This window comes from Parvimonas sp. D2 (assembly GCF_035282635.1).
Lineage (GTDB): Bacteria > Bacillota > Clostridia > Tissierellales > Peptoniphilaceae > Parvimonas.
In genome coordinates this window covers 115,343-156,968 of record NZ_JAYKBO010000004.1, presented here as the reverse complement: position 1 = coordinate 156,968, position 41,626 = coordinate 115,343, and the positions used below count along the sequence as shown (strand labels likewise).

The window sequence follows — 41,626 nt, the reverse complement described above, 5'->3', positions numbered from 1 at the left end:
TGATGCTTCGCATCAGGTGGGTACCCGGGAACCTTGTTGTTTCACAATAATAACCCCACCCTTCCATGATGCTTCGCTTCAGATGGGTACCCGAGAACCTTGTTGTTTCACAATAAAAAAGACACCTTATGGTGTCTAAATTATTAATTATTCTCCTAATTTAGTAGAAGCTAATTTTATTCCAGGTCCCATTGTAGTTGCAATAGAAACTGATTTTAAATATTTTCCTTTAGCTGCTGATGGTTTAGCTTTTATAATAGCAGTAATTATAGTTCTTAAATTTTCTTCTATTTTTTCAGCTCCAAAAGAAACTTTTCCTACTGGACAGTGAACAATATTAGCTTTATCAACTCTGTATTCAACCTTACCAGCTTTAATTTCTTTAACTGCGTTAGCAATGTCAAATGTAACTGTTCCTGATTTAGGGTTTGGCATTAAACCTTTAGGTCCTAAAACTTTACCAATTCTACCAACAACACCCATCATATCTGGAGTTGCTACTATTACATCAAAATCAAACCAGTTTTCAGTTTGAATTTTTTGAATAAGATCATCTGCTCCAACATAATCTGCCCCAGCATCTTTAGCTTCTTGAACTTTATTTTCTTTACATAAAACTAAAACTCTTAAAGTTTTACCAGTTCCATGAGGTAATACTACTGTACCTCTAACTTGTTGATCAGCGTGTCTTGAATCAACACCTAATTTAACATGTAATTCAACTGTTTCATCAAATTTTGCAGTTGAAGTTTTTACAGCTAACTCACATGCTTCTTTTAAATCATATAAGTTTGTTTTATCTATTAATTTTAAACTTTCTAAATATTTTCTACCTTTTTTCATTTATATCCTCCTTGTGGTGTTCGCTTTTTGCTCCCACGTAATATTACTCTTCTACAGTTATTCCCATACTTCTAGCAGTACCTTTAACCATGCTTATAGCCGCTTCAATAGTGGCAGCATTCAAGTCAGGCATTTTCATTTCTGCAATTTCTCTAACTTGTTCTTTAGTTAAATTACCAACTTTAGTTTTGTTTGGTACTTTTGATCCTGATTCGATACCTAATTTTTTCTTAATTAATACTGGTACCGGTGGAGTCTTTGTAATGAATGTAAATGATCTATCTTGGTAAACAGTCAATACAACTGGAATAATTAATCCAGCTTGGTCAGCTGTCTTTGCGTTAAATTCTTTTGTAAATTGCATTATATTTACACCATGAGGTCCAAGTGCAGTACCTACTGGTGGAGCAGGAGTCGCCTTTCCTGCTGGAATTTGTAATTTTACTAATGCTTGTACTTTTTTAGCCATTTTATAGTTCCTCCTTAAAAACTAATGTGGTTTTCGGGTGCTAAAACCCTCCCACTCTCGTATATCTCTGTTTTGAATGTTTTTCAAATTATTTTCAAATTTAATTTTTTATTACGTCACTAAAATCCAATTCAGCAAGCGTATCTCTTCCAAATAAAGAAACGAAAGCTTTTAATTTACCATTTTCGTGAGATACTTCTATTACTTTTGCAGTTAAGTCCTTAAATGCTCCATCTATAATTGTAATAGAATCTCCTTCATTAATTTCCACATCATTATATGGTTTTGCAGAAACACCTAATGTTTCTACTTCTTTTTCAGATAGTGGTACAGGTTTATTACCTGACCCTACAAATCCAGTCACCCCTCTAGTATTTCTAACTAAATACCATGAGATATCTGTTATTATCATTTTAACTAAAACATATCCAGGAAATAATTGTTTTTCTTTAATTTTTCCAGTTTCTGTTTCTTCTTTAACCGTTGGAACAACAACTTCAAATATATCAATGTCATTTCCACGATTTACAACTAACTTTTCGATATTAGCCTTTACTTTGTTTTCATGCCCTGAATATGTATGTACTACATACCATTTAGCTTCTTTTTCTTTAATATCCTTTAATTCTTCTGTTGTCATATAAGCGGACTAAAGTCCTTCCCTCCTTCATAATTAATGGATAATTAAACCTAACAATTTTTTTAATACATTATCCAATCCCCAAATTATAGCTGAACTAATTATAGAAATCGTAACTACTGCAAGGCTATAATAAAAAACACTTTTTTTAGAAGGCCATACTATTTTCTTAAATTCATGACGAACTCCACGCATAAAGCTAGTTTTCTTTTGTTTTTGATCAGTAGTTTTTGTTGTCATACTACTCTCCTCCAATCTCTAACTATTTTGTTTCTCTGTGAAGAGTGTGTTTTTTACAAAACTTACAATACTTATTCAATTCAATTCTGTTAGTTGTAACTTTTTTGTTCTTTTTAGTATTGTAATTTCTATTTTTACATTCTGTACATGCCAACACAACTTTATCTCTCATAGAAACACCTCCTTGAAAGCTAAATTTGAACATAATTATACATTATATTACTCATAAGATAATAACACAAAGTAAATCAATTGTCAAGCAATTTAGAGCATTTATTATTAACTTTATTTTTTAAAAATAAGTAAATTCTTAAATTTATAAAGTCTATCTATATTATCTATTATCTCTATCTTTTTTAATAAGATTTCTAAGAGCAAGTATTGCTGTTTTTATTGCTCTATCTGTATCTTCTATTACATTATTAGAAAGATTTTGTTTAACTCTTTCTTGATTGTTTACAACCAAAAATATTGAACCTGCTCTAGTATTCAAATAACTTGATACTATAAATAATGCTGCTGATTCCATTTCACTTGCCTTTGTATGAAGTCTTTTCCAAGCTTCCCATTTATTTAATAATTCATAGCTTACCGGTTTAGTTTCAGGTTGATGTTGTCCATAGAATGCATCTTTACATTGCACCACTCCAACATGATATTTTTGATTTGTTTCAATACAAGCATTTGAAAGTTCATTTACGATATTAAAATCAGCAACTGCAGGAAATTCTATTGGTGCATATTCTTTTGAAGTTCCTTCCATTCTTATTGCTCCAGTTGCTACTACCAAATCTCCAGCTTCAACATCTAATTCAATTCCACCACAAGTACCAACTCTTATAAATGTATCTGCGCCGATTTTATGCAATTCTTCAACAGCTATTGATGTACTTGCTCCACCAATTCCTGTACTTGTTACAGAAACTTTTTCTCCTTCTAAAAATCCTGTATATGTTACATATTCTCTATTATCTGCAACTAAAACCGCATCATCAAAATATTTAGCGATTAATTTACATCTTTTTGGATCTCCTGGTAAAATTACATATCTTCCAACATCTCCCGCTTTCATATCAATATGATATTGTTTTTCTTTTAATAATTGTTGTGACATTTATTTTTCCTCCTCGTTTTCTAAATTCAATACTAATTCATACGCTTCATTTTTTGAAATATTATAATTATTTTTTAGCAATTTTACAATGTCCTTAGTGCTATATCCATCATCTTTTAATTTTAATATCTCTTTTTTTATATCAATATCCACTCTCTCATCAGATATTTTTTCTATTATAAGAACTATCTCTCCTTTTACTCCTTTTTCAGAATAATATGAAATAATTTCTTCTAAATTTCCTCTTTTGTACTCTTCAAATAACTTTGTTAGTTCTCTACATACACATACATTTATATTTCCAAATAAAGAATATAAAAATTTTAATGTTTTTAAAAGTCTATGTGGACTTTCATAGAATATTCCTGTAACTTTCATATTTTTAAAACTTTGAAAATATTTTTTACGTTCCGAATCCGTTTTAGGAACAAATCCCATATATACAAAACTTGTCGCATCAAATCCGCTACCACAAATTCCATTTATCAACGCACATGCTCCGGGTAAAATTTCATAAGATATATCTCTTTTTATAACTTCCTGTAAAATCACAAAGCCAGGATCATTTATTATCGGCATTCCTGCATCTGAAATTACAGAAACAATTTTTCCATCTTCTATATTATTTATTATTTCTTCAATTCTCTCGCTCTCATTAAATTTATGATATGATACTAATTTAGTATTTATATTATGAAATTTTAATAAGTTTGAGCTGTTTCTGGTATCTTCACAATAAATTATATCACTTTTCTCTAAAACTTCCAATGCTCTAAGTGTTATATCTTTCATATTACCAATAGGTGTTGGAATAAAATAAATATTAGAAATTCTGTCCATAATATATCTCCTTAATCTTATCAGTATATTCTCCATTTTTATTATAAATATAAATATTATTTTCAACCAATAAATTACTATTTCCGTTTTTAACTAGCTCAACCATAAACAGATGTGGCTTTTTATCTATATTTGTAGAAATAAATTGAATTCTTTTAGGCTCTAATCTAAATTTTCTCGATTCACTTAAAACATCAACCAAACGTTCCATACTGTAAATCAAAAAAACTTTTCCTGAAGATTTTAGTTTTTTATATGAAAAATCTAAAATATCTTCAAGTTTAAGTGCATATTCATATCTTGAAATCAAAAAATTCTCATCTTCATTTAATATTCCAGTATTCATTTTTTTATATGGAGGATTTGAGACAATATAATCAACAGATGAATTTTCAAAATCGTTATAACATTCTTTTAAATCTTTATTTAAAAGGACAACATTTTTTAGTTTATTTTCAACAATACTATGCTCAATAAGCTTTGCATTTTCATTTTGTATTTCTATAAGATATACAGTTTTTAAATTATTTAAAAAATTAATTCTAAAGCCTACTATTCCAGTTCCTGATCCGATATCAATTAATATCTTATCTTTTTTCACTTTTGAAAAATAGGATAGCAAAATTGAATCAATATTGAAAGAAAATTTATTCTTATTTGTAAATATAACACCTTTGGTGTTAGGAATATAATGTTTGTCCATATAATAACCTCCGTCCTATATTTTACCATAAATATGCTTTAAAAGGAATTATTTTTATGATAGAATATACTAAGGTGATTATATGAATTTTACGAATCAACAAGTTGATGCCATTAAACATTTTGAAGGTCCAGCTTTAATTTTAGCAGTTCCGGGTTCAGGCAAGACAACTGTATTATTAAATAGAATTTTAAATTTGATTAACAATCATAATATAGATCCAAGTAAAATTATTTCTATTACTTTCAGCAAATCTCAAGGAATTGATATGGAAAAGAGATTTTTAGCTCAAAATCCTGAATTCAGAGGAAAAATTACTTTTAAAACAATTCATGCTTTTTGTTATGAAATAGTTAGAAATTATATGAAAGTAAAAAACATCAAAAAAACTTTAATTGAAGGAAATAACGAATTCAATAGAATTTTAATTTTAAAAAGAGTGTATTACCAAAAAAACTATAAAAAACTTTCTGATGAAGAAATAAATGACTTCTTTTCAATTTATGACTTTACAAAAAATAAAATGTACGATTTTGAAGGCTATATAAGAAAAAATCATTTTATTTCAAATCGTTCTTTAATGTTAAAACTGTATAATTTATATGATGAAATAAAAATTCAAAATAATTTTATGGATTTTAATGATTTGCTCATTTTGGCTAATGAATATATTTCAACAGATAAAAAACTTTTAAAAGCTTTAAAAAATAGATATGAATTTTTTCAAATTGATGAAGGTCAAGATACCTCAACATTACAATTTGAAATCATCAGAAAGATTGTATTTCCTGAAAATAATGTCTTTATAGTAGCAGATGATGATCAGTCAATTTATAGTTTTAGAGGTGCAAGTCCTGAAAACTTATTAAATTTTAAAAATATTTATCCGAATTCAAAAATATTTTTTATGGATAAAAATTTTCGTTCTACAAAAAATATAATAAAAATAAGCAATAAAATAATTCAAGGAAATAAAATTAGATATGAAAAAACTTCTAAACATACAACTGAAGAAAGTTCACAAATAATGCTATTTAAAGTCAAAAATTCAACTATTCAAGCAAGAGAATTGTTAAAAAGAATTTCTGAAATAAATCCTAATGAAACAATTGGAGTTTTGTATCGTAATAATATATCTTCGCTATATATAGCGGACATATTAAAAAATAATGATATTGATTTTTTTGTAAAAGAAAATAAATTCGACTTTTATTCGAACCGAATATTAAATGATGTAAAAAATATCCTTTTATTTTCTGAAGATACTTCAGACTTGGAAGCTTTTAAAAGAATTTATTTTAAACTTAATGCCTATATAAAAAAGGACTTCATCGCTAAATTGGAATATAAGCCTTATAATCAATGTGTTTTGGAAAGTCTACTAGACTTGGATGAGTTAAATGATTTTTATATAAACAAATTTACATCTTTAAGAAATGATTTTAAAAGATTAAAAAAAATGAAAATGAAAGATAAAATTGATTGTATTCTCTATGATATAGGATATGGGGATTATTTGGATAATTTTAATGACTTTTCCAATCTAAATTATAATCTAATATTTGACTTGATAAAATATTTATCCAAAGATTTAAAAACTTTTGATGAATTTATAGAAAAACTGGATAAATTAAAAGAATGTCTTAAAAATGCCTCAAGATCAAAATCTAATATTTCAATTTCAACAATACATTCTGCAAAAGGTTTAGAATATGATAATGTATTTATTATTGATTTAATTGATGGAGAATTTCCACAAAAGAGTGTGTTAAACTCTTTTGACGAAAAATTATTAGAAGAAGAGAGAAGATTATTCTATGTTGCAATGACTAGGGCAAGAAAAAGATTATTTTTGTTTACTATAAAAGAAAGAAACAATTTACCTGTTGAACCTTCAATTTTCTACAATGAATTAAAAAACAAATATTAAAAAAGGAGCCACGCTCCTTTTTTATGTGTAAATTATTTGTTTTTTGCTGCATTAGTTCCTGCTATAATTCCAAAAACCGTAATATCTGCTATTGAGACGGAACCAAGTCTATTATTACCATGAATTCCACCAGTTGTCTCTCCTGCAGCGTATAATCCCTTTATAATATTTCCATTTTTATCCAACACACTTGCATCTTTATTTATCTTAAGTCCACCCATTGTATGATGAACAGCAGGAACGGCTTTTAAACAGTAGAAAGGTGCTTTATCTATTTTAAAACCTAATCTTCTAAGATTGAATAATGTATCTTTTCCATTTTTTGAATCTTCATTAAATTTATTTATTGTTGCTTTTAAATTTTCCTTATCTATTCCAAAAAAGTCAGCCATTTCATCAATTGAATTTACCTTACAAAGTTTTTTACCCTCTATCAAATTATTATATTCGACTTCATGAGTAGGTAAAATATTTGATTTTTTCATTGACTCTTCGTCCCAAATTTGATATGCAACACTATCTGTTTGAGCCTTAATTCCCATTGAAATTTCTCTTCTAGTACCCAACTCTTCAACAAATCTTTTTCCTTCTTTGTTTACGAGTATTGCTCCACCAACAAGTCTTGTGTCTCCGGTATATAAAAGTTTACCTGTCTCAACATCACAAACAGGATATAACTGAATTTTATCTAAATCTACAACATCAGCTCCAATAGCTTGTGCCATTTTTATCCCATCACCTGTTGAACCTGCAGAATTTGTTGAAAGAATTTTATCATCAATTTCTTTATCATTATCATAAAGCATTTTTTTGTTTGCTCCAAAACCACCTGTTGTTAAAACAACGGATTTCGCATTAACTATCAATTCTCCAGTCTTTATTTTAGCCTTAACTCCAGTAACTACATTATCTTTCGTGATAAGTTCATAGGCATTAGTCTCTGTTAAAATTTCTATTCCCAATTCCTCAGCTTTAGCTTGCAATTTGTTTATCAATTCTTTTCCAGATTGACCTTTAGGAATTAAAGACCTCTTAACTGAATGACCTCCAAAAAACATAAGTTCATCTGTCCACTCAACATTAACATCATCTCTTAACCATTTTGCACCATCAAGTGCATTATTAGCTAAAACATCTATAAGTTCTTTATCTCCTCCAGCTTTTTCAACATCTTTTTTAAATAAGTCTATACTGTCCTTTATATTTTCCTTTTCTTGTAACCAATTCATTGGAGCTGCATATTCAGCACCTGAAATTAAAGTATTTCCACCGATTATTGGTAACTTTTCTAAAATTACGACATTAGCTCCAGATTCTTTGGCTTTAATTGCAGATATTAATCCTGCCCCTCCTGAACCAACAACAACTACATCAACATTTATTTCTTTAGTTTCAAATTTTTCATTAGTAGTAGGGTTGTTTTTAAGAATTTTTTTATAATCGAGTCCGGATTTGTTTATAGCATCTGCAAGAGCGTTTATAAAAGCTTTTGAAGAATAAGTTGCACCTGTTATTTCATCTAAATTTAGATCTCCTGAATTAACTTTTTCAATCAATTTTTCAATAGCAAGTTTCCCTACATCTTCAGTTTCAACACTTTCCTTTAATGATACTTTTTTTATTTTATTATTTTCAAAACTTACATCAATAACAACATCTCCATTATGTCCTCTAGCTTTTCCCTCGTATGTTCCATTTACTGCAGATTTACAAGAATTTAAAAATAATACAAAAACAAGTAAAAATGATAAGGCTTTAAATAATTTTTTCATAATATCCTCCAAATCTTACAAAATTATTATACTGAGATTAAATTTCTCCTTATGTTTATTATGTATATTGTAATTGTAATCTTAATTAAAATTATTTTTATATTCATTTAATACATCAAAAATTTCGTTAATATCAGTTAAAGTATTTATAGTATTTTTCACCTTGTTTGAATCTTTAAAACCTTTTAAATACCATAAAATATTTTTTCTCATTTCTCTTATTGCTATTCTTTCTGGTTTAAATTCCAACTCCAGTTTATAATGCCTTTTTATAGTATCAATAACTTCTTCCAAAGTTGGAGATGAGTATTTTTTTGTTAAATTATAATCCTTAATTTGTTTAAAAATAAATGGATTCCCAAGAGAATGCCTTCCAATTGCAACTGCATCAGCTCCGGTTTCTTCTTTCATTCTTACATAATCTTCAACGCTACAAACATCTCCATTTCCAACTACTTTTATAGGAACATGATTTTTCAAAGTTTTTATAGCATTCCAATCAGCCTTTCCTGAATAAAACATTTCTCTTGTTCTTGCATGTAATGTAATCATATAAGCTCCAGCTTCAACAATAGCATCAGCAACTTCTAAAAAGTTTTTGTTTTTTTCATCAAAACCCAATCTAATTTTAACACTTACGGGAACTTTAGAATTTTTCACCATAGTTGAAACAATACTTTTAACCTTTTTGGGTTCTTTCATCAAGTAACTTCCCTCATGATTTTTAACAATTTTTGGAGCAGGGCATCCTAAATTCAAATCAAGTTGATAAATATCATCTCTTTTATTAAACCTATTTTGGATTATTTCTGCCATAATATTTTCATCACTTCCAAATACTTGTAATCCAACAGGTCCTTCTCTTTTGTCAATATAAGTTATAATTGAAGTTTTGTCATTATCATAATATAATCCTTTTATAGAAACCATCTCAGTAAAAGTTAAACTCGCTCCCATTTCACTAGCTAAAATTCTATATGCAACATCGCTAACTCCTGCAAGTGGAGCTAAAAAAATATCTCCATCAAGCATACTATAACCCCTTTTTCATCTTATAGATTTCAAGCATTCCATCAAGAGTAAGTTTCTTATCTATAATATTAATCTTATCTATATCTTTGGTAATTAAGCTGGAATATCCACCTGTTGCAACAACTTTTAACTTAGAAACATCAAAATTCATCTCTTTTACAATTTCATCAATCAACTTTTCAATAAGTCCAATATATCCAATTACCATACCAACTCTAATATTATCCATTGTATTTTTAGCTACAATTCTTTCAGGTTTATAAAGTTCTACTCTTGGAAGTTTTGCAGTTTTTAAAAAAAGTGCTTCTGATGAAATTCCAATTCCTGGAATTATAGCTCCACCTTGATAAACTGAATTTTCATCAACTACATCAAAAGTAATAGCTGTTCCAATATCTATAATTATCAAAGGAACTCCATATTTTTTAATTCCTGCAACTGAATTTACTATTCTATCTGCTCCAATTGTTTTTGGATTATCGTGATTTATTTTTATTCCCAAATCACAATTATCATCAATAATTATTGGTTTTAAATTAAAATATTTTTTTATAGCATTTTCAATTGAATGCATAACATCAGGAACAACTGATGCTACAACAACATCGTCAATTTCAGATTTTTTAATATCGTTAGCATGTAATATTTCTGTAATTGACATTGCATATTCATCACTTGTTTTATTTTTTATCGTATTAAGTCTAAAATCACAAATTAGTGAATATCCTTCATAAACACCTAATACGATATTTGTATTACCAACATCTATAACTAATAACATATTTTTCTCCAAATCATTAATAATTTTTTTCAATTACTTATTTCATTCTAATTTTAACATTTTTTATATTTTATTACAATTATTTTATATATAAATTTTCAATTCCTGGTCTATTTCAACAAAAAAACGATTAAGAAGAAATCTTAATCGTCAAAATCTTATAAAATAAATATTAAATTACAATCCACGTTTGAAGAATTTACGGAATTCAGAAACTTCAGCAACACTTTGTGAAATTGATACTTTATATTTTGCACCGTTTACAAATCCTGGCTCAAATGTTATAGGTTCAAATTGATAATGTACATTTTCTTTATCAGCAACACAATAACCTACAAATGTTTTTATTGTTGCTCCATTTTCTTTATTAAAGAATTCTGGTTCTCCATATTCTGATAATGTAGCATTTACATCAATTATAACAACTTCTCCCTCTTTATATCCTACAATAAAATTACTATGTTTTGTAACTTTTACAACAACAGCATTAGTCTCATTTTGCATATGACAGTAAATTAACTTATATTCGTCGCCGTTTTCTACACAAGAATTGAAAATTTCACGCATCCTTGCCTTATTTTTTTTGTTATCCTCATCACTTGCTCCTGTTATAGCTTTTTTAACAATATCAAATAATCCCACTATTATTTCCTCCTATATTAATATCATTATTAAAAATTTTTTCACTAAAATTATATCATTTTACAAAACACATGTCTATATCAGCATATAAAAAAGTAAGGAACAAATAAAAATCTGTTTCTTACTTAATATTAACTACTTATTTTTATTTTTTATAGATGCCTTTATAAATCCGTCAAATAATGGATGAACTTTATTTGGTCTTGATTTGAATTCAGGATGGAATTGACAAGCAACAAAATAATCACTGCCAGTATATTCTATAATTTCTACTAAATCAAGTTCAGGATTTATCCCAGAGAAAATAACCCCTGCCTTTTCTAGTTCTTCTCTGTATTTATTATTAAATTCATATCTATGTCTATGTCTTTCTTGAATAATTTCAGAATTATAAAGTTCTCTAGCTTTAGTATTTTTTAAAAGTTTACAATCATAATTCCCAAGTCTTAAAGTTCCACCAATATTTTCAACATCAAATTGATTTTCCATCAAATCTATAACAGGATATTTTGTAGTATCATCTTTTTCAGTTGAATCTGCTCCTTCAAGATTTGCAACATTTCTAGCTATATCTATAATAGCGATTTGCATTCCAAGACAAATACCAAAATAAGGAATATTATTTTCTCTTGCATATTTACTTGTTGCAATCATTCCTTCAATACCTCTTCCTCCAAATCCACCTGGAACAATAATTCCATCAAGCCCTTTAAATACTTCTTTGGCATTTTCTTCAGTAACTTCTTCAGAATATATCCAATGAATATTAATCTTATGAGCATTTTTATATCCTGCATCTATTAACGCTTGAGAGACTGAAAGATAAGCATCATGAAGTTGAACATATTTGCCAACAAGTCCAATTTCTAATTCAGTTTTTACATTTTTATAAGAATCAATCATTTCTTTCCAATTATTCTTTATTATTGGATTTCCTTCAAGGCAAAGTTTATGCAAAACATAATCATCTAAACCTTGTTCATGTAATCTAACAGGAACTTCATAAATAAAATCAACATTTTCAGATTGAACAATTGCACTCTTTGGAACATCACAAAAAAGACTGATTTTATTTTTTATTTCATCAGAAATTTTTTCAGGACTTCTAACAACTATTATATTTGTCTTAATTCCTTGACTCATAAGCTCCTTAAAAGAATGTTGAGTTGGCTTAGTTTTTAATTCATCTGATCCCGGTATAGTAGGTACCAAAGTAGTATGAATAAATAAAACATCTTCTTTTTTATTTTCCGCATGAATTTGTCTAATTGCTTCAATGAAAGGTAATGATTCAATATCTCCGACTGTACCACCAATTTCAGTTATTATTATATCAGCTTTACTTTCCTCAGCAGCCTTATAAACATATCCCTTTATTCTATCAGTAATATGTGGAATAACTTGAACAGTTGCCCCGTTATAATCTCCTCTACGTTCCTTTTGAATTACTTCACTATAAATTCTTCCAGTAGTAACATTACTTCTTTGAGTAAGCTCTTCATCAATAAATCTTTCATAATGTCCTAAATCCAAATCTGTTTCAGCTCCATCTTTTGTTACAAAAACTTCTCCATGTTGATAAGGACTCATAGTACCCGGGTCAACATTAATATAAGGATCAAATTTTTGCATAAAAACACTAAAACCTCTGTCCTTTAAAAGTCTTCCCAAACTTGCCCCACAGATTCCTTTACCAATCCCTGAAACTACTCCTCCGGTAATAAAAATAAATTTACTCATTACATCCTCCTAATTTAATACTCTAAACATTTCTTCATAAGTTGGTATATTCCAATTTTCTCTTGAAACATTTGATTCAATTTCATCACTTATTTTCCTAATTTCTTCTATTTTTCTAGGAACGAATTTATGTAAACTTATTACTTCTTCAATTCCATTTTTATTTTTTATTGTTTTTTCAAATTCATTAAATTCATCAAGTTTCACAAATAATCCCTCAAGCAAATTATTTAGTTTGTTAATTCTCTCATTTAGTTTAACATTTTTTACTCTTTCATTCAAATTTATTTCAAAATTAAGTTCTTGTATACAAGATGGAATGACATCTTTATTAATCATATTAATTAATGTTTTCATCTCTAGCAAATAAGTATTCTTTATATCTTCAATGCAAACATCATAAACTGCACCTAATTCTAAATAATTTAAAATACCATTTTTCAAAAGAACATCATACTCTTTTGATTCTTTTGCACTTAATATTGCTTCTAAATATGTTCTATTATTTTTAAGTCCTCTTCTTTCTGCTTCTTCAATCCATTCTTTTGAGTAATTATCGCCAGAAAATAAAATTCTTTCACTTTCAACAAAGATTTCTTTTAGAATATTTTTGCAAGCCACAATTCTTTCAGACTTATCATTAATATTTTCAACTTTCTGTAAAATATTTTTAAGCTCTGAAGCAACTATTGTATTTAAAATTATGTTACAATCTGCTGCACTTTGCATTGAACCTAACATTCTAAACTCAAATTTTCCATCAGTATAAGCAAAAGGTGATGTTCTATTTCTATCATCAGTATCTCTTGGTGCAAATTCCAGATTACTAATATTAAAATCATTTAATTTTATTGGATTTTTAACTTCCATATCTAAAATATCACATAATACATTTTCAATTTCATTTCCTAAATAAACAGATACTATTGATGGTGGAGCTTCGTCTCCTCCAAGTCTTAAATCATTTCTAACGCTTGAAGATGAAACTCTAAGTAATGAAGAATATTTATTTACAGCTGAGACTGTAGAAATCATAAATATAGCAAAAAGTAGTCTCTCTACTTCATCATCTTTTTTTGGTAGTTTAAATAAATTTTTACCATAGTTTGTAACCAAAGACCAATTATTATGTTTTCCACTTCCATTTACATTTTTAAATGGCTTTTCATGTAATAAACAGACAAGATTATGCTCATAAGCTGTTTTTCTTAAAACTTCCATAACAATTTGATTATTATCAACAGAAACATTTACTGTATCATATAAAATTGCAACTTCAAACTGACCAGGAGCAACTTCATTATGTTCGGTTTTAGAATTAATACCTAAATCCTCTAATTTTTTATTTATACTATTATAGTAATTCATAACTCTTTTAGGAATTGAACCAAAATAATGCTGTAATAACTCTTGATCCTTAGGTGGCATTTCACCGATTAATGTTCTTCCCGTATTTATAAGGTCAACTCTCTGTTCATAGAATTTCCTATCAATCAAGAAAAATTCTTGTTCTAAGCCAACTTTTATTCTAACTCTAAAAATCTTTTCATCTGAAAATAAATTATATAAAGCAGTAGCTTGTTTTGATAAAAAGTCCATACTTTTTAAAAGTGGAGCTTTTTTATCCAAACTTATACCATCAAAAGAAACAAATATTGATGGAATATATAAAATATTATCCATAATAAAAGCATTAGCAGTACAATCCCAATATGTATAACCTCTAGCTTCAAAAGTTGATCTCATTCCTCCATTTGGAAAAGATGAAGCATCTGGCTCACTCTTTAAAAGTTCCTCTCCTGAAAATCTAACTATAGGTAAATTTTCACTTGATTTACTTATAAAACTCTCATGTTTTTTTGCAGTATTACCATTCAACGGTTGAAACCAATGACAATAATGTGTTGCTCCCTTTTCTATAGCCCACTCTTTCATTGCATGCGCAATTATATCGGCACTGTCTTTATCCAAAAGTTCTTCTTTTCTGATAGCATTCTTCCATTTTAAATATACAGGATACGGCAGTTTTCTTTTCATTGCACTTTTATTAAAAGTAAATTTTCCAAAATCATCAATTCTGCTCATAAATTCCTCCTATAAAAAAATTGGTCTTCTTTTTACCTCTAAATAGAGAAAAAAAAAACCAATTTACAAAATTTTTTATTTATTAAACTATATTATTACCTAACTTATATTAATATAATAAAATATTTTTTTGATTATGTCAAGTACCTAAATATAATAATTATATTTTTTAAATTCTAGATCTTAACTTTAATATCTTATAAAGTCTTAAAACTGAATAAATATAAGAAGCAAGTCTCATTGTTACATCATATTTATCTTTTATCTTCATTATTTCATTATAAGCAAGTAGCATTTTATACTCTACTTTATTTAAAACATCATCTTCTGTCATATCAATTCCCGAAATATTTTGTACCCATTCATAGTAAGAAGCTATAACACCACCTGAATTTGCTAGAATATCTGGAATTACTTCAATATTTTTTTGACTTAATATTCTATCGGCAAGATAATTAACAGGACCATTAGCTCCTTCAACAATTAATTTAGCTCTTATTTTTTGAGCTTCTTCTTCTGTAATTGAATTTTCTAAAGCACAAGGTATAAGTACATCTACATCTAAAGAATAAAATTGATCTATTGAAATATGTTTAGAACCCTTAAAATCATATAATGTATGATTTTTTGAAAAATAATCAATTAGTTCAAAAACATTAAATCCATTCTCATTATATATGGTGTAAACACCATGTTCATTATCAAATTCTGAAACTGCTAAAATATTTCCACCCATTCTTGCTAAATGTTTCGCAGTATTAGAACCTACATTTCCGAAACCTTGAATTGCAATTTTTGAATCTCTTATATTAATACCTAATTTATTTAAGGATTCTCTAGTCATAACAGCAACTCCAACTCCTGTTGCCTCTTTTCTTCCAAAAGATCCCCCAAAGCCTAACGCTTTTCCGGTAAAAGTTGCTAGAGTATTATTACCGGTTAATTTTATATATTCATCTAACATCCAAGCCATAATTTTTTCGTTTGTATTTACATCAGGTGCTGGAATATCAAATCTATCTCCAATATATTTATAAAGCTCTTTAACATATCCTCTTGATAGTTTTTCAAGCTCATTTTCAGATAATTCATTTACATCTACTATTATTCCACCTTTTCCACCGCCAAAAGGCAAATGAGTAGCTGAACATTTTAAACTCATCCAAATAGATAAAGCTTTAACTTCATCCCCATTTACACTTTGATGAAATCTGATACCTCCTTTATATGGGCCCATAACATCGCAATGTTGAGAACGATAACCTTTGAAAATTCTAAATTTTCCATTATCCATTTTTACAGGTATATTTATTTCTATAGTTCTTTCTGGTTCCTTTAAAAGATTATAAACACTTTCATCTAAATCTAAAACTTCACAAGATTTTTTTAAAATCATTTGAACATTTTCTAACGGATTAACACTATTCATACTATTCTCCTACAAGTAATTTTCCCATTCTAAATATAAATTTTCCTTTTCTTCTATCAATTCAGACAAATCTTTACTAAGTTTTAAAAATTTATCTTTATCATTAAAAATTTCTGGATTTTGAATATCTCTATTACAAGTTTCAATTTTGTCTTCTATTTCAAAAATTTTATCTTCAATTTCCTTCAATTTTTGTTTTTTAGCTCTTTCTTGTCTTTCTAATTCTCTTTTCTTCTTTTTTTCTTTCTCAATTTCTGTCTTTGAGATTATCTTTTCTTCTATTTCATTTTTTTCATTTAACTTTTCTAAAAAGTAATCATAATTCCCATAATATTCTGTTATTTTACTATCCTCTAATAACCAAATTTTATTTACAACTTTATTTAAAAAATACCTATCATGCGAAATAGTGAGAACTGTTCCAGAATAATCTACAATTGCTTTTTCTAAAACCTCTTTACTTTCAATATCTAAATGATTCGTTGGTTCATCAAGAAGTAAAAAGTTAGATTTCGACAACATTAGTTTTAAAAGTTCAAGCCTTGCTCTTTCTCCACCACTTAATTCTCCAACAGATTTAAATAAATCTTCATCAAAAAAGTTAAACTTTGCAAGATGACTTCTAACTTCAAAATTATTCATTTTTGGATAGGCATCCCAAAATTCATCCATAACTGTATTTTGATTACTTAAAGTTTTTTGCTCCTGATCGTAATACCCAATTGATACTCTAGCACCTAAATCACATTTTCCTTTTAAAGCCTCAAGATTATTACAAATTATTTTGAATAAAGTTGTTTTACCAACTCCATTCTTTCCAACAAGACCAATTTTATCTCCTTTATAGATATTTAAATTTATATTATTAAATAAAATTTTATCATTAAATCCCATTGTCAAATCTGAAATATCCAAAACATCTTTTCCAGACTCAACTTCTGGAACTAGTTTTAATCTCATTGAATTTTTATAAATTTCTGGATTTTCAATCAAATCCATTTTATCAAGAAGTCTGCGTCTTGAACTTGCCTGCTTTATAAATCTATTATTTCCATAATTTTCAAATCTTTGAATAATTTCTTTCTGCCTAGAAATCTCTTTTTGTTGTTTTTCATAAAGATGTCTATTAATTTCAAAATCTTTTTCACGTCTTGAAATATATTCATCATATCCACAATTAAAAACCTTTAATTTCTTATTCTCTATTGAAAAAATCCTGTTACAAACAGCATTTAAAAAATACCTATCATGAGAAACAATAAGGCAGCTTCCTTTATATTCTCTTAGATAAGACTCTAAAAACTGAATAGATTCTATATCTAAGTGATTTGTTGGTTCATCAAGTAAAATCAAATTTGACGGTTTAAGTAAAATTTTTGCTAAATGTAATCTACTTTTTTGCCCACCACTCAAATTATTAACTGATTTAGAAAAGTCTTCCTCTAAAAAACCAAGTCCAAACAAAACTCCTCTAACTTTTGAATTATAAGAATATCCATTATTTTCTTCAAAATAATGTCTTTTACTTTCATATATATCAAAAAGTTTGTGGATTTCTTCTTCACTCAATTCCTTATTACCCATTTCAATCTCTAATTCTCTTATCTCTTTTTCAAGAAAAATAATATCTTCAAAAACTTCTAGGCATTCCTCGAAAACTGATTTATCACTAGTATAAGAAATATTTTGTTTTAAAATAGATAGATTTACATTTTTTGCAAAATTTACTTCTCCACTATCAGCAGATAAATCTTTAATTAAAAGGTTAAATAATGTAGTTTTGCCACTTCCATTATCTCCTACTATTCCAACTTTATCTCTGCTAGAAATTGAAAAAGTCACATTTTCTAATATATTTTCACTTAAAAACGACTTAGTTAAGCCATTAACACTCAAAACAATCATAAAACACCTTTTTAGAAAATAAATTTAGATTCAAAGTTACTAACTTTTCCAACCGCTAGTAATACACTAAAATAAATATAAGCAGTTTGATGCCATAGGATTGTAACATCCAACATTCCATGCAAAACAACTACAACAGTTAAAGCTATTATGAGTCTAAATAAATTTCTTTTTCTTATACTATATACTTGCTTAACTATTCCTACAAAAAGAGGTGAAATTACCAAAATACCGACAATACCAAAATTAATTAACACATCTAAAGCTATGTTATGAGCATGGTTTGCCGGGTGAGTTACCCAAGTTGCATTTTGATAAGCCATTGGACCACTACCAAACAAGAAAGTTTGTTTAAATAGTTTAATAGCATTATCCCAAATTTCTTTCCTTGTTCCAAGAGAATTTCCTATAAATTCATATCTTGGAAAAATCCTATTAGAAAAAATCATAAGTATTACTATGATCACTGTAAAAATTCCAAGAAAAGCAAAAACTTTTTTATTATTTTTCGTTAAGGAAAGCACCAAAGTTGCAATCAAAATTGTTGGTAATGCAGTTCTATTTTCTGTCAAAAACAGAACTATAAATGCAAGTGTACTTACACACAAAAAATACAGTCTATTATTTTTATTTTTATTTGATAAAAAATAATACATTGCTATTATAATTATGAATTCACAAATTGTAGCATAGTAATTCGTATTAAAAAATGACGATACTGGTCTATGCAAAGCCATATATTCTATAAATTCATACATCTTTAAATCCATACTAAACTTACTATATAGTACTGAAAGAATTGTCAAAATAAAACAAAATATTGAAACAATCATATACAGATTAATAATCCTTGAAAATAACTTTCTATTTATAACAGATCTATAGTACATAAAAAACATAGCAAATTCAAATATAATTATTGATACTCCAATACCATATAAATTATGTTTAAACACTGAAACTACGAATATTAGTAGTGTAAATGATAAAACATTTTTAACATATGGAGTTCCTTTTAATATAGGAATAATTTTACCACTAACTATTAAATAGAAAAATAGAGCATTAAAAGCGAATATTAAAAAATAAAATGGTAAAAACACTGTAAATGAAACTATTAATATTAATAGTTCATCTAAATTTAGCCCATATTTTTCTAAAATACCATCAATATAATTCATATATCTTAAGCCTTTCATAAGCCATTTTATCAATATTATTAAATTGAAATACCTTATAACTTAACTAATTATAAAAGTTAAAGATATAAATAAATTAATATTATTTCAAAAAAATTTTAAATTTATTGTATTATTATAGCCTTAGCATTAAAATACAATATAATTATTCTTTGCAATTAAGATTTAAAAAAGAGAAATTTTAAAGATTATTTTTAACATATAAATTGTCACAAAAACAATCATTTAATGACCATTCCCTCAAATAAAACTTATTTCAATTATAGCATAAAACAAAAAAAAATAAAACTCTTAAAAAAGAGTTTTATTGTATACTCATAAAAAATCAAGGTTTTTGAACACACCTTGATATAATATAGTTCTATCTTACTCCTGGATAATCCTTTAAACTATTCATATAGTAAGTAAGAGTTAATAAACTTCCATCTAAATGAACATTTTCAAGCACAACATTTCTTGGTAATTTCAAATCAATTGGTGCAAAATTCCAAATTCCTTTTATACCACAAGCAACTAGTTTATCAGTTATTTCTTGTGCAGGTCTTGCAGGAATCGCTAAAATTGCAATATCAACTTTTTCTCTAGTTACAACTTCTTCTAATTCTGAAATATCTTTAACAACAACATCATTTTGTTTACTTCCAATAATATCTGATGAGTTATCAAAAATTCCTACAACCTTAAAGCCTTTTTTTCTAAATCCACTATAGTTTAACAATGCACTACCAATATTACCAAAACCAATAATAACTACATTATAAGGCTTATCAACACCCATAATTTTTTCCAATTCAATTTTTAACTCTTCTACATTGTATCCATAGCCTTGTTGACCGAATGCACCAAAGTGATTCAAATCTTGTCTAATTTGTGATGCAGTTAAACCTGTAATTTTACTTAATTCTTGAGAAGATACTCTAATTATTCCCTTATCTCCAATAAGTTCAAGGTATCTATAATATTTAGGTAAACGTTTTATAACTGCAACAGAAATTTTATCGTCTAACATAATAAACCTCCTACCATTTTTGTTTTCATTTAATTTTATTAATATGTAAAATCTAAAACGTACTCTCGTTTTAAGTATTATAACACCTATTCAAATTTATTGCAATATTTTTTACAATGTTTTTTAGAATGTATAACTATTTTTTTCAAACTTTGTCAGTTTATAGCAACCATATTAAATAATTATTAATAAATTATAAACAAAATATATTGAAAAATGTAAAAAAAAGTTCTAAAATATAATTAATAAATTTTAGGAGGTAAACTTGAATAACTTTGAAATAATAAAAGAATGTCCAATATTTAAGGACTTTTCAATAGATGAAATAATAGAAATATTTTCAGTAGTATCTTTTTACGAAAAAAATTATAAAAAAAATGATATAATTCTAGCTGAAAATACAAAAGTAGAATATTTTGGAATAATTACAAATGGAAGAATTGCAGTTTCTAATTTCGATTATTTTGGAAATAGAAATATTTTAAATGTTTTTGAAAAAGGAGATTCATTTGGCGAAGCCTTAGTTTCATTAGAAACGAAAATTCCTCACGAAATAATTTCTCTAACAAGTTCTTCTGTAATTTGGATTGAGTATAGTAGTTTATCTAATTCTCAATATTACCAAAAAATTCTAAATAATTTTTTAACGATAATCTCTATGAAAAATTTAATTTTAAACAAAAAATTACAAATCTTGTCAAAAAGAACTACGAGAGAAAAAATATTAGAATATCTTTCAAATCAAAAAAAGCAACTATCATTAGATAGTAACTTTGAAATAAATCTAAATAGAAATGAAATGGCTGATTACCTTGCACTTGATAGAAGTAATCTTTCTAGAGAGCTTGGAAAATTAAAAAAAGAAGGAATAATAGACTTTGAAAAAAACAAATTTAAACTATTATAAAAACATTGTATATTAATAAATTAAAACTGACTTTAATAAATTTAAAATAATTTTTTGAAGGTCAGTTTTTAAATATAAAAATAATAGAAAAATTATTCTGTGAAAACATATAGGAAATAATGACTGTTATAAGTAAAAATGAATACTATAAAACTATATGTAAATGTGTTATAATGATAAAAACATTCTTTTAATTGTGTTTATTTAATTGATTGAGAATTGCTTATATGGTGGTGTATGATGAATAAAAAAGAAAAAATAATTCAACTATGGTTTGATATGTGGATAAAACAAAAAGATTTAGGAATAGATGAAATTTTTACAGAAGATGTTATTTACACAGAAAGTTGGAGCCCCAAATATGAAAATCGTGAAACAGTAAAATTATGGTTTAATGAATGGAATAATCGTGGAATGGTAATAGATTGGACAATTAAACAATTTTTTCATAAAGGTAATCAAACTATTGTAGAATGGTATTTTAAGAATAAAATGAATAATGGAAGTATCGAAGATTTTGACGGAATTTCTCTTATTGTATGGACTGATGATAATAAAATAAAAGAATTAAAAGAATTCGGCTGTAATCGAAACAACTATAATCCTTATCAAAATGGAAAAATACCAAAATTTAGGGATGAAAAAACAAATTGGTTTTAATCATTTCCGACTCAAATAATTAAGAATAATTTAAAAGGAATGTCTCTTATTAATTATGGATTACATTCCTTTAATAATTTTTGTATTTTTAAATCCAGTTCAATTAAATGACTGTATTTTTTTATTTTAAGTATCAAAAGCATACATACTATAATTCTTTAACTTTTTCAATCCATTTATTAAAGTTTGTTTTAAATATTATTGCCTTACTATATGGAAGACATAGTTCTGCCTTCCCAATATATTCTTTAAGTGTGTTAAGAGTTGTCTTAACATTAGTAGATCCAGATGTTGAAAAAGGAACCACCTTTTTACCATTTAAATTATAATTCTTTAAATAATCTAATACAATCATTGGTGGTTTACTAAACCAAATTGGATATCCCACTAAAACAACATCAATATCAGAAATATCTACAACTGGTGCTACATATTTAGCTGTTATATCCTTCTTTTTTTCATCTCTCGCTCTTCCAATAGCTTTAAAATATGAACCATAAGAAACTTCAGGTTCAATACTTATAATATCACAACCAAGATTTTTTTGGATTTTCATTGCAACATTTTTAGTCTTACCACTATTTGAATAGTAGAAAATAATAGCTTTCATATTTTTCACCCTACTTTCTGTTAAAATCATTTGTTTATAGAAAAATTTTTCATTTTTTTCTTATATATAAATGTAATGAATTTATACCCAAAATAATAATGATATTATTCAATTAGTAATTTAAAAATTAGTTTATTATTTAATAGTTCCTTCTATAACTCTTCTATAATTTTCCGGATCAGTATCTCCTTCTGTATTAATCAAAAGAATAACAGAATTTTCATCTATTTTCATTTTTTTCTTCATCTCTTCCATAGAAGGTTCTGCCAAAACTCCAAGTAATGCACCCATTGTTGAAGCACCTGATTCTCCAGAAATAATTTTTAAATCTTCTCCTTTATTAAAGGCGTAGGCTCTCATTCCATCAACTGCCATTTCATCAGAACCTGAAATATAAAAATCAGTATAATTCCAAATAATAGGCCAGATAAGACTACAAACAGATCCACAATTCAATCCTGCCATAATGGTCGTTGGAGCTCCTCCTACAGAATAAGATTTACCATCTCCTATCTCTGCAGAACGATAAATACAATCTGCAACATTTGACTCCACAATAGTAAATATAGGTTTATTATTTTTATAATGTTCTACAAAATATGCAATCATTCCTCCAGCCATTGAACCAACTCCTGCCTGTAAAAAAATATGTGTAGGAATTACATTTAATTTTTCTAATTCTTCAGTGATTTCATAAGCCATTGTAAGATACCCTTGAATAATCCAAGTAGGAATTTTTTCATATCCATCCCAAGAAGTATCTTGAATTAATATCCAACCATATTTTTTACTCATTTCTAAAGCATATTTAACAGTATCATCATAACTTAAATCTGTAATCTCTACTTTTGCAGGACCAACTTTACGAATTGCTTCTGCACGAACTTCCGCTGTTTCATAAGGCATATATACATGAGCTTTACATCCAAATAATCCTGATGCCCAAGAAACACCTCTACCATGATTTCCGTCAGTACATGTTACAAATTCAATCTGTTCAAGTCTTTTTCTATACTTATCAGATAACAAATCATTCAAACTTGTAGTATCAGGGTTAAGATTTAATTCATCACATAAAATTCTAAACATCGCATAACTTCCACCAAGTCCTTTAAATGCATTTAGTGAAAAACGCTTTGATTCATCTTTTACATAAATGGCACCAACATTCAACTTTGAAGCTAAATTAGTAAGACAAATTAGTGGAGTTTTCTTGTATTCCTCAATTTGCTTATGAAATTTCAATACAGACTTCGCCTGTTCTTCTCCATATAATTTTATATCCAATTCCTTTTTTGTATTTGAACTTTCAAGAACTTTTATCTTTTTAAATTTACTATCCATTTTAAAATCTCCTTTCAAAATGTATTCACTATTTTATATAAATTACTTTTAAGCATTATTATATTTTTTATTATATCCCAAAATATTAATAATATCAACAAAATATAAAAATGTACTTTCTAAGCATTAAAAAAGCTACTATCATTCGACAGTAACTTTTAATATATTTAACCTACTTAAAAACCTAAATAAATCCACAAATCATTTTACAAAATTTAAGCACTCATATTGTCTATATTTAACTTCTATTATTGATATTTTATTTAATTACATAAAGCTCTTGATACAAATTTTTTGCATAGGAGTCTGTCATTCCACTAATGAAATCAGTTACCAATAAAAACTTTTTATACAACCTTTCACCTTGATCTTTAGGTTTTGACTTTATATAATCATCCCTTAAATCTTGTGGAATTATACTAATATATTTCTTATCAGCCTTTGACATATATTCATTTGCATCTTCCTCCTCCCAATACCTAATAGCATAAATGAAATCTTTCAAAAAAGTCTCTATAATTTTTTTTGCAGATAGTTCTAATTTTAATATATCAACATCATTAAATACGAATCTTTTCATTGCATTTTTTAATACTTTTATTGTAATTTCATGATTTGTTTCCCAAAACAAATCATTTTTAAATGCACCTTTCATAATATTTTTGTAAGAATTAGAAAATCTATAAGCTACTACATACATCAACCATTTTTTAGTATCTCCTATCCACTTACTAAAAGAGTTAAAATCATTTTCTATATTTTTTTCTGTATTTTTTCTAATACATTCCAAATCATCCAATAAGGCTTTAGTATATCTCTTTTGATATTTTTTATTAGTATTGTCGATTTTGTCAATTTCCTCTTTGAAATATAAAATAAATTGGTCTAAAGTAAACAAACCCTTTTTCAAGGCATCCTCTAAATCGGCTGTTGAATAAGCAATATCATCAGCCGCTTCTAGTAAATAAGTTAATGGATGTCTAACATAGTTATTCTCAATTTTCGTTCCTGTTTCTTCACATATATCATTTAAAATTTCCTTTTCAGAATAATAATATCCCATTTTATGTTTAAAAATATCATTATTATCATTAGAGAACTCAATAGAGTTTGTCGGATATTTAATTAATGTATTAATTATAGAATACGATAAGTTTAAATCATTCCCATTTTTATGAGACTTTGTTAATATTCTTAATGCTTGTGCATTCCCTTCAAAATTTTCTAAATCACTTTTCATTTGCAGATTTATTATTTCTTTGATTAACTTATTATGAAAAGAAAATTTCTCTTTTTCAAACTCTTTTTTGAACCAATCTCCTATAATAACTTCTCCAAAATGTCCAAAAGGTGGATTCCCAATATCGTGCAATAATCCAGCACAAGCCAGTATTGAAGGTATATCTTCTATATCTTCTTCTCCATTTTTAAAATCTTCTTTTCCATAACCACTAGTATTTTTTGTAATCATTATTCCCAATTGTCTGGCAATTGATGATACTTCAATAGAATGTGTAAGTCTTGTTCTTACAAAATCACTTTTATCTAGAGGAAATACTTGAGTCTTATCTTGTAATCTGCGAAATGCTGAACTTGATATAATTTGTTCATAATCTCTCTCAATATCACTTATTGGATAAATAGAAAACTCTGTAGGATTATCCTCTCTTTTTATTTGAGTTTTTGATGACAAAAGCTTATTCCAGTCCATTCTTTACCTCCTAAATATTATTATAATAATTAAATTACTTTTCCTGTAATATAAGTATCCCTTAATTATATTCTAATTATAATAGTATCAAAATTACTAAATACATTCCTCAATCTCCACAACAACTTCACAATGTGCTGTTTTACTGAACATATCACATAGCTTTACTTTCTTTAATTCAAATCCACCGTCAATAAAAAGTTTTAAGTCTCTTGTAAGTGTCGCTCCGTTACAACTTACATATACAACTTTTTTTATATTACTTTTGATAATAGTATCTACAACTTTTTTATCAAGTCCTTTTCGTGGAGGATCTACGGAAATTATATCAATATTATTGTTTTTTAATATTTCTTCAATTTTTTCTTCACTCTTGCCATATAGAAACTCAACATTTTTCACATCATTTAGTTTTAAATTTTCTTTAGCGTCGTTTATTGCATCTTTTACAACTTCTACACCGATTACTTTTTTAAAATTTTCTGAAAAATATATACTTGTTGTTCCTATTCCAGAATATAAATCCAATAAATTCTTGTCTTTATTTTCTCCTAAAAAATCTTTAGCTATTTTGTATAAATTTTCAGTTTGAAATCTATTTACTTGAAAAAAGCTCTTTGGAGAAATATTAAATTCATATTTTCCGATTTTATCAGTAAAATTCTTCTTTGAAAATATTAATTTACTTTCTTGTCCCATAATTATACTTGCTTTTTTAGGGTTAATATTTATATATCCACTTACTAATTTTTCATATTCACTTAAACTTTTTACAAAATTTTGAGCTTCTAATATATCTTTTTTTACAACAACTGTAATCATAATTTCAGAATTGTAATTTGACCTTATGCTGATATTTTTTAAAATTCCATCATCAGTATTTACATCATAGGACTTAACCTTAAATTCTTTTAATTTTTCTTGTAAAAATGGTAGAAATTCATTTATACTCTCATCACTTAATGGACAATTCTCAAGTTTTATTTTGCTTTCCCCATTATCCACACAGTAACAAAGTTCAAAGTTTTCATTTGTCTTTAATTCAATTTTATTTCTATAATTTAAGTTATTTTTATTCTCTAAAATTTCAACATCTTCTAATTCTATGCCTGTATTTTTTCTAAGACTGTCTAAGAACATCTTTTTCTTTAATTCAAGCTCTTTTTCATATTTTAGATTTATAAAATGATAGATATCTGTTAGTTTTTCATCATATAGATTTTCTCTGTATTCACTATATTTCAAATATTTTTTAACATATCCGTTAGAAAATTTTTTCTTTTTTTGAGTAATTTCAACATCAACAATATCTCCAACAAGTCCACCTTTTACAAAAACTATTCCCTCTTCACTTTTTGCAACTCCAAGTCCCTCATTAGTATTGTCAATTATTTCTAAATTTTTTAATTCCATTATTTTCCTCTTTGTCTTGTAATTTCATATAATCCAAGTTTTGTAAAACCGTGAAAATTCCAAATCTTATTGTCAAAGATTTGTATTTCCTTAATTTTTTCTTCTAATATTTCTTTATCTTTTGTTTTCATATTTATAAAATCTACAATTATTATTCCCGAAATATCCCTAAAAGAAATCTGTCTTATAATTTCTTCAATTGCTATTAAATTTACAGATAATGCATTTTTACTTTTATTTGTTTCATTTGTTTTTTTCTTTGAATTTACATCTATTACTGTAAGTGCTTCTGTTTGTTCTATAACTATATTTATATCTTCAACTTCAATTGTTTTTTTATTTAATCCCTCAAGATATACTCCAATATTGTAGTCATATCTTGGAGAATATTCATCATTGTATTTTAATTCATTTTTCAAAAATTTATTATCTTTAAAACTCTTATATAGCTCTTTATCATTTAATATACAGCAATATTTTTCATTTTCAATTAAAAAGTCCTCTAAAAAATTCTCCTTTTTGTAGATTAATTTCGGAACAGGTAAATTATTCAAACAATCAACTATTTCTTGCATTTTTTCTACATTTTTGCTTATATCTTGCAATAAAGTATCTTCATCACAATCGACACTTTTTGTTCTCAACTTTACTGAAAAATTTGATTTTATATTTCTTATCTTTTCAAAATCAAAGTTATGCTCTTTTATTTTTTTGGAAATCAAAATATCTTCTCTTTTTTTATAAGATATAACTGAAAACGTTGAAGAAATTGAGAAATTCATTGAAACATTAGGTGCTTTTTCTCCTGCATTTATTTTATAAATTTCAACAAATATAACATCTCCAACTTTTATTTCTCCAATAGTATCTTTGAAGTCTAAAAATCCATTTTTTCCATTTTTAAGTTCTACAAAAAAACATTGTAATGCATCAACTTTTTTTACAACCCTTGCTCTATATATGTCTCCAATTTCAAAATCACTAAATTTTTTTAAGAAATAGGAGTTTAATTTTGAATTTATAACTTTTCCATATTCAATTTTTTCTTCATTTTTGTATATAAATAAATAATCTTTCAAAACATTCTCCTATTCGACATATTCAAAATTATTCTTTTTATATAGAATTTTTTTCATCAACCCACAAAAATATACACAAAAAATATAATTAAGCTGTGCGAGATTATAATTATACTCTAAAATTAAATTTCTATCTTCTCTTATATTTTTCTCTTCACTTAAAATCTTCAATTTTTTTAAAATCTTATTAAATTGATAATAATAAAAACTTTGATGTATCACTAAAATAGAAATACTAACTAAAAACATAATATTAAAAAATAATTTAATCATAAAAACTCCATAAAAAAAGAACTTGGTTAATCCAAGTTCTATTTTACCATAAATTTATCTATAAGTTAACTGCTTTCTACATATATCCCATTCCAGGATTCATTCCGCCAGGCATTTGTCCCATTGGTTCATCTTTAGTTACATCTGCAACTGCAGCTTCTGTTGTTAAAACCATTGATGCAACACTTGATGCATTTTGAAGTGCTGATCTTGTAACTTTTGTAGGATCAACAATTCCATTTTCAAGCATATTTACATATTTTTCACTTAAAGCATCAAAACCAATTCCAACTTCAGCATTCTTAACATTTTCAACGATAACTGAACCTTCTAAACCTGCATTTATTGCAATTTGTCTAACTGGTTCTTCAAGTGCTTTAACAATTATATTAACACCTGTTCTTTCGTCTCCATTAGTTCCTTCAAGAAGTGCTTTAACTTTTGGAATTACATTTAACAATACAGTTCCACCGCCAGGAACAATACCTTCTTCTACCGCTGCTCTTGTAGCTGCAAGCGCATCTTCTATTCTTAACTTTCTTTCTTTAAGTTCTGTTTCAGTAGCTGCACCAACTTGAATTACTGCAACTCCTCCAGCAAGTTTAGCAAGTCTTTCTTGTAATTTATCTCTATCATATTCAGAATCGCTTATTTCTATTTGATTTCTAATTAAAGCAACTCTTTCTTCAATAGCTGATTGTTCTCCTGCTCCATTAACGATAACAGTAAGTTCTTTTCCAACAGTTACTCTTCTTGCCTTACCTAACATTTCAATAGAAGTTTCTTTTAATTCATATCCTAAATCTTCTGAAATAACTGTACCACCTGTTAAAATTGCAATATCTTGTAGCATATCTTTTCTTCTATCACCAAAAGCAGGTGCTTTTACAGCTACACAGTTAAATGTTCCTCTTAATTTATTAACAACAAGTGTTGCCATTGCTTCGCCTTCTACATCGTCAGCAATAATTAAAAGTGGTTTTCCTTGTTGAACAATTTGTTCTAATACAGGTAAAACTTCTTGAATATTAGTAATCTTTTTATCAGTAATTAAAATATATGGATCTTCAAGTTCAGCTTCCATTTTTTCAGTATTAGTTACCATATAAGGAGAAACATATCCTCTATCAAATTGCATACCTTCAACAACTTCTAAAGTTGTTCCCATACTTCTAGATTCTTCAACAGTGATAACTCCGTCTTTTCCAACTTTTTCCATTGCATCTGAAATTAATTTTCCAACTTCTTCATCAGCTGCAGAAATTGATGCTACTTGAGCAATACTTTCTTTTGTTTCAACAGGTTTTGAAAATTCTTTAATTCCTTCAACAGCTTTATCAACTGCTTTTTTAATTCCCTTTTGAATAATCATTGGATTTGCTCCTGCTGCAACATTCTTTAAACCTTCTCTGATAATTGCTTGTGCTAAAAGTGTTGCTGTAGTTGTACCATCACCTGCAACATCATTTGTCTTAGTTGCAACTTCTTTAACAAGTTGAGCTCCCATATTTTCATAAGGATCTTCCAATTCAATTTCTCTTGCAATAGTAACACCGTCATTTGTAATAAGTGGTGAACCGAATTTTTTATCTAAAACTACATTTCTTCCCTTTGGTCCAAGAGTAACTTTAACTGTATTTGAAAGTTTATTAATACCAGTTTCCATTCCTTTTCTTGCTTCTTCATTAAATTTAATTTCTTTAGCCATTTAAAAACCTCCTAATCTTCAACAACTGCTAAAACATCAGCAATTTTTACAACAATATATTCTTTTTTATCAAGTTTAACTTCAGTTCCTGCATATTTTGAGAATATTATTTTATCCCCAACTTTAATTAAATCTTTTTTATCTTCATCCTTTAAAATTTCATCACCAATTGCTAAAACTTTTGCTACACTTGGTGCTTCTTTAGCAGAAGTAGGAAGAACTATTCCAGAACTTGTCTTTTCTTCTACCTCAACCATTTCTATAACTAATTTATCTCCTATTGGTTTTAATTTCATAACATACCTCCTATTAAAGTTATTAGCAGCCTATTAACTTGAGTGCTAATTAATTACAAATATATTATACCACATAAAACATAAATTATAAACATTTTTATAAAAAAATTTTTTTGATTAAAAAATTTTATTTAAAATAAACTTGTTTATTCACAAAAAATCACTCAATACAGATTTTACTCTATAATTGAGTGATTTTAAATTTAGAAAATTTATTAAATTATAAAACTAATTATTTTTATTTTCCTTTTCCTCATTCTTTTCTTCAGATTTTATTGGTTTATCTGTTTTTGTTTTTTCTACATCCTTCTTATCATCAACTTTTTTATCTTCAGTCTTTGAAATAGAATTATTTTTTTCTGCAGATTTTTCTTCAACTATTTTTTCTTTAGATTCTTCACTATTTTTTTTAGTTATTTTATTTTTCTCTTCTTCATAACCTGAATAATCTTTTGTATCTTCTTCATCCACATAATCTTCATTATCTTTTTTGGCTTTTTTTGGTGCTTCTGGTAGTTTCTTTTTATATCTAATTTCTCCATTTACTTTTTCAAAATCTGCTAAACTGAATGTTAAGGTTTCATCATTTATATAAACATAAGCAATATCACCTATAATACAAGCATCCGTTTCATCTTCAAGATTATAAACTTTTCTAAGATATTTTAATACTTCATCTCTATCAACAGTTATTTTAGACTCAATTTCTGTATTTGGATTTTGAATTATATATTTTAAAGCAGCTACTATTTCTCTTGCAGTACATTCACCATATTGGCCAGCTTTTGCATTTTGAATAATTTGTTTTATAGTTATTGCATGATAGTGACCTCCATGCAACCAATAAAATATTCCTTTTGTAACTCCATTAGATCCATAAACTGGTAATGTTGTATTTAAATCTCCATAATTTCTCATTGATCTAAGATTACTATCAAGATATGGAATTACTTTGTCTTTTATTTCTGCTTTTACACTTTCATAAGTAAATAATTCATTTTCATCTACACCAATATCTGAGTGATCGCTTCCTTCTTTAATATATTCAGCATCAGGATAACGGCTTCTAGGATTTTCGTGAACTACTCCGACCTCTTTATCTCCAACATATAAATGCCAATGATCTCCATGATCTATAATTTTTGTAACCCATTTTGGCCATTCAAATGGTTTATTTGAATCTTCACCATGATTTCCTTGATATTCTCCAAATTCAGCTTCTGGATAAAGTGATCTTGGATTAGTATAAGTGATTCCTTCATTTCCTTTTGAATCATAAATATGATAATGATCTCCATGTTTTAAAATTTTTACTATATTATATCTGTCAACAGGATCTTTTCCCAAAACATTTACTATATTTAAATTCTTTCTAGCTTCATATAATTTTTCACTAGCACTTGGAACATTTGGTCTTTCATTTTCAGTATTATCTTGTGAATCTCCATGATTTCCTTGATACTCTCCGACTTCTGCATCAGGATATTTTGAAGTAGGATCAGTATAACTAATATATTCTTTACCACTTGCAGTATAGATATGCCAATGATCTCCATGTTTTAAAATTTTTACAACTCTATCTTTTTTCTCTTCAATAATATTTGCATGTGAATAGTTATTTGAATTTCTCCTATTTCTGTGTGAACCATGTGAACCCACATAAGTTCCTACAGTAATATTTGGAAACATACTTGATGGATCTTCATAAGTTAAATATTCATTCCCATCAGCTGTATAAACATGCCAATGATCTCCATGTTTTAATATTGATGTTACATTTAATCCTCTTAACTTACTCTTTGAAACAACGCTAACAAGAGAAAGTGAATTTCCATCTCCTAATTTTGAAGGGTCTGTATAGGTAATATGTTCTTTCCCATCTTTAGTAAACACATGCCAGTGATCCCCGTGCTTATAAGATCTTACAATATCACTCTTTTTTATTTCAGCATCAATTAAAACTTCTGTAGTTTCATCTTTTTTATAATTTGTCTCTTTTTCAACAAATTCAAAATTTTTACTAGAAGTTTTTTCCTTTTCTTCCTGTTTTTTTGAACAACTTGCAAGTAAAACTGCACTACAAACTAAAATCAAGTTCATTTTATAAATTTTATTCTTTAAATTTTTACTCATATTTCCCTCCTATTCATTAAAAGATTTAACCAAAGCATTTAAATTTAATTCCATTAATTTTAAATATCCCATTTCAATTTCTTCGTCTGTCAAATTTTCCATTGTATATAAAGTATCTGTTTTTGTATTTGTGTTTTTAGCAAGAGTTTCAGCAACTTTTGGAGTTGCCTTTCCTTCAAAGAAAATTGTATTTATCTTGTATTTCTTAACAAAGTCTGCAATTTTTTGAAGTTGCTTTGCTGATGGTTCATCTTCCGGTGATATACCTGTTACTGCAACTTGTTTTAAGCCATAATCATTTGCTAAATAGTTAAAAGCAGCATGACTTACAACAAAATATTTTTGTTTACTCTTAACTTTAGAAAGTTCTGTTTCAAATTTTTTGTCTAAAGCTCTAAATTCATCTTGTGCTTTTTTTAGATTTTCTTTGTAATAGGCTTCATTTTCAGGATCTATAGAAGAAACTTTTTTATAAATTGTATCAAGTTGAATAATTGCATTTTTTACGCTAAGCCAAGTATGTGGATTTGTTTTATCATGCTCATGATTATCTTCTTTTTCATCACCATGATCATGTTCTTCTTCCAATCCATCTCCACTTTCAAGCAAAGTTAATCCTTGTGATAGATTTAAGAACTTATTTTTATCCTTAACAGTATCTTCAATAGCAGAAATAAAAGACTCCATATTAGCACCATTATAAATAATCAAGTCTGCTTTTATAATTTCTTGCATATCTCCAGCTTTAAGCTCAAAGGAATGAGGCTCTTGATTCCCTTTTATTATTGTTTTAACTTCCATTTTATCCCCAACAATTCTCTTTGTAAGATCTGTTACTGGGAAAAATGTTGTATAAATAACTTTCTTATTTTCTTTTTGCTCTGTCGTTTTTTGCTCTTTATTATTTTCATCCTTACTAGATGAACAAGCAACTAAAAACATACAGCTAATCATAATAATTGAAATAATTTTTTTCAATTTTTTATTCATAAATAATCCCCCTTAAATTTTCTTTAATGCAAATAATTCTTATTTGTGTTAATATTATACTACTAATTTTTTATTTTTTCAATAGTTAAAATCAAAATTTTTACAAAAAAAAAAATACTTAATTGAAAAATCAATTAAGTATTTTTTATATTTTATAAATCATCTAAATCATCATCTATTACACTTGCTTTTGAATAAGCTGAAGGTTTTGCTTCAAAGAAATCTGTCTTTATTGCATTTGGATCTGAATACTCACTAACCCATTTCATACTTTCTGGTTCTTCATCATAACCATCATAAAGTTTTCCAAAGTTTAAAGCAGTACTTCTTAAGTTTCCAAGATATTTTATATAATCTTCAACCATTTGCATTGTAAGTCCAGGAATATTTTCTCCCAACACGTATTTTCCCCAAGCAATTTCTTGTTCTACACCTGTTTTAATCATATCTTTATATACAGCAACTTTTTCTTCTGTAAATAATTCCGGTTCTTCATTTTGTAATTCTAAAAGCATTTTTTTGAACAACCAAAGATGTGTATTTTCATCTCTATTTATATATCTGATTTCTTGTACAGATCCAGGCATTTTTCCATTTCTTCCTAAATTATAGAAGAACATAAATCCTGAATAGAAGTAAACCCCTTCAAGAATATAATTTGCAACCATTGTCTTTACTAGACTGTATGGATCTTTATTTTCTTGAAACTCATTATATAAGTCTCCAATGAATTTATTTCTTGCAAGTAGATGTTCGTCATCTCTCCATTGATATAGAATATTTGTTCTTTCTTCAGGAGAACATATACTATCTAACATATATCCATAACTTTGTGAATGGATAGCTTCTTGATAAGCTTGAATAGTAAGACAAAGGTTGATTTCATTCGCTGTAATATACTCTCCAATATATGGAAGATTTGCAGTTTGAATACTGTCTAAAAATATAAGAAAACTTAAAACTTTATCAAAAGCAGTTTTTTCATATTCATCCAATATTTTATAATCTTTTAAATCTTGAAATAAATTTATTTCTTCCGGTATCCAGAAATTATTCATGGCATTACGGTACCATTCTGTTGTCCAAGTGTATTTTACATTGTTAAAATCATTTAAATTTGTTGTATTTCCATTTATCATTTTTCTTTTTGATAATTCAATATCTCCATTTTCATTAAATAGAGCTTTTTTATTTAATTCCATAATATCTCCTTCCTATGCTGAACAGCTATCGCATTCTTCAATATCTAAACTCTTGCTTCTAATATAGTAAATACTCTTTAAACCAACTTCGCAAGACAAAATCAAAAGGTTTAAAATTTGACTCATCTTATAATCTGTTGTTATATAAAGATTTAAACTTTGTCCTTGATCAATATGTCTCTGTCTAACTCCACCCGCTCTTATAGACCAAGTTTGATCTACCTCATGTGCATTTTCATAAAGCCAAAATGTTTCTGGAGTTAAATCAGGAGCAACTCTTGGAATAATTGAACCTTTTTTCTCTTCAAGGAAATATCTCATCATAACAGGGTCTACACCTGCTGTAGTTCCTGCAATAATAGAAGTTGAACCTGTCGGAGCAACAGCTAAAAGATAAGCATTTCTAAGTCCATTTTTAGCAACTTTTTCTTTAAGTTCAATCCATTCTTTAGAATTATATTCTCTTTTTTCAAAATATTTTCCGTTTTGCCATTCTGAACCTTCAAAATATTTATAGCTTCCTTTTTCTTCAGCAATCTTTGAACTTTCTTTAATAGCAAAATAATTTATTTTTTCATAAACCTTATCCATAAATTCTAGATGTTCTTCAGTTTGCCACATAATTTTATTTTTTACAAGAGCATGATGATATCCGCTTGTTCCAAGTCCAATTGCTCTGTATTTTGAATTTGTTATTTTAGCAAAAGGTGTTGGATAGTAATTTAAGTCTATTACATTGTCCAATGCTCTTATCATTGTAGAAACTACAAATTCCATTTCTTCATCATTTTTTAGGTCAATATTTCCAAGAACTAAACTTGCAAGATTACAAACTACAAAATCTCCAGCTTTAACATCGGTTACAACATGATCTTCTCCATCTATTTGTAAAATTTTATCTTCAACATCTAAAATTTCTTTCATATTTTGCATTATTTCAGTACAAAGATTTGAAGAGTAAATCATTCCGTTATGTGAATTTGGATTTGCATTATTTGCATTATCTCTATTAAAAATAAAAGGTGTTCCAGTTTCAACTTGACTCTTTAAAATTAGTTTAACTAAATCTTTTACAGTTAAAACTCTTTTATCAAGTCTTGGTTCTTTAATACAAAGTCTGTATTTTTCTTCCCACTCTTCTCCATAAAAATCTTCCAAACAGAAGCCCATTACTTCTTTTACTTCATGTGGACAGAATAAATACCAATTAGAATTTATGTTTTCCTTTGCTAAACGCCAGAATAAATTAGGGAAACAAATTGCAGGGAAAACATCATGTGCTTTCATTCTGTCATCACCATTATTTGTTCTAAGATTTAAAAACTCTGGAATATCTCTATGCCATACATCTAAATAAACAGCACAAGAACCTTGTCTAACCCCTAGTTGATCAACTGCAACTGCTGTGTCATTTGCAAGTTTTATCCATCTAATAACTCCACCTGCAACACCTTTAAAGCCACGAATATCAGAACCACTTGCACGAACTTTTCCAAAATATAGTCCCATTCCGCCACCATGTTTTGAAACTTGGGCAAAGTTATCTATACTTCTATAAATTCCTTTTAAAGTATCAGGAACTGTATCTATGAAACAAGAAGAAAGTTGATGGAATGGCTTTCTAGCATTTGACATTGTAGGAGTTGCAACAGTTGCCTTTAAATTGCTAAGAACATCATAAACTTTTTTTGCAAAAGAAACTTTATCTTTTTCAGGAATCGCAAGATGCATAGCAATACCCATAAACATTTCTTGCATTGTTTCAATTACTTTTTTATGTGAATCACAAATTAAATATCTCTTATATACTAAATCTAAAGATGAATAAGTAAATAACTCATCTCTACTGTTATCTATATACTTCTCAAGTTCATCAATATCATTACTTGAATAGTTTTCTAAAATATATTCCCCATATAAATTAGCTTTTGTTAAAGCTTGTATCTTTGATTTAAAATCAACAATATGCCATTCTTTTTCATAATTTGAAATCTCTTTATGAATTTTATAAGCATAAATTCTAGCAGAAATATATTCCCAATTTGGATTTTCCTTTGAAGTCAATTCAGAAGATGCCTTTATTAAAAGCTCAACTTTTTCGTTCAAAGTAGAACTCGGTTTAACAAAAGACAAGAACTTTCTAAATAATCTGTCAAGCTCATAACCTTCTGTTGAAAAATCTTTTTGAATTTTTGCAAGCACTTCAATTAAATTTTCATCTTCAATATATTCTCTAAAAGAATTTAATTCCTTTCTTAAAGAATTTCTTTTTTCTCTATATAAAATATAGCTTTTTAAAGTTTCATAATGATTATTCTTAGTTAAAGTTTTTTCAACATAATCTTGAATTTCTTCAACACTTATACTTGAATTTTCATCCTTATTTTGTAAAATACTTTCAAAAACCTCTTGTGCCAATTGTTTTGAAAGTACCTTTTTATCTTCATCACCAACACTAATAAATGCTTTATAAATTGCATTTTCTATTTTAGAAATATCAAATGATACCTCTGATAAATCTCTCTTTATAATCCTCAATAAAATCACCTCCGCAAATTTATACCCATTATAAAACAAAATATATATAGAAATCAAGTTTTATTTTTTACTATATATAGTATGTTTTGTAGTATTTTTAAAAATATTTTGGTGGATATAAAAATATCACTACAAGTAGTAAAAAATATTTTTTAATTTTTTCATAAAATAATAATAAAATAGAAAAATATGATATAATATTTGTAACGATAAAAAATTTTTATGAAAGGAAAATTATGAGACTTAGAAAAAAATGGTGGGCAGTTCCTGAAATGAAAGAAAATGCTCAAGTAATATTCAATGCAGAAAACTTAAAAGGAAAATGGAACGAAGAATTTAAAAATAACAATCCTATAAATCTTGAACTTGGTTGTGGAAAAGGAAAATTTATAAGCGAAATTGCTGATATTAACAAAGATATTAATTACTGTATATTGGACTTGGACACAAATGCAATTGTATATGCAACAAGAAAAATTAGAGATTTAGAATTGTTAAATGTTCGAGCAATTCCTACAAATATAGAAAAAATAGATGAGATATTTAACGAAAACTCTATATCCAGAATTTACATAAATTTCTGTAATCCTTGGCCAAAGAAAAGACATCATAAAAGAAGACTAACTCATCCTAACTTTTTAACAAAATACAATAAATTACTCGTAGAAGAAGGAGAAATACATTTCAAAACTGATGATGATGATTTATTCGAAGCAAGTTTGGAATACTTTAACGAAAACGGATTTGAAGTAATACTAATTACATATGACTTAGCAAACTTTGAATATCCAAAAAACATAGAAACAGAATATGAAAATAAATTCAAATCCTTAGGAATAAAAATAAAATTCTTAATAGCCAAGAAGAAATAAGAGCTTTGTCTTCCGAACGCATCTCAACACGTCATCTTGAACGTAGTTGAGTAAAGTGAAACGAAGTTAATCTAGCCCTAACTTTGTTTACTTGTAAACAATAGTAGATCTTTGTATAATAGTGAAATAATTCACGTCATTTTACTATGCAAAGAATATCTCCCCCACACGTCATCTCGAGCGTAACAAAGCGAAGCTGAGTGAAGTTAATCTAGCCCTAACTTTGTTTACTTGTAAACAATAGTAGGTCTGACGGGGAAATTGTATCTTTAGATACAATTGCTCTGGAGATTTCCTAAAGCCCCATATGATTGAATTTTTAAAATTTTAATTAAAAACAACAAAAAGACAACCATTCAAACAAATTGTTGTCTTTTTAATTTATAAATAATAAAATTATAGAGTTTTTAATTTTTCAATTAAGTCTTCAAAACTTCCCTTTTCACAATTAATTTCACAATCCGGCGCAGTATTTAAATAATCAGTTACCAAATAACAATTCATTCCGATAGAACTAGCAGCAAAAATATCCTCTCTTTCATCATTTCCAATCATTAAACAGTCATTTGGTTCAATATCAAATTTTTCACATAAATCTAAATAATACTTTGGGTTTGGCTTTGAAAAAGAACTATTACTATAATGAGTAACATAATCGAAATCGTCAATATCAAGTCCTGTCCATTTCAATCTAACTAAGGCGTCCTCAGGAAAAACTGGATTAGTAGCAAGAATCACCTTTCTCCCATTCTTCTTTGCAAGTTCAACAGCAACCTTTGCCAAACTATTTTCAGTTGAAGACTTCTTAACTTTATTAAAAAATTCATTAGCATAAAACTCTGCAAGTAATCCCTTAACATTAGACACATCAGCATCTATACAACTTTCAAATCTATCCCAAAAAACTTCTTCATTCGTCTTCTTTCCATCATTCTTAATCATATCACCTGTCGCAGTCCAAATAGTTTCAACAAGTTTCTTACTTTCAATATTATAAGCAGAAAATACTTTTGCCAATTCTGTAAAATAAATATCAACAAATAATTTCTCATCCAAAGGAAGCAAAGTTCCATCCAAATCAAATAATATAGCTTTCATTTTTCCTCCTTAAATATTATTAATTACATAAATAATTTTGTAAAAAATAACATTAATTTAAAACTTAAAATCTTTTAAGTAATACATATATTATAACGATTTGTATAAAATTTTGCAAATAATTAAAAAAAATTTAATACTTTTTTAATAATCTTTAAGGAAAAAGAATTTTATCTAATTTTTATTTTACTATTTTTTGATAGAACATTAAAATATGTTTCTTTATTAATCTTTAAAAACAAAAGGATAAGGAGAATATCATTTAAAATTTACATTACAGTATGTTTCTATTTAAACTTTGCAGATAAAGAAATAAAAGTTGATAATGTGCTTATATTTACATTACAGTATGTTTCTATTTAAACCTATTTAGGAACAATAGCTTTAACTAAAAGACTAAAATTTACATTACAGTATGTTTCTATTTAAACGTAATTGGATAAATAATGGTACATTTTGGAACGTTATTTACATTACAATATGTTTCTATTTAAACAGAAAGCATAAGCATAGAAATTTGTGTAAATTCAGAATTTACATTACAATATGTTCCTATTTAAACAAATCATTATTTAGGTTTAAGTTTATGCCATCTTGATTTACATTACAATATGTTTCTATTTAAACTATAGTTTTTTTTGTCGGGATTGATAAAACTTTCTTTATTTACATTACAGTATGTTTCTATTTAAACAAAGCTGAAGTTGATAAAAGAGAAAAAGATAATTTTGATTTACATTACAGTATGTTTCTATTTAAACTAAGAATGGAACTAGTCCAATTACTAATCCCGAAAATATTTACATTACAGTATGTTTCTATTTAAACATTTTTAGTACTCAAACTACAACTTTTAATACAAAAATTTACATTACAGTATGTTTCTATTTAAACCTAAAAATTGAAGAGGGAACTATTGCAACAACTTATTTACATTACAGTATGTTTCTATTTAAACAAAGATAAACATCTTATTATTGACGAAGATAAAGATTTACATTACAGTATGTTTCTATTTAAACGTTTAGAACCTAAAAGTGCTACAAGTCAAATAAAAATTTACATTACAGTATGTTTCTATTTAAACGAACAGGCTCGATAAAAGAAAACGGATATGTCAATTATTTACATTACAGTATGTTTCTATTTAAACCTTACAAGGCAGAAGACACTCAGTTATGAGATATGATTTACATTACAGTATGTTTCTATTTAAACCCTGATTTAGATAATTTAGAAAAAGCAATACTAGAATTTACATTATAGTATGTTTCTATTTAAACTCTCAGAAGAATCGCTAAATGCTATTCAGGATTTTGATTTACATTACAGTATGTTGCTATTTAAACTAACTAATGCATTTAAAGAATTATTAAAGAAAGAAATTACATTACATCCTTTTGTAAAGTAATGGATTCATAATTTTTCAATTTACATCCAATAATATTTGCGCTTTATATTACTATTATATTTTTTAAAAAACTATCAATAATATTTAATCTTGTTCTAATCATAAAAGTATATCTTTTCTATGATCTTATTGATTCAGTTTAAAACAAACTATTCATTATATACTGCCAAATAATTTAATATATAAGTACAATGATTTTAGCTAAAATTAAAGCCACTAAAAATAAAACAGGAATAAAAATAATTCTCTTTTTAATTACATCTAAAACACTAGGTATATATTCACTATCCTCTATGCCTTTGATTTTTAAATTTTTGCTGTTCTTAGTCCATAAAATATCCATAACCGCTCCATCAAAGATATTCCAAGATTGAAGAAAAATATTTAATTGAATAAATGCCTGTTTAAAATCATTGATTTTATTCCACAATCCAACAATTAGTATCAAACTTCCAAACATTAAAATAATAAATAAAGAATAAAATATAACCTTATTTCTTTTAACTGTTTTATAATCTGTATAACCAAATTCAACAACCTTATCTATAACGGATTTGGGATAAAAATATATAATATTAATCGCATTACCTCTAAATGATAAAGCAACTAATAATGTGAATAATAAACAATATAAAACTACTTGTAAAAATAAAATATCCATTTTAATATATCTCCTATATATGTTAAACGACTTAGTGCAATAGGAAAATATAACTGCTACTACAACACACCCTGTTCTAACTCCAAACTTAATTTATCTAAACATTAATAAATGACTCTTTTATTTCAGATAACTTTTTTAGCTTTTTTTCAAATACCGCTTCATTCATCCCATTTTTAATTGCAATCTCATAATAATCATTGAATTCAGGATGATTATTTTCTTTTACAACTGCTAAAAGTTCTGCAAAATATACCCAAGCATTATTGAAACTTTTTGTTGAACTATAATCTTCTCTTTTTGGCATCCACTGTAGCTTTACAAAGAATTTATTCAGTATCTTACTC

At 26.8% G+C, this 41,626-nt stretch carries 37 protein-coding genes and 1 CRISPR repeat array (1 of these 38 only partly in view); of the genes, 4 read left to right on the top strand and 33 right to left on the bottom strand.

Annotated features, from left to right (window positions below; genetic code table 11):
* Positions 1-147: 147 nt before the first annotated feature.
* The 8 genes from rplA to VJI77_RS05870 form a co-directional block, all read right to left on the bottom strand.
* Positions 148-843 carry a 50S ribosomal protein L1 gene (gene rplA, locus VJI77_RS05905; protein WP_009372290.1) on the bottom strand — a complete coding sequence of 232 codons (696 nt, stop codon included), beginning with the start codon at positions 841-843 and terminating at the stop codon, positions 148-150.
* A 43-nt stretch (positions 844-886) separates the two neighbouring features.
* Entirely contained in the window at positions 887-1,312 is a 426-nt protein-coding gene (gene rplK / locus VJI77_RS05900) for a 50S ribosomal protein L11 (protein ID WP_293440624.1), read from the bottom strand.
* Between the two features lie 100 nt (positions 1,313-1,412).
* Positions 1,413-1,952 (bottom strand): transcription termination/antitermination protein NusG, encoded by a 540-nt coding sequence (nusG, locus tag VJI77_RS05895; RefSeq protein WP_009372483.1) that lies wholly within the window; start codon positions 1,950-1,952, stop codon positions 1,413-1,415.
* Positions 1,953-1,985: 33 nt separating this feature from the next.
* Complete coding sequence (gene secE, locus VJI77_RS05890; protein WP_009354239.1) at positions 1,986-2,192, bottom strand: preprotein translocase subunit SecE; 207 nt, start codon at positions 2,190-2,192, stop codon at positions 1,986-1,988.
* Between the two features lie 22 nt (positions 2,193-2,214).
* Positions 2,215-2,364 carry a 50S ribosomal protein L33 gene (gene rpmG, locus VJI77_RS05885; protein WP_009372623.1) on the bottom strand — a complete coding sequence of 50 codons (150 nt, stop codon included), beginning with the start codon at positions 2,362-2,364 and terminating at the stop codon, positions 2,215-2,217.
* 162 nt (positions 2,365-2,526) lie between these two features.
* Positions 2,527-3,306 (bottom strand): uridine phosphorylase, encoded by a 780-nt coding sequence (gene udp, locus VJI77_RS05880; RefSeq protein ID WP_009372352.1) that lies wholly within the window; start codon positions 3,304-3,306, stop codon positions 2,527-2,529.
* The gene (rsmI, locus tag VJI77_RS05875) at positions 3,307-4,146 is read right to left on the bottom strand and encodes a 16S rRNA (cytidine(1402)-2'-O)-methyltransferase (RefSeq protein WP_323988715.1); all 840 of its coding nucleotides are present in this window, start codon (positions 4,144-4,146) and stop codon (positions 3,307-3,309) included.
* Positions 4,130-4,849 carry a tRNA1(Val) (adenine(37)-N6)-methyltransferase gene (locus VJI77_RS05870; protein WP_323988714.1) on the bottom strand — a complete coding sequence of 240 codons (720 nt, stop codon included), beginning with the start codon at positions 4,847-4,849 and terminating at the stop codon, positions 4,130-4,132. The genes rsmI and VJI77_RS05870 overlap by 17 nt, the downstream gene beginning before the upstream one ends.
* A gap of 82 nt (positions 4,850-4,931) precedes the next feature.
* Here VJI77_RS05870 and VJI77_RS05865 point away from each other — a divergent pair, with 82 nt between their 5' ends.
* On the top strand, positions 4,932-6,779 hold the full coding sequence (locus tag VJI77_RS05865) for an ATP-dependent helicase (protein WP_323988713.1): 1,848 nt from the start codon (positions 4,932-4,934) through the stop codon (positions 6,777-6,779).
* 32 nt (positions 6,780-6,811) lie between these two features.
* On the opposite strand, the gene VJI77_RS05860 is transcribed toward VJI77_RS05865, so the two are convergent.
* From VJI77_RS05860 to VJI77_RS05815, 10 genes are all read right to left on the bottom strand, one after another.
* Positions 6,812-8,551, bottom strand: a complete 1,740-nt coding sequence (locus VJI77_RS05860) for a flavocytochrome c (RefSeq protein WP_323988712.1) — start codon at positions 8,549-8,551, stop codon at positions 6,812-6,814.
* Positions 8,552-8,632: 81 nt separating this feature from the next.
* The gene (gene dusB / locus VJI77_RS05855; RefSeq protein ID WP_323988710.1) at positions 8,633-9,583 is read right to left on the bottom strand and encodes a tRNA dihydrouridine synthase DusB; all 951 of its coding nucleotides are present in this window, start codon (positions 9,581-9,583) and stop codon (positions 8,633-8,635) included.
* Position 9,584: 1 nt separating this feature from the next.
* On the bottom strand, positions 9,585-10,364 hold the full coding sequence (locus tag VJI77_RS05850; protein ID WP_293440641.1) for a type III pantothenate kinase: 780 nt from the start codon (positions 10,362-10,364) through the stop codon (positions 9,585-9,587).
* A gap of 177 nt (positions 10,365-10,541) precedes the next feature.
* Positions 10,542-11,006, bottom strand: coding sequence for a hypothetical protein (locus tag VJI77_RS05845; protein ID WP_293440643.1), 465 nt, complete (start codon positions 11,004-11,006; stop codon positions 10,542-10,544).
* A 135-nt stretch (positions 11,007-11,141) separates the two neighbouring features.
* Complete coding sequence (locus VJI77_RS05840; RefSeq protein ID WP_323988709.1) at positions 11,142-12,746, bottom strand: CTP synthase; 1,605 nt, start codon at positions 12,744-12,746, stop codon at positions 11,142-11,144.
* Positions 12,747-12,755: 9 nt separating this feature from the next.
* A complete protein-coding gene (locus VJI77_RS05835) occupies positions 12,756-14,831 on the bottom strand; it encodes a glutamine synthetase III (RefSeq protein ID WP_323988708.1) in 2,076 nt (691 codons plus the stop codon).
* 169 nt (positions 14,832-15,000) lie between these two features.
* Positions 15,001-16,260, bottom strand: a complete 1,260-nt coding sequence (locus VJI77_RS05830; RefSeq protein ID WP_323988707.1) for a Glu/Leu/Phe/Val family dehydrogenase — start codon at positions 16,258-16,260, stop codon at positions 15,001-15,003.
* A 9-nt stretch (positions 16,261-16,269) separates the two neighbouring features.
* The gene (locus VJI77_RS05825) at positions 16,270-18,165 is read right to left on the bottom strand and encodes an ABC-F family ATP-binding cassette domain-containing protein (RefSeq protein ID WP_323988706.1); all 1,896 of its coding nucleotides are present in this window, start codon (positions 18,163-18,165) and stop codon (positions 16,270-16,272) included.
* Between the two features lie 11 nt (positions 18,166-18,176).
* Entirely contained in the window at positions 18,177-19,346 is a 1,170-nt protein-coding gene (locus VJI77_RS05820) for an O-antigen ligase family protein (RefSeq protein ID WP_323988704.1), read from the bottom strand.
* 379 nt (positions 19,347-19,725) lie between these two features.
* A complete protein-coding gene (locus tag VJI77_RS05815) occupies positions 19,726-20,373 on the bottom strand; it encodes a redox-sensing transcriptional repressor Rex (RefSeq protein ID WP_009372487.1) in 648 nt (215 codons plus the stop codon).
* Positions 20,374-20,638: 265 nt separating this feature from the next.
* Here VJI77_RS05815 and VJI77_RS05810 point away from each other — a divergent pair, with 265 nt between their 5' ends.
* Together VJI77_RS05810 and VJI77_RS05805 are read left to right on the top strand one after the other, a co-directional pair.
* On the top strand, positions 20,639-21,280 hold the full coding sequence (locus VJI77_RS05810) for a Crp/Fnr family transcriptional regulator (protein WP_323988702.1): 642 nt from the start codon (positions 20,639-20,641) through the stop codon (positions 21,278-21,280).
* 240 nt (positions 21,281-21,520) lie between these two features.
* Positions 21,521-21,940 carry a nuclear transport factor 2 family protein gene (locus VJI77_RS05805; protein ID WP_029950574.1) on the top strand — a complete coding sequence of 140 codons (420 nt, stop codon included), beginning with the start codon at positions 21,521-21,523 and terminating at the stop codon, positions 21,938-21,940.
* Between the two features lie 148 nt (positions 21,941-22,088).
* Here VJI77_RS05805 and VJI77_RS05800 read toward each other — a convergent pair whose 3' ends face one another.
* From VJI77_RS05800 to VJI77_RS05745, 12 genes are all read right to left on the bottom strand, one after another.
* Positions 22,089-22,550: a flavodoxin gene (locus VJI77_RS05800; RefSeq protein WP_004833201.1), complete on the bottom strand. Its 462-nt coding sequence runs from the start codon at positions 22,548-22,550 to the stop codon at positions 22,089-22,091.
* 135 nt (positions 22,551-22,685) lie between these two features.
* Positions 22,686-23,894 carry a diaminopropionate ammonia-lyase gene (locus VJI77_RS05795; protein ID WP_323988700.1) on the bottom strand — a complete coding sequence of 403 codons (1,209 nt, stop codon included), beginning with the start codon at positions 23,892-23,894 and terminating at the stop codon, positions 22,686-22,688.
* 259 nt (positions 23,895-24,153) lie between these two features.
* Entirely contained in the window at positions 24,154-25,605 is a 1,452-nt protein-coding gene (locus VJI77_RS05790) for a deoxyguanosinetriphosphate triphosphohydrolase (protein ID WP_323988699.1), read from the bottom strand.
* 96 nt (positions 25,606-25,701) lie between these two features.
* Positions 25,702-27,018 (bottom strand): 23S rRNA (uracil(1939)-C(5))-methyltransferase RlmD, encoded by a 1,317-nt coding sequence (rlmD, locus tag VJI77_RS05785; RefSeq protein WP_323988698.1) that lies wholly within the window; start codon positions 27,016-27,018, stop codon positions 25,702-25,704.
* Complete coding sequence (locus tag VJI77_RS05780; protein ID WP_323988696.1) at positions 27,018-28,097, bottom strand: ribonuclease E/G; 1,080 nt, start codon at positions 28,095-28,097, stop codon at positions 27,018-27,020. The genes rlmD and VJI77_RS05780 overlap by 1 nt, the downstream gene beginning before the upstream one ends.
* Before the next feature lie 9 nt (positions 28,098-28,106).
* The gene (locus VJI77_RS05775; protein WP_323988695.1) at positions 28,107-28,370 is read right to left on the bottom strand and encodes a hypothetical protein; all 264 of its coding nucleotides are present in this window, start codon (positions 28,368-28,370) and stop codon (positions 28,107-28,109) included.
* A 76-nt stretch (positions 28,371-28,446) separates the two neighbouring features.
* The gene (gene groL / locus VJI77_RS05770) at positions 28,447-30,078 is read right to left on the bottom strand and encodes a chaperonin GroEL (protein ID WP_323988693.1); all 1,632 of its coding nucleotides are present in this window, start codon (positions 30,076-30,078) and stop codon (positions 28,447-28,449) included.
* 11 nt (positions 30,079-30,089) lie between these two features.
* Positions 30,090-30,374, bottom strand: coding sequence for a co-chaperone GroES (locus tag VJI77_RS05765; protein ID WP_004833192.1), 285 nt, complete (start codon positions 30,372-30,374; stop codon positions 30,090-30,092).
* A gap of 228 nt (positions 30,375-30,602) precedes the next feature.
* The gene (locus VJI77_RS05760; RefSeq protein WP_323988691.1) at positions 30,603-32,507 is read right to left on the bottom strand and encodes a hypothetical protein; all 1,905 of its coding nucleotides are present in this window, start codon (positions 32,505-32,507) and stop codon (positions 30,603-30,605) included.
* 9 nt (positions 32,508-32,516) lie between these two features.
* Positions 32,517-33,497, bottom strand: a complete 981-nt coding sequence (locus VJI77_RS05755) for a metal ABC transporter solute-binding protein, Zn/Mn family (RefSeq protein ID WP_323988690.1) — start codon at positions 33,495-33,497, stop codon at positions 32,517-32,519.
* Positions 33,498-33,649: 152 nt separating this feature from the next.
* Complete coding sequence (locus VJI77_RS05750; RefSeq protein WP_269720371.1) at positions 33,650-34,699, bottom strand: ribonucleotide-diphosphate reductase subunit beta; 1,050 nt, start codon at positions 34,697-34,699, stop codon at positions 33,650-33,652.
* A gap of 12 nt (positions 34,700-34,711) precedes the next feature.
* The gene (locus VJI77_RS05745) at positions 34,712-37,237 is read right to left on the bottom strand and encodes a ribonucleoside-diphosphate reductase subunit alpha (RefSeq protein WP_323988688.1); all 2,526 of its coding nucleotides are present in this window, start codon (positions 37,235-37,237) and stop codon (positions 34,712-34,714) included.
* A gap of 236 nt (positions 37,238-37,473) precedes the next feature.
* Between VJI77_RS05745 and trmB the strand changes: the two genes are divergently transcribed.
* On the top strand, positions 37,474-38,109 hold the full coding sequence (gene trmB / locus VJI77_RS05740) for a tRNA (guanosine(46)-N7)-methyltransferase TrmB (protein ID WP_323988686.1): 636 nt from the start codon (positions 37,474-37,476) through the stop codon (positions 38,107-38,109).
* 396 nt (positions 38,110-38,505) lie between these two features.
* Here trmB and VJI77_RS05735 read toward each other — a convergent pair whose 3' ends face one another.
* From VJI77_RS05735 to VJI77_RS05725, 3 genes are all read right to left on the bottom strand, one after another.
* Positions 38,506-39,207, bottom strand: coding sequence for an HAD family hydrolase (locus VJI77_RS05735; RefSeq protein ID WP_323988685.1), 702 nt, complete (start codon positions 39,205-39,207; stop codon positions 38,506-38,508).
* Between the two features lie 267 nt (positions 39,208-39,474).
* A CRISPR array of direct repeats spans positions 39,475-40,556; the repeat unit is 30 nt; unit sequence ATTTACATTACAGTATGTTTCTATTTAAAC.
* Positions 40,557-40,793: 237 nt separating this feature from the next.
* Positions 40,794-41,279: a hypothetical protein gene (locus VJI77_RS05730; protein ID WP_323988683.1), complete on the bottom strand. Its 486-nt coding sequence runs from the start codon at positions 41,277-41,279 to the stop codon at positions 40,794-40,796.
* A gap of 97 nt (positions 41,280-41,376) precedes the next feature.
* Positions 41,377-41,626 carry the final stretch of a hypothetical protein gene (locus VJI77_RS05725; protein WP_323988682.1) on the bottom strand. The gene runs 311 nt beyond the window's last position, so only the last 250 of its 561 coding nucleotides appear in the window; the start codon falls outside the window, past its right edge; the stop codon is at positions 41,377-41,379.

Excerpts from the sequence above, each read along its gene's own strand:
- rplA (WP_009372290.1), bottom strand. The coding sequence starts at position 843 with ATGAAAAAAGGTAGAAAATATTTAGAAAGTTTAAAATTAATAGATAAA.
- rplK (WP_293440624.1), bottom strand. The coding sequence starts at position 1,312 with ATGGCTAAAAAAGTACAAGCATTAGTAAAATTACAAATTCCAGCAGGA.
- nusG (WP_009372483.1), bottom strand. The coding sequence starts at position 1,952 with ATGACAACAGAAGAATTAAAGGATATTAAAGAAAAAGAAGCTAAATGG.
- secE (WP_009354239.1), bottom strand. The coding sequence starts at position 2,192 with ATGACAACAAAAACTACTGATCAAAAACAAAAGAAAACTAGCTTTATG.
- rpmG (WP_009372623.1), bottom strand. The coding sequence starts at position 2,364 with ATGAGAGATAAAGTTGTGTTGGCATGTACAGAATGTAAAAATAGAAAT.
- udp (WP_009372352.1), bottom strand. The coding sequence starts at position 3,306 with ATGTCACAACAATTATTAAAAGAAAAACAATATCATATTGATATGAAA.
- rsmI (WP_323988715.1), bottom strand. The coding sequence starts at position 4,146 with ATGGACAGAATTTCTAATATTTATTTTATTCCAACACCTATTGGTAAT.
- VJI77_RS05870 (WP_323988714.1), bottom strand. The coding sequence starts at position 4,849 with ATGGACAAACATTATATTCCTAACACCAAAGGTGTTATATTTACAAAT.
- VJI77_RS05865 (WP_323988713.1), top strand. The coding sequence starts at position 4,932 with ATGAATTTTACGAATCAACAAGTTGATGCCATTAAACATTTTGAAGGT.
- VJI77_RS05860 (WP_323988712.1), bottom strand. The coding sequence starts at position 8,551 with ATGAAAAAATTATTTAAAGCCTTATCATTTTTACTTGTTTTTGTATTA.
- dusB (WP_323988710.1), bottom strand. The coding sequence starts at position 9,583 with ATGCTTGATGGAGATATTTTTTTAGCTCCACTTGCAGGAGTTAGCGAT.
- VJI77_RS05850 (WP_293440641.1), bottom strand. The coding sequence starts at position 10,364 with ATGTTATTAGTTATAGATGTTGGTAATACAAATATCGTATTAGGTGTT.
- VJI77_RS05840 (WP_323988709.1), bottom strand. The coding sequence starts at position 12,746 with ATGAGTAAATTTATTTTTATTACCGGAGGAGTAGTTTCAGGGATTGGT.
- VJI77_RS05835 (WP_323988708.1), bottom strand. The coding sequence starts at position 14,831 with ATGAGCAGAATTGATGATTTTGGAAAATTTACTTTTAATAAAAGTGCA.
- VJI77_RS05830 (WP_323988707.1), bottom strand. The coding sequence starts at position 16,260 with ATGAATAGTGTTAATCCGTTAGAAAATGTTCAAATGATTTTAAAAAAA.
- VJI77_RS05825 (WP_323988706.1), bottom strand. The coding sequence starts at position 18,165 with ATGATTGTTTTGAGTGTTAATGGCTTAACTAAGTCGTTTTTAAGTGAA.
- VJI77_RS05820 (WP_323988704.1), bottom strand. The coding sequence starts at position 19,346 with ATGAATTATATTGATGGTATTTTAGAAAAATATGGGCTAAATTTAGAT.
- VJI77_RS05815 (WP_009372487.1), bottom strand. The coding sequence starts at position 20,373 with ATGTTAGACGATAAAATTTCTGTTGCAGTTATAAAACGTTTACCTAAA.
- VJI77_RS05805 (WP_029950574.1), top strand. The coding sequence starts at position 21,521 with ATGAATAAAAAAGAAAAAATAATTCAACTATGGTTTGATATGTGGATA.
- VJI77_RS05800 (WP_004833201.1), bottom strand. The coding sequence starts at position 22,550 with ATGAAAGCTATTATTTTCTACTATTCAAATAGTGGTAAGACTAAAAAT.
- VJI77_RS05795 (WP_323988700.1), bottom strand. The coding sequence starts at position 23,894 with ATGGATAGTAAATTTAAAAAGATAAAAGTTCTTGAAAGTTCAAATACA.
- VJI77_RS05790 (WP_323988699.1), bottom strand. The coding sequence starts at position 25,605 with ATGGACTGGAATAAGCTTTTGTCATCAAAAACTCAAATAAAAAGAGAG.
- rlmD (WP_323988698.1), bottom strand. The coding sequence starts at position 27,018 with ATGGAATTAAAAAATTTAGAAATAATTGACAATACTAATGAGGGACTT.
- VJI77_RS05775 (WP_323988695.1), bottom strand. The coding sequence starts at position 28,370 with ATGATTAAATTATTTTTTAATATTATGTTTTTAGTTAGTATTTCTATT.
- groL (WP_323988693.1), bottom strand. The coding sequence starts at position 30,078 with ATGGCTAAAGAAATTAAATTTAATGAAGAAGCAAGAAAAGGAATGGAA.
- VJI77_RS05765 (WP_004833192.1), bottom strand. The coding sequence starts at position 30,374 with ATGAAATTAAAACCAATAGGAGATAAATTAGTTATAGAAATGGTTGAG.
- VJI77_RS05760 (WP_323988691.1), bottom strand. The coding sequence starts at position 32,507 with ATGAGTAAAAATTTAAAGAATAAAATTTATAAAATGAACTTGATTTTA.
- VJI77_RS05755 (WP_323988690.1), bottom strand. The coding sequence starts at position 33,497 with ATGAATAAAAAATTGAAAAAAATTATTTCAATTATTATGATTAGCTGT.
- VJI77_RS05750 (WP_269720371.1), bottom strand. The coding sequence starts at position 34,699 with ATGGAATTAAATAAAAAAGCTCTATTTAATGAAAATGGAGATATTGAA.
- trmB (WP_323988686.1), top strand. The coding sequence starts at position 37,474 with ATGAGACTTAGAAAAAAATGGTGGGCAGTTCCTGAAATGAAAGAAAAT.
- VJI77_RS05735 (WP_323988685.1), bottom strand. The coding sequence starts at position 39,207 with ATGAAAGCTATATTATTTGATTTGGATGGAACTTTGCTTCCTTTGGAT.
- VJI77_RS05730 (WP_323988683.1), bottom strand. The coding sequence starts at position 41,279 with ATGGATATTTTATTTTTACAAGTAGTTTTATATTGTTTATTATTCACA.